A 57671-nucleotide genomic window follows, 5' to 3' on the forward strand; every position below is an offset into this window, starting at 1 on the left:
TTATCCGGCATAGCTCAGTTGGTAGTAGCGCATGACTGTTAATCATGATGTCGTAGGTTCGAGTCCTACTGCCGGAGTTATATCTATAAGTAAGACAAGAAATTCTTGTCTTTTTATATTTATTGTGTTTTTGCAATTTAACTTTTAAGTTCTTATTTAATAAAAAGCTTGAAGATTATTCTTCAAGCTTTTTATGTTTATTAAAGAATGCTTCATAGAGGGCTTTAATAGCTGCTTTTTCTTGTTCAGAGTTTACTACGAGCATGATAGAAACTTCGCTAGATCCTTGAGAGATCATTTGAATATTAATTTTGCTGTCTGATAGAGCCTTTGTAGCAGTAGCAGTCAGACCGATATGGCTTTTCATTTGCTCACCTACAATCATGATGATTGACAAGCCGTGTTCGATTTCTGCATGATCTACTTCAATTTTTTGTGTAAGTTGACGGAGAATTTCTTCTTCTTTTATTGGGGTTAATTCCCTTTCTCTTAGAATGATTGATAAATCATCGATTCCTGTCGGCATGTGTTCCCAACGAATATTCAATTCTTCCAAGATTTGGAGAACTTTGCGACCGAAACCAACTTCACGGTTCATCAAATATTTTGACATGTTTATACTAACGAAGTTGGAATCTCCTGCAATACCAACAACAGGGATAGCTTTATCAGTATGATTTAGAATAATTTTTGTCCCGGGATGATTAGGGTTATTTGTATTTTTAATAACTAAAGGAATTTTACCACGGTAAGCTGGAATAAGTGCTTCATCATGAAGGACACTAAAACCTGCATATGCAAGTTCACGCATTTCACGATAGGTTAATTCTGGAATAGAGTCTGGTTCATGAATAATACCAGGATGGGCTGCAAAAATGCCATCTACATCAGTGAAGTTTTCATATAGATCAGCTTTAACTCCGGCAGCAATGATTGATCCTGTTATGTCTGAGCCACCTCTAGAGAAAGTACAGATTTGATTGTCTTTAGTTACACCAAAGAAACCAGGTATTACAAGTACTTCTTCAAAGTTGGTTAATTCTTCAATTTTATCATAGCTAGAAGGCAAAATTCTTGCGTTCCCAGGCTCGCTACTGACAAATATTCCTGCATCTCTAGGGTGAATATAACGGGCATTAAGGCCGTTTTTATTAAAGAATGCAGCAACTAGCTTGGCATTATTGTTCTCTCCAGCTGCTAAAAAACTATCATAAAGAAATAGATTATCTTCGATTGGTAGTGTGGCTAGATTTAAAATGCTCTTTGTTATTTTTTCAAGGACAACAGGTTTGAGCTCTAATTCTTCAATCATCTGAGCATATCGATTAATGATCCATTCTTGGTGTGGAGTGACATCGCCTTCTTCAACGTATGCTCGGTAATATTTGATTAGTGCGTCTGTAACCTTTGTATCAGATTCCTCTCGTTTTCCGGGTGCTGAAACAACTACAAACTTTCGATCGGAATCAGATTTTACAATATTTAAAACTTTTTCTAATTGAGTTGCAGAGGCAAGTGAACTACCACCAAATTTGACAACTTTCATATTTTCTCCTAAAGGGTTTTGTTATTATTCAGACAATTTGTAATATTGCTTCTTTACATTATAGCAAATATCAAGCATAGTGTCAGTTTTTTTAGGAATAAAAAGTAGAAAAGCCGAACTATTGCTTTATTCTTTCAGATTTTGTTTTGAGAAAATAAAATTTTGTGCTAGAATATTTTAAAAGCAACAATTTGATATTCAAAATATTTGCATATCAAATCAAATTGCAAAGATAGAATTTGGAGAAGTGATATGACATTTACAAATATTTTCTACGAAGTTCTGGACGAAGTAGCTATTCTTACCTTTAACCGACCAGAGGTTTCTAACGGATTTAATATTCCCATGTGCCAAGAAATTTTAGAAGCAATTTCATTGGCTGGGTCAGACGATAGTGTAAAAATTTTGCTTATCAAGGCAAATGGTAAGGTTTTTTCAGTTGGAGGAGATTTAGCAGAAATGCAACGTGCTGTTGATGCTGATGATATCCAATCCTTAGTGAAGATTGCTGAGTTAGTAAATGTTATTTCCTTTGAGATGAAGAAATTACCTAAGCCTGTCATCATGAGTGTCGATGGGCCTGTTGCAGGTGCTGCTGCTAATATGGTCGTTGCTGCTGATTTTTGTATTGCAAGTGAAAAAGCTCGATTTATTCAGGCTTTCGTTGGAGTTGGATTGGCTCCTGATGCGGGAGGATTGTATCTACTAACTCGTGCTATTGGTGTGACTCGTGCAACCCACCTTGTCATGACTGGTGAGGCTTTGACAGCTGAAAAAGCTTTGGAATACGGGATCCTTTATCGACTTTGTGAATCTGAAAAGTTGGAGAAAACGACAGAGCAATTAATCAAAAAACTAAAACGTGGTTCAGGAAATTCGTATAAGGCAATGAAAGAAATGATTTGGAAAAGTCAATTTTCTGATTGGGAAGAATATGCTGAATTGGAATTGCACTTACAAAAGACGTTAGCTTTCACCGAAGATTTTAAAGAAGGGGTCTGTGCTTATTCAGAAAAGCGTCGTCCTAAATTTCAAGGAAAATAATATTCGTTTAATTGAAATTATATAAATTGAAAAAAAGTAAATCATTTTCAAAAAGAACTTGCAAAAATATTTGGACTTTGATATAATTTGATAGTCAAATGTTTTGATGCTTGAATATTTATAAAGGGGGATGGATGATTGAATTACCAATTAGTAAATGATTATTTGACGTCGATTTTTAATAATGTATTGGTGATTGAAGAGTCCAGTTTGCGGGGCAGTCGCTTCAATGACGTCTCTATCAAAGAAATGCATACGATTGATGTTATTGGCGAAACTCCCAATGCAACTCCTAGTGACATTTCTAGAGAGCTTATGGTGACTCTAGGAACTGTGACAACGAGCTTAAATAATCTAGAGCGAAAAGGGTATGTAGAACGAACTCGTTCTGATATTGATCGTCGTGTGGTTCATTTGAGTTTGACGAAAAGTGGTCGTCTTTTGTATCGTTTGCATCGACGTTTTCATCATTCAATGCTAGACAAGATTATTGCTGGTATGAGTAGGGATGAAATTCAAGTGATGCAAAAAGGCTTGAAAAACCTATATCAGTTTCTTGAGGATTTAAAATAATGAAATTTGCAAAAATCAGTCAAGTTGCTCATTATGCACCTGAGCAAGTCGTTACGAATGACGATTTAGCCCAAATCATGGATACAAGTGATGAATGGATTTCAAGTCGGACTGGAATCAGAAAGCGTCATATTTCTCATAATGAATCGACAAGCGATTTAGCGACAAGAGTTGCCTTAGATTTACTGAAAAAGTCAGGAATTTCTGCTCAAGATCTTGATTTTATCATCGTTGCTACTATTACGCCAGATTCATTGATGCCATCAACAGCGGCTCGCGTTCAGGCTAATATTGGGGCAAAGAAAGCTTTTGCATATGATTTAATAGCTGCTTGTAGTGGCTTTGTATTTGCTCTTTCGACAGCTGAAAAACTTATATCTTCAGGTGTTTATCAGAAGGGGTTGGTTATTGGAAGTGAAACCTTATCAAAGGTTGTAGATTGGTCTGATCGAGGCACTGCGGTCTTGTTTGGTGATGGTGCGGGAGGAGTCTTGCTGGAAAGCACTTCTGATCAACATTTTCTTGCAGAAATCCAGAAAACGGATGGTTCTCGTGGAGAAAGTCTCACTTCTTGCCTAATGGGTCTGCAATCGCCTTTTGCGCAGACTGAGGATGATGAAAAATATTTGACAATGGATGGTAGGGCAATTTTTGATTTTGCTATTCGAGATGTTGCTCAGTCCATTAAAGATACGATTGAAGCTAGTCCGCTGGAAGTGGATGAAATAGATTATTTCTTGCTCCATCAGGCCAATGATCGTATTTTGAATAAAATAGCGAAAAAACTTGGTGTTTCAAGAGATAAAATTCCAGCTAATATGATGGAATATGGAAATACCAGTGCAGCTAGTATCCCTATTTTACTATCTGAGTGTGTCGAGCAAGGCCTTGTTAAGCTAGATGGAAGTCAGAAAATTTTATTATCTGGTTTCGGTGGAGGTTTGACATGGGGAACACTTATTGTTACAATTTAGTTAATCATGTGGTTTTCACATATTAAAAAATATTTTATTTTAAAGGAGTCTATCATGGCAGTATTTGAAAAAGTACAAGAAATTATTGTAGAAGAACTTGGTAAAGAACCATCAGAAGTTACTCTTGAGTCAACTTTCGATGATCTTGAAGCAGATTCACTTGACTTGTTCCAAGTTATCTCAGAAATCGAAGATGCATTTGACATCCAAATCGAAACTGAGGAAGGTTTGAATACTGTAGGTGACTTAGTTGCTTACGTTGAATCAAAAACTAAATAAGAAAAAGTAAATGGGGCTGAGAATACGTTCTCGCCCTCTTTTAAAGAAGACGAATTTGAGGTGGCAGTCTTGACTGTCTTTTATCTCTTCTAATGTTTAAAAGAAAACAACAGGTAGAGTAAAGATTCGATGAAGTCAAGATGGCCGGGGTGGAACGAAAAAGTCTGTTTAAATGATTTTTTATCCACTCCCTCTTGTTTAGGTAATAGTTTGACTGTCAAAGTATAGAAAACATTCGTTTTTAAGAGAATCAAGCTATTACTTAAGCAATGATAAAAGGAAGGTATTATGCAAACACGAATTACAGAATTACTAAATATTAAATATCCTATTTTCCAAGGTGGAATGGCTTGGGTAGCAGATGGAGACTTAGCTGGTGCTGTTTCTAAAGCAGGTGGTTTAGGAATTATCGGTGGAGGCAACGCTCCCAAAGAAGTTGTTAAAGCAAATATTGATAAGATTAAGTCTTTGACAGATAAGCCTTTTGGGGTGAATATCATGCTTTTATCACCTTTCGTTGATGATATTGTTGATTTAGTCATTGAAGAAGGCGTAAAAGTAGTGACAACTGGTGCAGGGAATCCAAGTCGGTATATGGCTCGTTTTCACGAAGCGGGTATTACGGTCATTCCAGTAGTGCCAAGTGTTGCTCTCGCTAAGAGGATGGAAAAAATTGGTGCAGATGCTGTTATTGCTGAGGGAATGGAAGCCGGAGGTCATATTGGGAAATTGACAACGATGGCCCTTACTCGGCAAGTTGTAGAAGCGGTCAATATCCCTGTTATTGCAGCTGGAGGTATTGCAGATGGTTCAGGTGCAGCTGCTGGCTTTATGTTAGGAGCAGAAGCAGTTCAATTAGGAACTCGCTTTGTGGTTGCTAAGGAATCAAATGCTCATCAAAATTATAAAGATATGATTTTGAAGGCGCGCGATATTGATACAACAATTTCAGCTCAGCATTTTGGTCATGCAGTCCGCGCTTTGAAAAATAAGCTGACAAGAGATTTTGAAAAAGCTGAAAAAGAAGCTTTCAAACAAGAAAATCCAGATTTAACAGTATTCGAAAATCTTGGTGCGGGTGCCTTAGCAAATGCAGTTGTCCGTGGAGATGTTGAGAATGGTTCAGTCATGTCAGGACAAATTGCTGGTTTGGTCAGCAAGGAAGAGACCGTTGAAGAAATTTTGAAAGATGTTTACTATGGTGCTGCTGAAAGAATTCAGCAAGAAGCTAAACGTTGGGCAGGAGTAACTAGAAATGACTAAAAAAGCCTTTCTATTTGCTGGTCAGGGGGCACAGTACCTTGGTATGGGACGTGAGCTCTATGATCAATATGACGTGGTGAAATCAACTTTTGAGGAAGCTAGTCAAATTTTAGGCTATGATGTGCGTGATTTGATTGATAATGATGAAGAAAAACTGAATCAGACCCGCTATACCCAGCCAGCAATTTTGACTACGTCTCTGGCCATTTACCGTTTGTTAATTCAAGAAGGAATTCATCCTGATATGGTTGCTGGTCTTTCTTTAGGAGAATACTCTGCTTTAGTGGCTTCTGGAGCCTTAGATTTTCAAAGCACTCTAGCTTTGGTTGCTAAACGCGGAGCCTTCATGGAAGAAGCAGCTCCAGCGGGTTCTGGTAAAATGGTGGCAGTTCTTAATGCTGATTTAGATCTGATAGAGAATGCATGTAAAAAGGCCAGTGCGCTTGGCGTAGTGTCTCCAGCTAACTATAATACACCTAGCCAGATTGTAATTGGTGGAGAGGCTGAAGCAGTGGATAAAGCTGTAGAGCTTTTGCAAGAAGCTGGGGTAAAGAGATTGATTCCACTCAACGTATCAGGACCTTTCCACACTGCTCTATTGAAACCTGCTAGTGATTTATTAGCTGAAGCTTTAGAAAATATCAATTTTTCTGACTTTAAAGTTCCTCTGGTAGGGAATACGGAAGCCAGTGTTATGGAAAAGGAACGAATCAAGGAGCTATTAACACGTCAAGTGATGGAGCCAGTTCGCTTTTATGATAGTATTGCCAGAATGCAAGAAGCTGGTGTAACTGAGTTTATCGAGATTGGTCCAGGAAAAGTTCTGTCTGGATTTGTAAAAAAGATTGACAAGTCAGCTACTATTTATCAAGTTGAAGATCAAGCTAGTTTGACACAACTTCTGGAAAAATGAGGAAACAATATGGAATTAAAAAATAAGAACGTATTGATTACAGGTTCCACTCGGGGAATTGGTCTTGCTATTGCCCATAAATTTGCTAGTCTTGGAGCTAATATTATTTTAAATGGACGTGGAGAAGTCTCAGAAAACGTCTTAGCAGAGTTTAAAGACTATCCTGTGAAGGTTTTTGCGGTTACTGGGGATGTTTCAGATAGTGCTGATGCAAAGCGCATGGTAGAAGAAGCAACTCTAGCTTTGGGTTCAGTAGATGTTTTGGTTAATAATGCAGGAATTACTAAAGATAAACTCATGCTTAAATTAACTGAGGAAGATTTTGAACAAGTGCTAAAGGTTAATTTGACTGGTGCATTTAACATGACACAAGCTGTTTTAAAACCAATGACTAAGGCACGTCAGGGAGCTATTATCAATATGTCCAGCGTAGTCGGTTTAACAGGAAATATTGGACAGGCAAACTATGCAGCCTCTAAAGCAGGCTTGATTGGTTTTTCTAAGTCAGTAGCTCGTGAGGTTGCGGCTCGTAATATTCGCGTCAATGTGATTGCTCCAGGATTTATTGAATCTGATATGACTGATGGTTTGCCAGAAAAAATTAAAGAAGCTTCTTTGGCTCAAATACCAATGAAACGTTTTGGTAATACTGAGGAAGTTGCAGATGTCGCAGTCTTTCTTGCCAGTCAGGAATATGTAACAGGTCAGGTGATCACTATCGATGGTGGCTTGACAATGCAATAATTTAGTAAAAGTATAGAATAAGTCTACTTAGAATGCGTCTTATTTGCAATTTTCTAAGTTTAAATCTTACCGTAAAAAGGAGTGTTGAGATGAAACTAAATCGTGTTGTAGTAACTGGCTACGGACTAACTTCCCCAATTGGGAATACACCAGAAGAATTTTGGACTAGCCTTAAGGAAGGAAAAATTGGTATTGGGCCAATCACTAAGTTTGACCACAGTGAATTTGCTGTTCATAATGCTGCTGAGGTTCAAGATTTTCCTTTTGATAAATACTTCATTAAAAAAGATACTAACCGTTTTGATAATTATTCACTATATGCTCTTTATGCTGCAGAGGAAGCTGTAAATCATGCTGGTCTTGACGTGGAAGCTATTGATAAAGACCGTTTTGGTGTTATCGTTGCTTCAGGGATCGGTGGTATTAAGGAAATTGAAGATCAAGTTATCCGCTTGCACGAAAAAGGTCCAAAACGGGTGAAACCAATGACACTTCCAAAAGCCTTGCCAAATATGGCTTCTGGGAATGTTGCCATGCGCTTTGGTGCCAATGGTGTTTGTAAATCCATTAATACAGCGTGTGCCTCATCTAACGATGCAATTGGAGATGCCTTCCGTTCTATTAAATTTGGTTTCCAAGATGTGATGTTAGTTGGTGGTTCTGAAGCTTCCATCACTCCTTTTGCGATTGCTGGTTTCCAAGCATTGACGGCTTTGTCCACAACTGAAGACCCAACTCGTGCATCTATTCCATTTGATAAAGACAGAAATGGTTTTGTTATGGGTGAAGGATCTGGAATGTTGGTGTTGGAAAGTCTAGAACATGCTGAAAAACGTGGTGCAACAATCCTTGCTGAAGTTGTTGGTTATGGAAATACTTGTGATGCTCACCACATGACCTCACCACATCCGGAAGGGCTTGGTGCGATTAAAGCTATTAAACTAGCATTAGAAGAAGCCGAAATTAAGCCTGAAGATGTGGCATATGTTAATGCTCACGGAACTTCTACTCCTGCCAATGAAAAAGGAGAGAGTGGTGCGATTGTGGCTGTTTTAGGCAAAGATGTCCCTGTTTCTTCAACTAAATCTTTTACAGGGCATTTACTTGGAGCAGCTGGAGCAGTGGAAGCTATTGCGACTATTGAAGCAATGCGTCATAGCTTTGCACCAAAGACTGCAGGAACTCAAGAATTGTCTGATTACATTGAAGCCAATGTCATTTTTGGACAAGGAAAAGAACAGGAAATTCCTTATGCTATTTCCAATACATTTGGTTTTGGTGGACATAATGCTGTTCTTGCCTTTAAACGTTGGGAGGCATAATAACTTATGAATATCAATGAAATTAAAGACTTGATGGCACAGTTTGACCAATCAAGTTTGCGGGAATTTTCATATAAAAATCAACAAGATGAACTAACATTCAGTAAAAACGAAGGAAGAATTGTACCTCAAGAGGTTAATGCAAGTCCTCTTCCTACAGCTACACCAGTAGCTCCAATTGCTCCAGCTCCTCAGGCTGAAGTAGTTGTTGAACAGCAAGAAGTGCCTGCTGAAGCAGCACCGGAACCAATCGTGGCTGAAGGTGATGTCGTGGAAAGTCCTTTGGTTGGAGTAGCCTATTTAGCAGCCGGACCAGATAAACCTGCTTTTGTGAACGTAGGTGACCAAGTGAAAAAAGGGCAAACCTTGATGATTATCGAGGCTATGAAAGTAATGAACGAAGTACCTGCTCCTAAAGATGGTATTATCACGGAAGTTTTAGTTCAAAATGAAGAAATGGTTGAATTTGGGAAAGGTCTGGTACGCATTAAATGATCGATATCAATGCAATAAAAGAGGCGCTTCCGCATCGTTATCCAATGTTGTTGGTGGATCGTGTATTAGAAGTTAGCGAAGATGAGATTGTTGCTTTAAAAAATGTGACAATTAATGAACCATTCTTTAACGGACATTTTCCACAGTATCCAGTCATGCCGGGTGTTTTGATTATGGAAGCTTTGGCTCAGACTGCGGGGGTATTGGAATTATCTAAAGAAGAAAACAAAGGCAAATTAGTCTTTTATGCGGGAATGGATAAGGTCAAATTCAAGAAACAAGTTGTTCCAGGTGATCAGCTTATCATGACTGCTAAATTTGTGAAACGTCGTGGTACCATTGCGGTTGTTGAAGCTAAAGCAGAAGTAGATGGCAAACTTGCAGCTAGTGGTACCTTGACATTTGCTATTGGCCAATAGAAAAGGGAGATTTCACCATGTTTCGTAAAATATTGATTGCTAACCGTGGGGAAATTGCGGTCAGAATTATTCGTGCAGCTCGAGAATTGGGGATTGCTACAGTGGCAGTTTATTCAACAGCTGATAAAGAAGCACTTCATACCTTGTTGGCAGACGAAGCTATTTGTATTGGGCCTGCTAAGTCTACTGATTCCTATCTCAATATGAATGCTGTGCTTTCAGCAGCTGTTCTGACAGAAGCTGAAGCTATTCACCCTGGTTTTGGATTTTTGAGTGAAAATTCTAAGTTCGCAACCATGTGTGAGGAAGTTGGTGTGAAATTCATCGGTCCTTCTGGGGCAATCATGGATATGATGGGCGATAAGATTAATGCTCGTGCTCAAATGATTAAGGCTAATGTTCCAGTTATTCCTGGATCTGACGGAGAAGTTTTTACTGCTGAAGAGGCTTTAGAAGTTGCTGAAAAAATTGGCTACCCTGTTATGCTTAAGGCTTCTGCTGGAGGTGGCGGAAAGGGAATCCGTAAGGTTGAAAAGGCTGAAGATTTGGTAGCGGCTTTTGAGTCTGCTTCTAGCGAGGCTAAGGCTGCCTTTGGGAATGGCGCTATGTATATGGAGCGTGTTATTTATCCCGCTCGTCATATTGAAGTGCAGATTTTGGCCGACCAGCATGGACATGTCGTCCATCTGGGAGAGCGTGACTGCTCGCTTCAGCGTAATAACCAAAAGGTCTTAGAAGAAGCTCCATCAGTGGCTATCGGGAAGACTCTCCGTCAAAAGATTGGAGATGCGGCTGTACGAGCAGCTCAATCAGTGGGATATGAAAATGCTGGAACAATTGAGTTTCTCTATGATGAAAATAAAGGTGAATTCTACTTTATGGAAATGAACACTCGTGTTCAAGTAGAACACCCTGTAACAGAATTTGTGACTGGCGTAGATATTGTTAAGGAACAGATTCGCATTGCTGATGGCCAAGAACTTTCTTTCACGCAGGATGATATTGAAATTCGCGGTCATGCCATCGAATGCCGGATCAATGCTGAAAATCCAGCCTTTAATTTTGCCCCAAGTCCGGGTAAGATTTCAAACCTCTATTTGCCTAGTGGTGGGGTCGGTCTTCGTGTGGACTCAGCAGTTTATCCAGGCTATACCATTCCTCCTTACTATGATAGTATGATTGCTAAAATCATTGTTCATGGGGAAAATCGGTTTGACGCTTTGATGAAGATGCAACGTGCTCTTTATGAATTGGAAATCGATGGTGTATTAACCAACAGTGAGTTTCAGTTAGACTTGATTTCAGACTCTCAGGTTATTGCAGGGGATTATGATACAGCCTTTTTAATGGAGAAATTTCTCCCTGCTTACCAAGAAAGATTAAAAGAAGATAAATAAAACCTTTCATAAAGCGAAGGAAGCTAAGCTTTTGTAAAGGGAAACTGTAGTAATAAAGGAGTAAATGATGGCTTTATTCTCCAAAAAGGATAAATATATCCGGATTAATCCTAATCGTTCATATAGGGAACTGCCTCAACAAAAACCAGAGGTACCGGATGAGCTCTTTTCGAAATGTCCTGGTTGTAAGCATACCATTTACCAAAAAGATTTAGGTAGCGATCGTGTTTGTCCTAATTGTGGTTATACCTTCCGTATTACAGCACTTGAGCGACTTGCTTTAACTGTAGATGAAGATACCTTTGAAGAATTATTTACAGGCATTGAAACAAAAGATCCATTGAATTTTCCTAATTATAAGGACAAATTGGCCCAAATGCGTGAAAAAACTGGCTTGGATGAAGCTGTGTTAACAGGAACTGCTTCCATTAAGGGACAGAAAACTGCTTTGGGAATAATGGACTCAAACTTTATCATGGCTTCCATGGGAAGTGTAGTTGGAGAGAAAATCACACGCTTGTTTGAATATGCAACGGAACTTCGCTTACCAGTAGTTTTGTTTACAGCTTCTGGAGGGGCACGTATGCAGGAAGGGATTATCAGTCTCATGCAGATGGCCAAAATTTCAGCGGCGGTACAAAGACATTCTAAAGCAGGTTTGTTTTATCTGACGATTTTGACAGACCCTACTACTGGTGGGGTAACAGCGTCATTTGCAATGGAAGGTGACATTATTTTAGCGGAACCTCAAAGTCTTGTTGGATTCGCTGGTCGTCGAGTTATTGAATCCACTGTTCGTGAAAATTTGCCAGATGGTTTTCAAAAGGCAGAATTTCTCTTGGAACATGGTTTTGTAGATGCTATTGTTAAACGAGCGAAATTAAGAGATAAGATTGCTAAATTGTTGGAATTTCATGGAGGGCAGCAATGACAAAGATTACTCGGATTGTAAGAGAAGCGAGAGATCAGACTCGGCTGACGGCTCTTGATTTTGCCAAGGCAATTTTTGATGATTTTATTCAATTGCATGGAGATCGCTCTTTTCGAGATGATGGAGCTGTGATTGGAGGTATCGGTAGCCTAGACGGTCGTCCAGTGACTGTTGTTGGAATTCAAAAAGGGAAGAATCTTCAAGATAATCTAAAACGGAATTTCGGTCAACCTCATCCTGAAGGCTATCGTAAAGCTTTGCGCCTAATGAAGCAAGCAGAAAAATTTGGTCGCCCAATCGTTACTTTTATCAATACTGCTGGAGCTTATCCAGGTGTTGGAGCAGAAGAGCGTGGGCAAGGTGAAGCTATTGCTCGAAACCTGATGGAGATGAGTGATCTTAAAGTACCTATTATTGCCATTATTATTGGTGAAGGTGGTTCTGGAGGGGCATTAGCTCTGGGAGTGGCGAATCGAGTTTGGATGTTAGAGAATTCAATTTATGCAGTCTTGAGTCCGGAAGGCTTTGCTTCTATCTTGTGGAAGGATGGCAGTAGAGCCATGGAAGCTGCTGAGTTAATGAAAATAACATCCCACGAACTCTTGCAAATGGAGATTGTTGATAAGGTAATTGAGGAAACAGGTTTAAGCAATCAGGATTTGATTACTTCTATCAAACAAGAACTTTTAGTTGAATTAGAACAACTTTCTTCATGGAGCGTGGAAGAATTGGTCGACCAACGTTATCAGCGTTTTAGAAAATATTAAGAAGATTTTTTTGAAGGCCAGGATATTCTTGTCTTGGTCTCTTTTTACAAATTATTAGTCTACAATCTATCTTTTTCACCTTAAATCGGATAGCTTGTGCTTAGAGAAGGAGAAGTCAAATGGAAAAAAATCGTTTGTACATTATCATTGCGTCAGTAGCAGTAATAATTGGAAGTGTTTTGCCTTGGGGGACTGTAAATCTAGGTGGATTTGGTGGTTTAAGTGTTTCAGGAATTGAAGGGGATGGGAAGATTATTATAATTTTAGCCATCGGAGCTATTGTCTTAGCTATTCTTAAAGATCGCACTCAGCCTTTGATTAAAAACTTTGCTCTGGGAGTTGTGGCTTTGGGAGTTATTGAGACAGCTATTTCTATTTATGCCCTGTTTCGCTTAGGCGATATGAGTGCTAATTTTGGTTATGGTGGTTATGGTATTTCAGTCGGTATAGGTTTGTACTTGACTGCAATTGCTTCAATTGCAACATTTGTTTTAGGATTAATGGCTTTCTCAGGAGGAAAGATTTCAAAAGAAACCTTGACAGATGCAGCCAATGTAAGTAAGGAATTTGCTCAAACTGTTGGCCGGGTAACTTCTGCAACAGTGAAAACTGCTGTAAATGAAATCAAAAAAGAAACCGATCAGCCAAAAGATACAGAAGCACCTGCTGTAGCTGAAGAAGCTAAACAAGTAGAAGCTGACGAAAATAAAGAAGAGCCTACAAAGCTAGTAACAGAAGAAGCAGTTGAAAAACAGGTTCAGTCTGAACCAACAATAGAAGAGGAAAGCTTAGATGCCGTTGTTTCTGACGAAGCAGTTGAGAGCGATAAAGAATAATCTTCTATAAGAAATTGCTAATGAAAAAGTCTTTTAGTAACCATAAAGGTGAAAAAATAAAAAAAGAAGCCAGAAGGCTTCTTTTTTGGGTTTAAAATTGTGTTTGATCAAGGTAAATCTAGGTAAAAAATTTTAGTTTGAATTACTGCATTATATTCTTTTTATAGGACTTATATAAAATATATATTATACAAGCTATAGAACCTATGTTAAGATAGTTGCTAATTAAAAGAAAAGAGGTCATTTATGTCAGAATTTACTATCCATACAATTGAATCCGCTCCTGCTGAAGTGAAGGAAGTTTTAGAAACTGTTCAAAAAGATAACGGGGGCTACATTCCCAATCTTATCGGTCTTTTGGCCAATGCACCAACGGCTTTGGAAACTTATCGGACGGTTGGAGCCATCAATCGCCGTAACAGCCTGACACCGACTGAGCGTGAAGTAGTGCAGATTACGGCTGCAGTTACCAACGGTTGTGCTTTCTGTGTAGCGGGTCATACAGCTTTTTCAATCAAGCAGATTCAAATGAATGATGATCTTTTGGAGGCTCTGCGCAATCGTACTCCGATTGATACAGATCCGAAGTTAGATACGCTTGCTAAATTTACCATTGCTGTCATTAATACTAAGGGACGGGTCGGAGATGAGGCTTTGGCAGATTTCCTAGAAGCGGGCTATACACATGAGAATGCTCTGGATGTAGTTCTGGGTGTTAGCCTTGCGACCCTTTGCAATTATGCCAATAATCTGGCAAACACGCCAATTAATCCGGAATTGCAGCCGTATGCCTAGTCTTTGAGGAGGTGGCAAATGACATTTTTTTCAGAAGAGTTTATCAACTGGTTGGATGACCACGCTGATCAAATTGACAAAGAATCCTGTGCGGCGGGTAACCAACTGATTGAGCGTATCGCTGCTGAAGGAGCCTTTCGGGTTGGCGTTCCAGAAGAGCTGGGAGGCCGAGGAGGCAATGATACGGATGTGATTGAAGTGCTCAAGGAGCTGGCTCATCATTCCTTGACTGCATCCTTTATCTCTTGGGGACAAAGGACCTTTATTGATAACGTCTTAAAGTCTGCTAATCCCTACTTTAGAGACCACTATTTGGAGGGGCTCCTGTCAGGGGAATATGCAGGTGCGACAGCCCTGTCCAATGCTGTTAAATTCCTATCGGATCTGGAGGAGTTAAATGTTTCTATAGTGGAAGAAGACGGGCAGCTTTATCTAAAGGGGCGTCTGCCTTGGGTAACCAATGCTCGCGCGGATCGCTTCCTCAGCATATTTGTTGCCGGTTTCGAAGACGGGAGCCGCCGGCCACTTGTTCTGGCTGTGCCATCTGACGCAGAGAATTTCACCCGTTCAGCGGATTTAGAGTTTGTATCTTTGCAAGGGGGAAATACAGCTGCTCTGACCTTTAACCATGTGCCTTTGCAAGAAGAATGGATTCTCGCTCAAGATGCCAAGGCCTTTTTGGCAGAAAATCGCCCAGCTTTTCTCGGTTATCAATTTGGTCTGGCTCTTGGTCTAGCGGAGAAGTCTCTGGCAGAGGTTGAAGCCAATCTGTCAGTTCGCTCTATTTTGAGAGAGGAGTGGGAGGAGCAAGTGGCTGCTCTGACTGAAATCCAGGATCAGCTCTATAGAGGTCTTCTCCAGCCTGGCTATTTTGTTGAGCGTCCTAAGGAACTCTTTCAGCTGCGAATTGATATAGTTGATGTGGTAGCCCAAAGTCTGCTCTTGGAGTTGCAGTCTAGTGGAGGCAGAGGATACTTGAGTAATTCGACTTCAGGCTTTATACGCCGTTGGAACGAAGGAGCTTTTCTTCCCATTGTCTCACCGAGTGCAGTCCAGCTACGGCATATTTTAGAAGCTTCATAGAAATGAAGGCAAACCAGTGACTGATTTATCAGTAGAATGGACATTAAGACGATGATGCAAAAGAGTCACTTTGTAAGCAATTAACGGTGCTCTAGTTTCTTGAATAGTCTTGATGGTTTGCTTATTTCTGACACTAACGTAGCCTTGTCATCTCAAAACAATTGCAAGGATCGACATAAGCTAACATTTTTAGTGACTCTTGCTCCATATTTCAAGTCTAGTGGGCTACCTTTTATTTATTTCCTATGTGAGCTAGATATATTTTGTGAAAGTAGTTAAGTTGCTATATATCCTTTCTGACTTTTGAGATGTCGTCTATGTCTGTTTTTACGATACAGACTCATTGCTGGCCAGAAAGATAAGAAAAAATCCAAGATGATATTCTTTGAAAATCTGTTTTTGATTTTCTCTGAGTTATTCTCGGATTTTTTTATTTTAGTAAATTAAGTCTATACTTAGACCTAGTGATATAGGCAAAGTATCAGGAGAATCTGCTTTTTATTTTGGCGCTATAACTTCTAATCCACCCATGTACGGACGTAGAACTTCTGGGATAGTTACAGAGCCATCTTCGTTTTGGTAATTTTCTAAGATAGCTGCTACTGTGCGTCCGACAGCCAGTCCAGAACCGTTGAGAGTATGAAGGAGTTTGACCTTACCATCTGCTTCGTCACGGTAGCGGATTTGAGCTCGACGAGCTTGGAAATCTTCTGTGTTAGAGCAGCTAGAGATTTCACGGTAGGTGTTCTGAGCAGGAATCCAAACTTCCAAGTCGTAGGTCTTAGCGGCCGAGAAGCCCATATCTCCAGTACAAAGTGCTACAACGCGGTAAGGCAGATTCAGCTTTTGCAGGATGTTTTCTGCGTTGGCAGTCATCTTTTCCAGCTCTTCATAAGATTCTTCAGGCTTGGCAAATTTCACCATTTCAACCTTGTGGAATTGATGCAAACGAATGAGACCGCGCGTGTCACGACCAGCAGAGCCAGCTTCAGAGCGGAATGATGGGCTCATAGCTGTGAAGTAGATTGGCAATTCTTTTCCGTCGAGAATTTCGTCTCGATAATAGTTGGTCAGTGGAACTTCAGCAGTCGGAATCAGAACGAAGTTAGTATCAGCTAGTTCGAAAGTATCTTCTTTGAACTTAGGATATTGCCCAGTCCCAAACATAGAATCATGATTGACCATGTAAGGAGTGATGACTTCGGTATAGCCTTCTTTGCCATGCTCATCCAGCATGAAGTTATAGATAGCACGCTCAAGTCTTGCTCCCAAGCCCTTATAGAAGAGGAAGCGAGCACCAGTAACTTTTGCCCCGCGCTCCCAGTCTAAGATATCCAGATCTTCACCCAAATCCCAGTGAGCCTTAGCTTCAAAGTCAAATTGGCGTGGTGTACCCCAGCGACGTACTTCGACGTTTTCGTCCTCATCTGCTCCGACAGGAACACTTTCGTGTGGAATGTTAGGCAGAGTGGTAGTGAACTCAGTCAACTTAGCATCCAGCTCAGCCAAGGTTGCATCTAAATTCTTGACTTCTGCAGAGAGTTTTTGCATAGCAGCAATCTTATCATCCGCATTTTCTTTGTTGCGTTTGGCTTGGGCAATCTCAGCAGAAACAGTATTGCGCTCTGCTTTGAGTTCTTCGACCTTTACCAATAAATCCCGGCGTTCTTTGTCAAGGGTTTTCATTTGGTTAAGGGTAGCAGCGTCAACACCTCGCGTAGCTAATTTTTCAGCGACAGAATCAAAGTCTGTACGGATGCGTTTTAAATCTAACATAGGTACCTCCAAAAATAAAAAGCACTTTATGAAACTGTTGGAGCGACAGAGCCGCGGTTCCATCCAACTTCACAAAAGTGCACTTGCTTAATTATTCATTTTTAAACTAACGGTAGAATTTCCTATTTTCTCCTTATCTGCTCACAGCCACCGCAGACTTTCTGAAAAGTGCCCAATAGTACTTATCCGTTTCGACTATTATACAGGATTTTCCGGAAAATGTAAATCCCAGGATGGGAAAAATCTTGACAGAAAAAGATAACTATGTTATCTTTAGATAGGGGTAACACAGTTATCCAAAGGAGTTCTTATGGTAAAACAAACAACGCGCGACCGTATGATTGAAAAGGCAAGCCAGCTTATCAGAGAGTATGGCTATCAGAATATCCCCCTAAGGAAACTGGCATCTCTGCTGGGGGTTACGACTGGTGCTTTCTACAAGGCTTTTGAGAATAAGGAGGAACTTTACTATCAGGTCTGTCTTTTGGAAAACCAGAAGCAGCTTAAGCGTTTAGAGGAGCAGTATCTAGATGGAGTCTCTGATCCTCTGGATTGCATTTGGCAGATAGGACTCTTTCTTTTATCGGAATACAAGACCAACAGTCAGATAATGGATTTTCTCTTTTTCAGCCCTGTAGCGACAGAGGCTTACCGGAAAGGTGAGCTTCTGGAAATCGGGAATAAGACAGTGGTTTATCTGGATCAGCTGCCTATTGAGAGTCAGAAAGAGAAAAAGATTCTTTTGCTCAAGCTGGACACCTTCATCACAGGCTATGGTCATTTTATTGCCAAAGGCTTGGAGCCTTTTGATGAGGAAGTCTATCGCTCAATGTTCAATGATTTACTAGGAGGTTACAAACATGATTAAAAATCTCATTGTTTATGCACATCCCTATGATAAAAGCTTTAACCATGCTATTTTAGAGCAGGTTCAGGACTTGTTGGAGAAGAAAGGTCAGACTTATGAACTGATTGATCTCTATGAGGATGGTTTTAATCCAGTCTATACCAAGGAAGAGCTAGCGCTTTTTAATAAGGGACAGGCACTAGACCCGCTGGTTTTAAAATATCAGGAAGCTCTTGCGTCCTGTAACCGCCTTATCATGATTTTTCCTATCTGGTGGGCGGATATGCCAGCTATTGGCAAAGGCTTTGAAGATAAGGTCTTTTTGAAAAATAAGATTTACGAAGAGACGAAAACTCGCCAGTTAGTTGGTCGTCTGACCAATATTAAAGAGGTGTTGGCAATTACTACCTCTGCAGCACCAACCTTCTATCTTAAGTATTTCTGTGGTGATGTCGTCAAGAAAGCCATGTTGGGACATACCTTTAAGTCTATCGGTGCTAGACAGCGCCGTTGGTTGAATTTCGGGAATATTTCTCAGTCTACAGCTGAAAAACGGCAGGCTTTTTTAGAAAAATTAGCAGAAAAGATTTGAAGAGGTAGCTATCATGATTCGTTTTAAAAGAGCAGATGAAAGGGATCTTGCTGCTGCGGTCTCAGTTCTAACTGCTGCTTTTGCTGAGCATGAGGTCTATAGAGAAAAATTCCGCCCTCTCTTTGGCAGCAGCCAGTCTTATATTGATTTTCTAAATAGATTGCATGCAGTTATGGTTAAGGCAGCGATGCGTCATCATATTTGCCTGCTTGTTGAAGTGGACGGGCGTCTTATGGGGGTCGCTACTATTCATAAGCTCGGTAATCATCCTGTCGGTATGCTTTCCTTTTTGCGGGCAGGAGCATGGAGGATGTGGCAATATATTCCTCAGCTTTTAGCTTTTCAAAAAGTCTTTGGGGAGGGCAGTAAAGAAGCTAAGAAAAGGGGTAGTTCAACTCTTTATCTTGAATTGCTGGGGGTGCTACCTGATTATCAAGGACAGGGAGTTGGCGGTCTTTTTATCTCAAAGGGACTTGAGTTGCTTGCAAAAGAAGAGAAATGCCAGCGGCTTACTTTAATTACTCATACAGAAAGCAACCGTCGTTTTTACAAAAAGAACGGATTTAAACAACTAGATGTCCGTGATGTTGAAGGTGTCAAGACATGGACTTTTGAGAAAAAAATAGCTGATGTTTATACTTTTTGAAGATCTAATGATGCGGTCTTGCATTGATAATGTCAGCTTACTCCACCCCATCATTTCAAGGGACTGAAATAGTGCATTCTCAAACCTGTTTCACTTTTCAATTTTTTGTGCTAGCTCCATTTTGCTGATATAAGCAACTTTTGTCTTAGTCGAAAATATAAAAAATAAGGTTGAAACTTTTTCAACCCTATTTTTTCTTCTTAAAGATTCCAGCAATTTTTTGTAACAGAGTCGGCAATCTAACCACCTTGTCGTTGCCGATACGCTCCCGAGCAATTTTGAGTATCTTGCCAGAGTCTTTGGAGGCAAAGAGAAATTTTCCTTTGTCAGTCCAGATTTCAAAGTGACGACTGACTTTCTTGCCAGAAACATTAGCACCGATAGCTGTAATATTGGCCCAAGGAAGCTGAATATAGTCCTCTACGTTAGCATCAGCATAGAACTCTAGCGCCTGATCACCGATAAGAAATTTCCCTACTTTACCACCAAATGCACCGAGGTAGGATACCCCTGTTGTTTGATAATCAACTGTTTTGTTTTGTGATTGCGCCATAATTGCTCCTTAAAAGTAAATCTCTTTCTATTATACCACAAGAAAAAGAAGGCCGAAACCTTCTTTTTTAATTACATAATCTTGAAGTAGTGAGCAACAATACCGACTGCAAAGAGTGCAAGGATGATGACGATTGGAGACACTTTCTTCTTCAATAAGTACATACAAAGGAGTGTAAGTAACAATCCAGAAAGTCCAGGAATCAGCATATCCAAGTTTTGTTGGAAACTTGTAACCTTTTCAGGTGTTTGAGATAAGCCTTGGCCAACTTGAGCAAAGGCTTCTTGAATACCTTTGTAGCCGTCAGACAATTTATCCCAGTGGATATAAGCTTTTTCATCCAGTTGAACTTTAGAAACATCAAAAGCAAATTTAATGTTTACCCAACGTTGCACTAAGACAGCAAGGATGAACATACCAAGAATTGAAGCTCCTTTGGTAATGTCTTGAAGGATACCACCTGACATGTCTTTTGTAATCTCAGAACCTGCCTTGTAACCCAATTCTTGAGTGTACCACAAGAAGGCCATACGAATTGCATTCCAAAGAACGAAGAAAAGAAGTGGGCCAAGGATATTCCCTGTCAAGGCAAGAGAAGCACCAAGAGCTCCAAGGATAGGACGAACAGTGAACCAGAAGACTGGATCTCCTATACCAGCGAGAGGTCCCATCATACCGATTTTAACCCCTTGGATAGCTGCGTCATCAATTTCAACACCGTTAGCGCGTTCTTCTTCAAGAGCAAGAGTAACCCCCATGATTGGAGCAGCTACATATGGGTGAGTGTTGAAGAATTCCAAGTGGCGTTCAAGGGCTGCAGCCTGGTCTTCTTTTTTAGTGTACAATCTTTTAATTGCTGGGATTAGTGAATATGCCCAACCCAAGTTTTGCATCCGTTCATAGTTCCAAGAACCTTGTAAGAAAGTAGAACGCCACCAAACTTTTTGACGATCTGATTTAGTTAATTGCAGTTTTTCAGTCATGATTCGTTTCTCCTTTCTTAGTAGTCCTCTAAAATATCGCCGATTGGATCGTTAGATGAAGCGACTGCTCCACCACCGTTTCCACCTTTTTTAGATAGGTTCAAGTAGATAAGAGCTAAAGCAACACCGATTGCACCAAAACCAATCAAAGTGATATCTGAAACAGCTGCTAAGACAAAACCAATCGCAAAGAATGGCCATACTTCGCGGGTTGCCATCATGTTGATAACCATTGCGTAACCAACGGCAACAACCATACCACCACCGATAGACATACCGTCTTTCAACCAGTCAGGCATAGCGTTAAGAGCTGCTTGAACAGATTGGGTAGGAACCATCAAAAGAAGAGCGGCTGGGATGGCGATACGAAGACCTTGCATAAGAAGGGCGATAAAGTGAGCGCGTTCAACTCCTTTGATGTCACCTTTTTTAGCGGCAGCATCAGCAGCATGGACCAAACCAACTGAAAGTGTACGAACGATCATAGTGAGGAAAAGACCAGCAACAGCAAGAGGAATAGCAACAGTTTGTGCTACACCGATTCCTGTTTTTGAAAAATCTCCACCAAGAACCATGATGATAGCAGCAGCTACTGATGCAAGAGCAGCATCTGGAGCTACGGCAGCACCGATATTCGCCCAACCAAGAGCGATTAGCTGAAGTGAACCCCCCAGAATAACACCGGCAGTTAAGTTACCTGTTACCAAACCAATCAAAGTACATGCAACAATTGGTTGGTGGAATTGGAATTGGTCCAAGATACCTTCAAGTCCAGCAAGGAAGGCAACAAAGACCACTAAAACCATAGAAATAATAGACATGATTTATAATTATCCTTTCATGAGATATGAGGACGTAAAATAGTCAGGCAAGACCTAGAAAGAACTGAGAGGTGTAGTTTTGCTAAACTATCCGTCCAAATTTTATTCAATTAATGTATTATTGAACGTTTGCTTTTTCAATTAAGTCAAACAAGTCTTTCTTAGAGTCATTTGGTACTTTACGCACGTCAAATTCAACGCCAAGGTCACGAAGTTTTTCGTAAGTCGCTACATCGTCCTTGTCCATTGATAGTACGTTGTTAACCATTGTTTTACCTGTCGAGTGAGCCATAGAACCTACATTGAGAGTCTTGATTGGCACACCGCCTTCAATAGCACGAAGAGCATCTTGAGGAGTTTCAAACAGGATCAAAGCATGAGTATTACCAAAGCGTGGGTCTTTTGAAACAGCAATCAGTTTGTCGATAGGCACAACGTTTGCTTTTACATTACCCGGTGCGGCTTGTTTGATTAACTCTTTGCGGAGTTCATCCTTAGCTACTGAGTCAGAAGCTACGATAATACGGTCTGCTTTTGAATCTGGTGTCCAAGCAGTTGCGACTTGTCCATGAAGCAAACGTGTATCGATACGCGCAAGATTGATTTTGAGCTTGCCATCACCGATAACAGTACCTTCTGGAATAGCAGCTTGAGCAGTTGCTGCAACAGGAGCGCTTGCAACTTCTTCTGCTGGATTCAATTCTTCAGGCAGAGCTTTCACACCTTCTTTAGCTTCTTTGATGATATTAGCTACGACGGCATCAACACCAGCGTTAGCATCCATCATTCTTTCTGTATATGCTTGAATCAACATTGGCAGATTCAAACCTGTAATAATAGCGAACTTGCGATCTGGATTTTCACCCATTACACGGCTAGCTTGGTTGAATGGAGAACCACTCCAAAGGTCAGCCAAGACTAAGACTTCATCGTCCGCATCAAACTGTGCCACAGCGTTATTGAATTTAGCATACAAATCATCAGGGCCTTCATTTGGCATAAAAGTAACAACTTGTACTTTTTCTTGTTCGCCAAAAATCATAGAACCTGATTGATGAATGCCAGCAGCAAATTCACCATGGCTTGCAATAATGATTCCAATACTCATTATTGACATTCCCCCTTATTAAAATGTTTGACCAAACTTTAAGAAAAGTTTAAGACAACCTTATTATAAAACGTTTTCAGGAAAAAAACAAGGGGGAGGCGCCAAAATGAATCAAATTCATTCAAGGAATAAAAGTACTCTAAAATATTGCTACAAGTACATTTTTTAATATTTAAATAGTAGAAAAATATAAAAATAAAAAACCAGTTTGAAAAAGATCGGTTAATATATGAATGAAGGTGGTAGAAAATGATAGATACGAAGGAGATGTACTGGGGTGGAAAGCTTATGAGATACTTATGGTATAATAGAGTGAATTACAATGAAAGTGTGGCATATTATGAAAACTCCTTTTATCAGTCGTGAAAAGCTAGCCGAGATTACGGCTCAGTTTCCAACCCCTTTCCATCTTTATGATGAGAAGGGAATTCGGGAAAGAGCGCGTGCCCTGCATGAGGCCTTTTCTTGGAATCCAGGCTTTAAAGAGTATTTTGCCGTTAAGGCCACTCCCAATCCTGCTATTTTAAAAATCCTCAAAGAAGAAGGTTGTGGGGTGGACTGTGCCAGCTATGTCGAACTGCTCATGAGTCAAAAGCTGGGCTTTGCTGGACAGGATATCATGTTTTCGTCCAATAACACACCAGCTGAGGAATTTCAGTTTGCGCGTGACCTTGGAGCGACTATCAATCTGGATGCCTATGAAGATGTGGCTTTTTTAAAGGAGGCTGCTGGTATTCCCAAGGTCATTTCTTGCCGTTACAACCCTGGCGGTGTCTTTGAGCTGGAAACCAGCATCATGGATAATCCAGAAGAAGCCAAGTTTGGTATGACTAAGGACCAGTTGATTCAGGCTTTCAAAGAGCTCAAGGAGCTGGGAGCTGAGAAGTTTGGGATCCATGCCCTCTTGGCCTCAAATACTGTCAGCAATGACTACTATCCTGAACTGGCCCGTCAGCTTTTTGAGCTGGCTGTGGAAGTAGTGGCTGAGACAGGAGTTGAGTTGGATTTTATCAATCTATCTGGTGGTGTCGGTATCAATTACCAACCTGAAGGTGAGAAAAATGACATTGCAGTCATCGGTCAAGGAGTTCGTCAGGCCTATGAAGCTATTCTGATACCTGCTGGCCTAGGAAAGGTCAAGATTTATACAGAGCTGGGTCGCTTTATGTTGGCACCTTTTGGCCTACTTGTTACCAAGGTTACCCATAAGAAGCAGACCTACCGAACCTATCTGGGGGTGGATGCCTCAGCGGTTAATCTGCTGCGTCCAGCTATGTATGGTTCTTATCACCACATTACCAATATGGATCGACCTGAGGGTGAGACGGAGATTGTGGATGTTGTCGGTAGTCTCTGTGAGAATAATGATAAATTTGCCATTAATCGTCCGCTGCCTATCAGCCAAATCGGTGATACACTCGTAATTCACGATACAGGTGCCCATGGCTTTTCAATGGGGTATCAGTACAATGCCAAACTTCGTTCCAGCGAAATTCTCTTGGAAGAAGATGGAAATGTTCGTATGATTCGTCGAGCTGAAAGACCAGAAGATTATTTTGCGACTCTCTATGGATTTGACTTTGAAAAATAAAGAAGATTTGGTATAATGAAAGCAACGCAAAAAAGGAAATAGGAGATTTATTTTATGAGTTTATTTTTAGCAATTTTGCTGATTATTCTTGCTTTTGCAGGTGGTGTATTTGCAGGAATGTATATCCTTCGTAAGCAAGTCGAAAAAGAATTTGCTGAAAATCCGCGTTTGAATGTGGAAGCAGTTCGTACTTTGCTTGGAGCAAGTGGACAGCGTCCAAGTGAGGCAAAAGTCCAACAAGTTTATCGCCAAATTATCAACCAACAGAAATCAGCTTTAGCTAACAGCAAAAAGAAAAAATAATCATTTGATTATTAAATATCAAAAGGGGATTTGGGCTGTAGGCCCAATCCCTTATTTAGAAAGAAGATTTTATGGATAATCGACCGATTGGTTTTCTAGATTCCGGAGTGGGCGGTTTGACGGTTGTACGTGAATTGATGCGACAGCTTCCCCACGAAGAAGTCATTTATATCGGGGATTCTGCTCGTGCTCCTTATGGACCAAGACCAGCTGAGCAAATCAGAGACTATACCTGGCAACTGGTCAATTTTCTTTTGACTAAAGATGTGAAAATGATAGTTATTGCTTGTAATACAGCGACAGCTGTTGTCTGGGAAGAGATTAAAGAAAAACTAGATATTCCAGTTTTAGGAGTAATTCTACCTGGGGCTTCTGCAGCAATAAAGTCAACTCATTCAGGAAAGATTGGAGTGATTGGGACACCAATGACAGTCACTTCAGATATCTATCGCAAGAAAATTGAAGCTTTGTCACCTGAGATGGAGGTTAGTAGCTTGGCTTGTCCTAAGTTTGTTCCTCTAGTTGAGTCAAATGAGCTAACGTCCAGTGTTACAAAAAAAGTTGTCTATGAGACCTTGCTTCCGTTAGCAGGGAAGGTGGACACGCTTGTTCTGGGTTGTACACATTATCCTCTCCTGAGATCTATTATTCAAAATGTGATGGGACCGGATGTTAAACTGATTGACAGTGGGGCAGAGTGTGTAAGGGATATCTCTGTTCTTTTAAACTACTTTGAAATTAATCGTAGCCGAGAAGAACAGACTTTGCAGCATCGTTTTTATACAACAGCCAGTGCTAAGAGTTTTGCTGAGATTGCTGAACATTGGCTTGGACAGAAGGTAAGCGTGGAGCATATAGATTTATGAGTGAAAAAATATACGAATATAAGGATGACCAAGACTGGTATATCACTAAGTGGAGCGAAACGGAATCTTTTAGTAATTTTTCGCAGGTATCAGCTGAGGCTTGCAAAATTTTAGAAGATTTGCAAGTAGCTCTGAATAAGGATGGACATAATTTCCCAATTGAAGTGACGATTTTACGTTACCATTCTGCATATCGCTTATTGGTCTTTTTAGTAGACCTTATCAATGAAGAGGCTAAAAGAAAGTTAGAACTGATCCAGCGTCAAGGGGCTTTACTTGTAGTGGAGTCAGGCCAACTTTTGTATGTCTATATACCTCAAGGCGGAGTTTCATTGACTGATTTTTTGGGAGCTAAAGAAGTCAAGGATACTCTTTTAATCGCTACTCGAAATGAAGGCAAAACGAAAGAGTTTCGAAAGTTATTTGGAAAATTGGGCTACAAGGTTGAGAATCTCAATGACTACCCCGACTTGCCAGAAGTGGCTGAAACAGGAATGACCTTTGAAGAAAATGCCCGGCTCAAGGCAGAAACCATTAGCCAGCTAACTGGGAAAATGGTTTTGGCTGATGATTCGGGTTTACAAGTTGATATTCTTGGAGGACTTCCTGGAGTCTGGTCCGCTCGTTTTGCTGGAGTAGGTGCAACCGATACGGAGAATAATATCAAGCTTTTGCATGAGTTAGCAATGGTCTTTGAATTAAAGGATCGTGCAGCTCATTTTCATACAACACTGGTCGTGGCTAGTCCCGAAAAAGAAAGTTTAGTAGTCGAGGCTGATTGGCCTGGTTATATCAATTTTGAACCAAAGGGAGAAAATGGCTTTGGTTATGATCCTCTCTTTTTGGTTGGTGAAACAGGCAAGACATCAGCTGAGCTAACAGTAGAAGAGAAGAATGAGCAATCTCATCGTGCTCAGGCGGTGAAAAAGTTAATGGAGGTATTTCCAGCATGGCAAAGCAAACAATCATTGTAATGAGTGACTCTCACGGTGATCGAGCAATTGTTGAGGAGATAAAAAATTATTACTTAGGTAAGGTAGACGGCATTTTCCACAATGGTGACTCTGAATTGCCAAGTGATGATCCTGTGTGGGAGGGGATTCATGTTGTTGCTGGCAATATGGACTTTTATGATGGCTATCCGGATCGACTAGTGACAGATTTGAATGGGACTCGTATAGCACAAGCTCACGGTCATTTATTCCAAATCAACTTTTCTTTTCAAAAGCTAGATTTGTGGGCCCAAGAAGAAAATGCGGACATTTGTCTTTATGGCCACCTACATATTCCGGATGCTTGGATGGAAGGGAAGACTCTATTTTTAAATCCAGGGTCTATCAGTCAGCCACGCGGTTTGATTACGGAGCGTCTTTATGCTAAGGTTGAAATTGAAGAAGATCGTTTCAAAGTGGATTATTTCACTCGTCAGCATCAACTATACCCAAGTTTGTCAAAGGAGTTTGCTAGATGATAGCCCAGGCATTTGAAGAATATCTTGTGAAACAAGAAGGTGCTTTTCTGACACCTGCTGAAAATTTAGCAGTGTTGGTAGACAGTCACAATGTTGATCACGCTATTTTGTTGTTGAGTCAGATGACCTATTCGCGAATTCCAGTTGTGACGGATGAAAAGAAATTTGTCGGGACTATTTCTCTGACAGATATCATGGCTTATCGGATGCAGCATGATCTTCCAGAAGAAGAATTTATGGCGATGGACATCGTTCACATGACTAAAACAAATGGCTTAACTGTAGGAGTTGATTACACGATTTCAGAAGTCTTGCATAAATTGATAGATGAGTCCTTCTTGCCTGTGGTAGGAGAAGATCAGCATTTTCATGGAATTATCACGAGAAAGTCGATTCTCAAAGCAGTTAATGCCCTTTTGCATGATTTTTCAAGCAGATATGAGATGAAAGCTAAATGAAAGAAGCAATCGACCAGTTTATACAGCAAAAACAGTTATCTAAAAATTCCAGGCTTGCTTATACCTACGATTTAGAACAATTCCTTGAACAAGTTGGAACAATAAATGATACTAGTCTGCGCCTCTATCAGTCTTCTTTGCAGCCTTTAAAGCTTTCTGTGCAAAAACGGAAATTATCAGCAGTTAACCAATTTTTGTATTTTCTCTATAATAAGAAATATATAGAACATTACTACAAACTAAGTATTCCCAAGGATCAGAAAGAAAGCTCTTCACAAGGTTCGCTCCTTGATTTATCAGTTTTTTGGCAGGAGAGTCAAGTTCCTCAGGGGCGTTTAATTGCCCTTCTGATTTTAGAAAATGGTCTTTTGCCGAGTGAAATTTTGCCTATAAAAGTCACGGATATCCAGTTTGATTTTCAGATTTTAAGTGTTGAGAAAGCGGGTCAAAAGAGGATTGTCCAACTTTCTTCCAAATTGACAGAAGAATTAAGTAGGATGGCTTCAGGGACCTATTTATTTGAAAAAAAAGGAAAACCTTATTCGAGACAGTGGGCCTTTCGTCAACTAGAGGCATTTTTATCAGAAAAAGGGCAGGCAGGTTTGTCTGCTCAGAGTTTGAGAGAACAATATATTTTGCGACAGTTGAAAGATAATCGAAGCCTGCATGATATCGCTCGTGATCTAGGGTTGAAAAGTATTACTACATTAGAAAAATATAGATAATGGATATAAAAATTAAAGATTTTGAGGGACCCCTGGATTTGCTACTCCATTTAGTTTCCAAGTACCAGATGGATATTTATGATGTTCCAATTACAGAGGTTATTGAACAATATTTAGCCTATGTTGCGACCTTGCAGGCCATGCGCCTGGAGGTGGCTGGGGAATATATGGTCATGGCTAGTCAGCTTATGCTTATTAAAAGTCGCAAACTTCTACCTAAAGTAGTGGATGATGCTGACTTAGAGGAAGATTTAGAACATGACCTGTTGAGTCAAATTGAGGAGTATCGTAAATTTAAACTTCTCGGTGAGAAAATGGCGGAGCAGCACGAAGAGCGGGCTCAATATTATTCTAAGCCTAAGATTGAATTAGTTTATGAAGATGCTGAGTTGGTGCATGACCGCTCAGCCATTGATTTGTTTTTGGCCTTTTCTGGCTTATTAGCTAAAAAAAGAGAAGAATTTCGTCATAGTCATACTACCATTGTCAAAGATGAATATAAGATTGAAGACATGATGGATGTGGTCTTGGAACGCTGTAAGAGTCAAAAAAAATTGGCCTTACAGGAGTTATTTACTGAGACCAAGGACATGAACGAGGTCATCACTCTCTTTTTAGCAACCTTGGAATTAGTGAAAGTACAGGAGATTCAATTGCTCCAAGAAGAAAATTTTGGAAGTATCTATCTAATTAGGAAGTAAACATGAGTAAGTTATCAGAAATAGAAGCGCTTCTTTTTGTGGCAGGGGAAGACGGCTTGAAAGTTCGGCAGATTGCTGAAATCCTGTCCATTCCTCCTACGGGAGTTAGCCAAAGTTTAGAAAAATTGGCAGCTAAGTACGAAGCCGATGCTGACTGTAGTCTGGCTTTACTTGAAACGTCTAACACTTATAAATTAGTTACCAAACAAGCTTTTGCAGAACTCCTGCGTGCTTATTCTAAATCGCCGATCAATCAGAGTCTGTCACGCGCTGCTTTAGAAACTCTGTCAATTATTGCTTATAAACAGCCAATCACTCGAGTAGAGATTGATGATATCCGTGGGGTTAATTCTAGCGGGGCGCTTGCTAAGTTATTGGCATTTGAGCTGGTTCGAGAAGATGGTAAAAAGGAGGTCCTTGGTCGTCCTAACCTTTATGTGACAACAGATTATTTCTTAGATTACATGGGAATCAACCATTTGGACGAATTACCAGTCGTGACAGATACAGAATTGGTAGCAGAAGAAAGCCAATTATTTGGTCAAGCGACCGAATCAGAGTTAGAATAAAATGGCTGAACTGTGTATCTTGTGAAAGGATGAAAGATGAGAATTAATAAATATATTGCCCATGCAGGAGTGGCTAGTCGCCGGAAAGCAGAAGAGCTGATTAAGCAAGGCCTTGTGACAATCAATGGCCAGGTGGTTCGAGAACTGGCAACCTTGGTTAAAACAGGTGACAAAGTCGAAGTAGAAGGGCAGCCTATCTATAATGAGGAAAAGGTCTACTACCTGTTAAATAAGCCTCGTGGAGTCATTTCTAGTGTGACAGATGACAAGGGACGTAAAACGGTGGTAGACTTGTTGCCTCAAGTCAAAGAACGGATTTATCCGGTTGGTCGTCTAGACTGGGATACTTCTGGACTTCTTATCCTGACTAATGATGGCGATTTTACAGATGAGATGATTCATCCACGTAATGAGATTGACAAGGTTTATGTCGCTCGTGTAAAAGGAATCGCCAACAAAGAAAATCTTCTCCCATTGACTCGTGGTGTAGAAATTGATGGTAAAAAGACCAAACCGGCAGTTTATGAAATCATAAAAGTCGATCCTGTCAAAAATCGGTCTGTTGTTCAGCTGACCATCCATGAGGGTCGGAATCATCAAGTGAAAAAGATGTTCCAAGCGGTCGGCTTAGAGGTAGATAAGCTGTCTCGGACGCGCTTCGGACATTTGGATCTGACAGGACTTCGACCAGGTGAATCTAGACGCCTCAATAAAAAAGAAATAAGCCAGCTTCATAATTTGGCTATTACAAAGGCTGGAAAATGATTAAAAAGCTTTTAATCGCTCCAGTTCGCTTTTACCAACGTTTTATTTCACCTGCATTTCCACCTTCCTGTCGTTTTCGGCCCACCTGCTCTAATTATATGATTGAGGCTATTCAGAAGCATGGAGCCAAAGGTGTCCTGATGGGTTTGGCGCGGATTTTTCGTTGCCATCCTTGGTCTCAGCCGGGAGAAGATCCCGTACCAGACCATTTTAGCCTGAAAAGAAACGATACAAGAAAACAGTCTCACTAGATACGTATAGTTCTTTATCTCTAATCGAAAGGCTCTCTATTCTGACCTTCCTTTAAATAATGGAGAAAAAGGAATAAGAAATAGGTTTGTTTTCATAGAACTTCAAAACATCAATATAGATTATATATTTTTTTATTGTTATCAATTTTTATCTCCTAAATCGTATCTTATTGGAGGAAATAAGATGAAAAATAAAATAGATTGTCCTATACTTTTGCTTGCTTTGCTGGTATCAGCTGTACTTTTGACCAGTTGCAAGATTATGATGCCTAGCGATTATCGAAGAGCCAAAGAAATAGTTACTAGAGAATGTGAGAAGGTTGGCCTTCATGGGAAAGTCACTATCAATCATTTGGATTGGACCCCTTTAGAAATTCCTACTTATAATGTGAATTATACCTACTCTGAAAAAACCTATGATGGTCAGACGGTGACTTTGGAACAAAATACAAGTTATCATGATGGAGGGTCAAATAGTCCCTCCCTTCCATATTATGAGTATGTGTTTGTAGAACAGAAATCTGTTAAAAAAATAGAGGAAAAAATTGAAAACAAATTAATGAAGCAGTCTATCGGCCTTCCTATTAAATTTTTTAGCATTCAATCCAATGTGTATGGTGATAGTAAAGAGGAAATGCTAAATGCCCTTGTCTCCCAGAACATCAAGGAAGGGAAAAAAGATTTTGCAGGCCACTATCAAATCCCTTTTCAAACCTTGATTGATCAAGAGTTGGTCGAAATGACCATATTTTTAGATGATGTAGCATCCATCAAGGAGCAAGATTTAAAAGACGCAGCTAAAAAGATTGATGCCAAAGACCTTCCTGATGGAAACTATAGATTAACATATTACAGTTATAAGAGTGAATCGGATACGTCTCTAAACTATTCCTTTAAAGTCAAAGATGGGAAAGTAATATTTTATGAGGATCAAAGAGAAGAGATTGAAGGAGATGAATAAGAGGGAAGAGTAAATCCAAGGCACTTCATAATGCAAAAAAACAAGTCACACAGAGAGGCTGGGCATAGGGCGCCAGCCTCTCTGTTTTTTATAGACTAAGTTGGGAAACCTTTCTTGAGTAAGAGCTTCGTCTAGATCCTATAGGTAACTTTTTGATGATGGAGAATTTGTTTATTTTTATTATAGTTTTACCAGGCCTATTCTTTGTAATTAAAAAGCTCTCTCATGCCTATAGTTGTTGATCCACTATAGAAATGAGAGAGCTAACATTATTTAGTAAGACTTTTTTGATAGACCGGTATTCCCTGAATGAGTCCTATCTTCTAGACCAAGTTTTGGGTAGGAAGAGCAGGAGCATTGGATAGATTTCCAGGCGTCCAGTAATCATAGCCAAGGACAAGAGAAATTTAGAAAGGGGACTGAAAATAGAAAAGCTCTCAGTTGTTCCGATCATCGGCCCGATGTTATTAAAACAGCTTAGTACTCCACTGACAACGGTCATAAAGTTATTATTATCAAAGCTCACAATAAAAATAAGTGCCGCAATAATCATCATATAGACAACCATGTACTTTAAGACCTTGTGCTGGGTATCTTTATCTAGTACATTTCCGTTGACATGTAAGGTCAATACCCGGTTTGGAGAAAGGGTTGATAGAATCTGATTTTTTGCAATCCTCGCCAAAATCATACAACGAATGACTTTAAATCCTCCGGCGGTAGAACCTGCAGACCCTCCGATACACATTAAAAGCAAGAGGATAAACTGTGAAAAGAGAGGCCAATCAACAGTGTTTCCAAAACCAAAACCTGTTGTAGTGATGGTATTGGAGACTTGGAAGAATGACATTTCCAAGCTGTCAGCAATATTCCCGTGGAAAATATGGAGAATATTGAAGGTAATGAGGAGAGTGGAAACCCCAACGATTGTCAAATACCCTTTTAGCTCTTCATCCGCAAAGAAAGCTTTGAATTTTCTGATCAGGAAGAAATAGTAAAGGTTAAAGTTGACCCCAAAAGTCAAGACTCCAAAGCTAACCAGATAGGTAATCAGTGGACTATTGTAGTGGGCAATTCCGTCATTATAAACGGTAAAACCACCTGTACCAGCTGTTCCCATACCAATAATGAAGCTGTCAAATAATGGCATTCCTGCTAGGAAATAAAGAAGAGTAAAGATGGCAAAAAGGGCCAAGTAGATGATGTAGAGAATTTGGGCAGTGTCTTTAAGTTTGGAGACGACCTTGCCAAAGACAGGACCTGGCACTTCAGCCTTCATGACTTCCAAGTGACCGTTCTTGGCATTATCCATAATAGCTAAGGCAAATACTAACACTCCCATACCACCAATTAAGTGGGTAAAACTGCGCCAGAAAAGCAGAGAGTGGGAGAGGACACCAACATCGTTGAGAATAGTGGCACCAGTTGTAGTAAATCCTGAGCTGACTTCAAAGAAAGCGTCTATAATATTTGGAATTTGTCCAGAAAAGACAAAAGGTAGAGCCCCGAAGAAGGACCAAAGAATCCAACAGAGTGCAACAATCAAGACGCCTTCCTTAGCGTAGATGTGAGCGTCTTTGGGTTTAAAGAAAATACCAACTCCACCTAAAATTAGTAAAATACCAATTGTAAGACCCAAGGATAGAAAGACTTTAGCTGGCTCCTGATAGATGACAGCTATGACAACTGGCACTAAAAGAAGGCAGGCCTCAATCAGTAACAACTTAGAGAGAAGATAACGAATCATGGATTTATTCATCTGATTACTCCTCTAACAAGTCATAAATTTTGGTGATGTTTTGCAATAAGGTTGTGACAAGAATTTTGTCTCCAGCCTTAATTTGATCGTCACCAGTTGGGAAAATGGCTTTTCCTTGACGGATGATAGCTGCCAAAAGAACTCCTTTTTTCAGTTTCAGCTGAGACAAAGGTCGATTTGTCATCTTATTCTCTTCTTTAATCTGGAATTGCAGAGTTTCAATGCGACCGTTTGCAACATGGTGCAAAGCTTCTAAGCTAGAGAATTGTGCATTATAGCGACCGCGGATAAAGTGCATAATGGTATCTACAGCAATTCCTTTTGGTGTAACGATACTAGCAAAATCTTGACTATCAATAATTTCTAGCAGGCTAGTTCGATTGATTTTTGTAATATTTTTTTGAACACCGATACTGTTTAGGAACATAGATGCAATGATGTTTTCTTCATCCACTCCTGTAAGAGTGGCAACTGCATCATAATTTGGTGCACTTTCTTCTAAAAGGATATCTTTGGCAGTACCATCACCATGAACAACGTAAATATCAGGAAATTCCTGGCTGAACCATTCAGCTCTTTGACGATTAATTTCTAAGACTTTAAGATCAATTTTACTATCTTTCAGAATGTTTAAAAGATAGTAAGCAATCTTACCCGCCCCGATAATCAGCAAGCTTTTGATAACTCGTGGGCGGATGTAATGGTGGAAAGCCATAATTTCTGAGCGGTTTCCGGTCATATATATCTTATCGTTTGCCTGGATGCTGACATCTCCATCAGGAATAGTCAGTTCATTATTCCGTTCAATAGCGCAGATAATGACATTTCCATATTGTTTCCGGAAGTCAGAAATAGTCGTCTGACACAAGGGGCTATTTTCCTTTACCTTGAATTCCATCAGAGCAACCCGTCCATTGGCAAAATGCTCTACCGATAAAGCGTTCGGGAAATCAATGATATTAGCAATCGAACGTGCAGCCAATTGTTCAGGGTTGACAACCAAAGAGAAGCCAAGAATGTTTTTTTCCTTAAAGAAAGGATTAGAATACTCAGGATTGCGGACGCGGACAACAGTTTCTTTAGCTCCCATTTTCTTTGCTAAAACTGCGGAAACCATATTGACTTCGTCGTGTTCAGTCATAGAGATAAAAATATCGCAAGATTCAATATTTGCTTGCTCTAAAACTTTAAAGTTGGCTCCATTTCCTAGAATACCAATAATATCGTAACGTTTGGTCAAGTGGTTGAGAACAGCCTCATCCTGCTCGATAAGAACCACATCATGATTCTCAGCAACAAGCGAGCGACAAAGGGCGCTTCCGACTTTACCACCACCAACAAGAATAATCTTCATCTTATACCTCCGAGATATGTATCTATCATACTCTATTTTGTAACAAATTTCATCTCTTTGCTTCAATGTAGTGGTTTTACCAAGAAATTAGAGAGGATTTTTTCCAGTTGCTCCTCCATTTGTTCGAGAAATTAAAGCTCTCTTTTTATATAATTTGGAAAAAATAAAAAAATCGTTCATTTTCAAGCTCTTTAAGTTGACATGTCAAAGGAAAATGATATACTAGAAAAGTGCTATCATTGATTTACCTCAAACCTGTTGTGATGTAAGTTAATGAAGCTTTAACCACGCTGTTTGCTGAGCTTGACTCCGGGCAGTGTGGCTATTTTTTTATACAAATGACGACTAGGAAAAGAGAAAGATGCTAGAAAATCACATTGTACTATTTGAACCTCAAATCCCACAAAATACTGGGAATATAGCTCGGACTTGTGCAGCAACAAATGCTCCCTTGCATATTATTAAGCCTATGGGCTTCCCTATTGATGATCGTAAGATGAAGCGAGCTGGTCTGGATTATTGGGATAAGCTGGATATTAGTTATTATGAGAGTTTGGAAGACTTTATGGAAAAAATGGATGGCCAGCTTTACTTGATTTCAAAGTTTGCTGAAAAGGTCTATTCTGAAGAGGATTTTTCCAAGGAAGGCAAACATTATTTTATGTTTGGCCGTGAGGACAAAGGACTGCCGGAAGAATTCATGCGCCAGCACCCTGAAAAAGCTCTGCGTATTCCCATGAATGATCAGCATGTCAGAAGCCTTAATGTTTCAAATACAGTTTGTATGATTGTTTACGAGGCCCTGCGCCAGCAGAATTTTGTTGGCCTTGAACTGGTACATGAGTATGAAGCGGATAAGCTGAAATAATTTGTATTACATCAAACAAGGAACTTGCTATTGCAGGTTCTTTTTGGTATCATAAAAGAGTCTTCAGGGCAGGGTGTAATTCCCGACCGGCGGTAATTTTTGGATTGGAAATGTTTTTTTCTCAATGCCAAATCAAGTCCGCGAGCGCAAGCTGATGTGGTGAGATTCCACAACCGACAGTATAGTCTGGATGGGAGAAGACGAAGGGCATTGAATTTATTTTGCCATTTAATCTTTATTTAAGGGCTGAGCCTTATACTAAATAATCATTAGCTGACAAGCTTTTTTCGGTAGCCTTTCCAGCTTCTCTAATTTTTATAAATTGGAGGAACCTGTGATGACAAATACTCGTAAATTGGCGATTGTAGCAGTTTTATCTGCACTTTCATTTCTACTCATGCTTTATGAGATTCCTTTGATAACCGAGTTCTTAAAGTTGGATTTTTCAATTATTCCGATTTTACTGGCTTTGGTGGTCTTGGATTTCAAAAGCTCAATGGCTGTACTCTTAATTCGCTCGGCCTTAAAGCTAGCTTTGAATAATCATGGTATAGGCACTCTTATCGGTCTCCCCATGAATATATTGGCGGTAACTGTATTTGTTTCTGCTTTTGCACTCTTATGGAAAAAGAGGAAGAGCTTGTCTGACTATGTGAAGGCCTCTCTGGTGGCAACGCTTGGTCTAACCGTCACTATGATCGTTTTAAATATCATTTATGCAGTTCCACTCTTTGCGAGATTTGCTAATTTTGATATTAATAAAACATATGGTATGTCCAAGTATCTGCTGACTATGATTGTCCCTTTTAATCTATTAGAAGGAGTGATCTGGGCTGTTGTCTTTTGGCTAATTTACACACTTTTACAGCCTGTTCTAAAACGCTATGAAAAATAAACAATCTTATCTAACAAAGGGCACTTTTGCCCTTTTACTTTTCGTTATACTCGGTTATATGGTCAAATTTTATCCTGACCAGCTGACTAATTTTGATACCCCGATTCAGGCCTGGTTGCGTGGAGATTTACCTGTAGCTTTGACAACTTTTTTTAAGCTTGTAACCAGTGTGATTGATCCATTGGGGATTATCATTTGGGTTTCTGCCCTTGTCCTATTTTTCCTGTATAAAAAATGGAAATTAGAAGCTGCTTTACTAGCAGGAAATCTGGTCTTACATGGAATTTTAATCAAGTTGATCAAATTTGTTTACCAAAGAAGCAGGCCTTCTATCACACATTTAGTTGAAGAGGGAGGTTATTCTTTCCCGAGCGGACATTCTATGGCGACAGCCATTGTGCTTGGGACCTTGATTATTATTGTCCAACAACGGGTTCAGAACCAGCATATTAAGCGCTTGGTACAAGCTTTGCTCTTACTCTATATTTTCACTGTTATGGCTTCCAGAGTCTATCTGGGCGTGCACTATCCGACAGATGTAATCGGAGGAGCCTTGATGGGCTTTGCCATTCTCAATATCGAATTTCCCTTTTATGACAAGCTACGCTTTCAGTGGCGTTTCAAGGGAAAGCAGAAATAAATAGAGATGAGGAAGGTTGGCTTTGCCAGCCTTTTTGTCTTGACAAAGAAAGTCACTTTCTTTAAGATAGGAGCAAACTAGATTAGGAGGTTAGCATGTCCAATTTGAATCAAGAACTCATAAATGCTGTTTTAGCTCTTGTTGATACCATTCCATTTGGGCACGTAGCGACCTATGGCCAGATTGCCCGTTTGATTGGGCGGCCTAAAAATGCCCGCTTGGTGGGAAAGATTCTCAGTCAGTCGGAACTTTATGGTAGCAAGCATCCTTGCCACCGGGTAGTCAATGCAGCAGGGCGCCTCGCACCTGGCTGGGAAGATCAGAGACACTTGCTCTGGGCGGAAGGAGTGGACTTGAAGGCCAATGGCTGTGTGGATCTCAAGCGTTATCAGTGGGAGCGGTGATTTCCTTCTTTCCTTGTGAAGGAGGGAATTTTTGTTTCTAAACTCTTTTTTGTGGTAGAATGAGAGGTATGAAATCTTACAATTCTTTGAATGATTATTATCGCAAACTTTTTGGAGAGAAGACCTTTAAAGTGCCCATTGATGCGGGCTTTGACTGTCCCAATCGGGATGGTACGGTAGCGCATGGAGGTTGTACCTTCTGTACCGTTTCGGGCTCTGGCGATGCTATTGTGGCACCAGATGCACCCATTCGCGAGCAGTTTTATAAGGAAATTGACTTCATGCACCGCAAGTGGCCTGATGTTCGCAAGTATCTGGTCTATTTCCAAAACTTCACCAATACTCATGAGAAGCTTGAAGTAATCCGCGAGCGCTATGAACAGGCCATTAACGAGCCAGGTGTCGTTGGACTCAATATCGGGACTCGGCCCGACTGTTTGCCTGATGAGACCATTGCCTACTTGGCTGACCTGTCTGAGCGTATGCATGTGACTGTGGAACTAGGGCTTCAGACTACCTATGAGGAGACCTCAGACCTCATCAATCGTGCACATTCTTATGAGCTCTATGTGGAGACGGTCCAGCGAGTCCGCAAGCTAGCTCCCAAGGCGGAGATTGTCTCTCACTTGATTAACGGCCTTCCGGGTGAGACCCATGAGATGATGCTGGAAAATGTCCGCCGCTGTGTGACGGATAATGATATTCAGGGAATCAAGCTCCACTTGCTTCACTTGATGACCAATACCCGCATGCAGCGGGATTATCATGAGGGACGATTGCAGTTGCTCAGTCAAGAGGAGTATATCTCTATCATCTGCGACCAGCTGGAGATTATCCCCGAGCATATCGTCATCCACCGTATCACAGGCGATGCTCCGCGAGATATGCTGATTGGCCCTATGTGGAGCCTTAATAAATGGGAAGTGCTCAATGCCATCGAGGCAGAAATGCGTCGCCGTGGCAGCAGGCAAGGTTGTAAAGCAAAGGAGCAGAAATTCGTATGTTAAGACCCTTACAGATGGCCCATACCTTTTTGGCAGAAGTCGTGACCAAGGAAGATACCGTGGTGGATGCTACTATGGGGAATGGACATGACACCCTCTTTCTGGCTAAGTTGGCCAAGCAAGTCTACGCTTTTGACATTCAGGAGCAGGCCTTGGAAAAGACACGCCAGCGCCTAGCAGAAGCTGGCTTAGACAATGTTCAGCTAATCTTAGCTGGCCATGAGACTTTGGACCAATACACGGACCATTTCAAGGCCGCTATTTTTAATCTTGGCTACCTGCCTTCGGCGGACAAGTCAGTCATTACCCGACCCGCTACGACGCTAGAAGCTTTGGAAAAGGTCTGCCGAGGCTTGGAAAAAGGTGGCCGAGTAGCCATCATGATTTACTATGGGCATGAAGGTGGCGAAGTTGAGAAAAATGCGGTGCTAGACTTCGTCAGTCAGCTGTCTCAGCAGGACTTCACTGTTGCCCTCTACAAGACCATCAATCAGATTAACAACCCGCCTTTCTTAGTCATGATTGAGAAATTGAGAGAAGTGCTTGGCTAAACGCCTCAAGAAGCGTTTGGTCAAGTGCCTTTTTAATTTGCTGACGATTTCATTTGGAAAATGAGCAAGAAAAAACAGTAAATCTTCGTGATTTACTGTTTTAAAAATCCAACTTTCTTTCACTTAATATTCCTATAAAATTATAAGAAATTCTTATCAAGTGTTCAAGTTTTATAGGTCTTTTTCAAGCTGGTCTATTGATTTCTCTTTTCCTTTGTTCTTCCACCAATCGCTCAGGTCGACTAAGGATTGAGCGGCGGAAGGGATGAGAAGGAGGACATAGATATAGACATACTGGCTCTTGGTTTCCCAGAAGAAGTGGAAGAGACCACCCCCCAAGAGAAAGATGAAGGGATAGAGGTCAAAAGGAGTCAGTTTTTTCTCGGCGACGAAAAAATTACGCAAGACAAAGAAACAAGACAGCAGATAGATACTGGCTAGCAGGGTCAAGAGCAGGAAATTAACAATCTGATAGCCACTTCTTTCCTCATAAATGCTACGCAGGACAGTTGGTTTCATATATTGCTGGCGCTCAATCTGAGGCCCAGTCCAAATAGACTGAAACGTTGGTTCAGTCCAGGTAGACTTGACCTTCTCGTAGAAAAATTTCAGCGCATAAGCAGGATGCTTGCTGAAGTGAATCAAAATATTTTTCAAATCCCGAGTGGCCATTTCTGTAGCCAAATTTTCATTGTACTTGTTGCGCTTAAGAATCTTGGTATTGTATGCATCATACCAGCCTCCCAAGGTCTGACGATTAGGATCATCTCGTAGGCCCATAGTAATATAGGCGATTTTTGGTGTGCCGACACCAATCTTGCCCCCAATAAGCTGTTCATAGTAAGCTGTCAGACCCTTGTTTGAAAGGACGATGCCAGCTACAATCAGGACGATAGTTAACGGTTTCTTCCAAGACCATTTATAAAAGATGGAAAAGAAGCAGACTCCAATCAGCATAATTGCAAAAATGATGTAGTTGTTGCGCAGGAGGCAGGCCAGGCTGATGCTAGCAGCTCCCAGCAAGGCATAGAGCAGGTTTCCTTTCTGATCCAGCTTGATAAAAGCATAGAGACTGAGCAGACAGAAGAAGAGCCCAGGAATGGTACCGTAGACAAAGAGAACGAAAAAGAGCTGTGGTAGAAAGAGAAATGTCAGCAGAATCGTGTATTTCTGGATTATTTCTCTGGCATTGAGAAGGGAAGTAATCTTGTAAATCAAGAAATGACTAAGTAGAGTCCAGACGACATTCATGCTAAAGGCAAACTGAGTCGTTGGAGAAATAAAAGCATAAAGTCGCTCCAGAGTCATCAGCCCTAGCTGATGGGGATTGCGGTACATGTAGCTTCCAACGGTTGTCAGTGAGCTGTAATCTCCTCGATTAAAGGCTAGCGCTGCATTGAAAACGTGCTTGGCATCAGCTCTGATCCGACCATCGTAGGCCGTTATCAGAAAAATCGCTGTTGCTATAAAGATGGAAGACAGAATCCAAAAAAGATGCTTGGTCTGAACCTTTTCCAGCAGGGGGCGAATAAAAAATAGACTGAAGAGAAAGAGCAGGAGGATAGGGTAAAAATACCAAGGATTACTGACGAATTGGACTCCTTCAGCAATCCTTAAAGGGATGTATGTGTGGGACAGCAGAATTTGCCCAGACAGGAAAAGCAAGGCAATCGCAGTCATGGTTAGAATCAGGAAATAGCCCAGATTGAAAATGATATTTAAAAACTGCCTCATAAGAAGTTGCCTTCTGCTTTGATGAAATAACGACCTTCTCCCAATTCAATCAGCTCGACTGGCTGAGGATAAAAGCGGTCCATGACCTCTTTTTGGAGGATATCTTCTTTTGGACCTTGGGCTATAATTTCGCCTTCTTTCAGGAGTAGGACATGGTCTAAAGCGGATATAATTTCCTCTACATGGTGGGTGACATAAAGGATAGTTGGTGCTTGGTCCATTTGTGTAATCTTTTTGATTTGATTTAGCAGGCGCTCGCGGGCAAAGAGATCTAGTCCACTGGTTGCTTCATCCAAGATAAGTAGTTCTGGCTCTTCCATAAGACTGCGGGCAATCAGCAAGAGCTGCTTCTCGCCTTGAGACAGACTGGCGTAGCTCCGGCCAATTAAGTCCTGCCCGCCAATGGAAGCCAGCATTTCCCTAGCCTGATCCAGCTCGGTTTGTCCATAAGCAGCATAGAGAATACTGCTTTTATACTTACCTGTTAAGACGATTTCTTCAGCAATGAGATGACTGGGCAGGCGCTCTGCAATGAAGGAGCCGACTACTCCAATCTTAGTTCGTAACTGAGGGATATCACCGGCACCAAATTCCGTACCAAGGACTGTCACCTTTCCTTGGGTCTTCCAATGCTCGGCCATGAGTAGGCGTAAGAGGGTTGACTTTCCTGATCCGTTAAGACCGAGGATGGCCCAATGTTCACCCTTATTCACCTGCCAGTTGAGATTTTTTAAGATGGTTTGGCCTTGTTTTGCCAAGCTTACATTTTCCAGCTCGATAATCTTTTCCATTTTTATTCTTTCTTTCATTAAATCCCCTCTATTATAACAAAATTTATGGTAAAATAACTGATAGGAGGAAAAGAATGTTTCATAAGAGTAAGTTATTTTTTTGGACAGTGGAAGTTTTACTAGCAACACTTGTCTTTTTCCTGTGGAGAATGATGGGGGATTTGATTACTCCAGTGATCAGTGTTGTAAATACCATTTTAATACCTTTTTTAATAGCAGGTTTTTTATATTATATTGCCAACCCTTTAGTGATCTTTTTGGAAAAATACCTGAAATTAAACCGTGTCTTAGGTGTCCTGCTGACATTGACAATTTTATTTGGGTCGATTGTTTTAGCAGTTATCTACCTCCTACCTATCTTAGTCACTCAGCTGACTAGTTTGATTAATTCGAGCCAAAATCTCTATAGCTATGTCTATAGCTGGGTCAATGACTTAGCTCAAAATCCTGTATTCAAAAATCTCAATATACAATCTACCCTGCAACAGCTGAATCTATCTTATATTGATATTCTGCGAAATATTCTAAACGGGGTAACTAACAGTCTGGGCAGTGTGGTATCAGCCGTAATCAATACTATCTTTATTATCATTATGACTCCAATTTTCCTTGTTTATTTCTTACTGGATGGTCATAAGCTTCTGCCAATGCTGGAACGCAGTATTCTAAAGCGAGATAAGCTCAATATTTCTTCCTTGCTGAAGAATCTAAATGCAACAGTTTCACGATATATCAGCGGAATTTCTATTGATGCAGTAATTATTGGTTGCCTGGCTTATATCGGTTATAGTACTATCGGAATTAAATATGCTTTAGTATTTGCCATTTTCTCTAGCTTGGCTAATTTGATTCCTTATGTTGGACCAAGTATCGGTTTGATCCCAATGATCATCAGTCATGCCTTTACAGATCCAAAGCGGATGTTGATAGCTGTCATTTATATGCTGATTGTTCAGCAGATTGATGGGAATATCCTCTACCCTCGGATTGTAGGAGGGGTTATGAAAGTCCATCCGATTACTATCATGGTTCTCTTGCTCTTATCCAGTAACATCTACGGTATTATCGGAATGATTGTGGCTATTCCGACCTATTCCATCATCAAAGAAATTGTAAAATTCCTAGCTAACCTTTATGACAATCATAAAGAAGCTCAGGAGATCAAGAAGAATGAAGAATTTGGAATTATAAAAAAATAGGAGAAAGGAATCTTTCTCCTATTTTTTATTTGAATTTTTATAACATAAAAAAGTATATTTATGCTAAAATAGTAATAATAAGATAAAGGAGGTATGGTCATGGTAACACGTCGTAAATTTTCCCCACAAGAAATAAGGAAAAATTCTTCTTACTTTTCTCCTCTGAAGACTATCGTGGAAACAGCCTTTTATGAGAATCAGGTTCAGTCTATCAAAACGGTAGAAGAGGCCTACCAGTTAGCTTCAGCAGCGGCTGGAACAGTGGTCTTAGATATGCCTGTGATTCATACAAAGGAGTTAGGGCTCCCTTCTTATGCGCGGGTTTTACTGACGAATTCAGGAGCAGTCGTTGGTCGAACGGCAAAGGCTAGAAGGATTTATGGTAGAGATAGCCAAGAAGATGAAACCTTACTTTTTCTAGTTCGTAGTGCTATTTACCAAGCTCATCATAGAGATTTTTACAAAGCAGATGCAGTTGTTGGGCTGGATGAAGACTTTATGGTCTGTGCCCACCTCATGGTTCCTAAAGAAGAAATAAACAATCTCTATTCATGGCTACTAAATTTCCAAATTTTAGATGAAGAATTTAAGAACCGTCTGAGAGTTTCAAAAAAATATGAGGAAAATGATATCTTTGTCTTTTTTGATCCCAAGTGGAAGCATCCAGAATATCCAGATGGTCTTGTCTACTTTGATACTAATCACAACTGTGCAGTTATTTTAGGTTTAAATTATTTTGGAGAATTGAAAAAAGCCACTCTGACTTTGGCCTGGGCAACTGCTGCTAGAAATGGCTACGTAGCTTGTCACGGTGGTCTGAAAATTTTTAAGCAAAATAATGATAAAAAAGATTTTGTTGCTTCATTTTTTGGTCTATCTGGTTCTGGAAAATCCACTCTTACGCACGCCAAACATGGTCAAAAATATGACATCAAGGTTCTCCATGATGATGCTTTTATTATCTCTATCAAGGACGGATCTTCTATTGCTTTAGAGCCATCCTATTTTGATAAGACGAGTGACTATCCGACTGGACATAGGGAACAAGATTTCTTTATCACTGTGCAAAACTGCGGAGTGACCCTAGACGAAAATGGGAGAAAGGTGTTAGTTACTGAAGATATCCGAAATGGAAATGGTCGAACGGTCAAGTCTCGCTTTTCGACTCCCAATCGAGTGGATCGAATTGACGAAGCTATCAATGCTATTTTTTGGATTATGAAAGATGACTCTCTACCACCTCTAGTCAGAATTCACGATCCTCTGATGGCCTCCACGATGGGTTGTACTTTGATGACCAAACGCTCCAATGCCGAAAATGTTTTGGGGTTACATGATGAGTTGGTGATTGAACCTTATGCAAATCCTTTTCGTGTCTATCCTTTGGTAGAAGACTACCGAAAATTCTGTCGTTTATTTGAGTCGGGAGTATCCTGTTATATTATAAATACTGGGTCTTACATGGGGAAGGCTGTCTCAAAGGAAGTATCTTTAGATGTCATTGAGCAGGTAGTGGATGGGACAGCAGATTTCAAACCCTTTGGTCCTATAGTAGGCTTTGATTATCTTGAATACGAGGGCTATCCTCTTCCTAATTTTGATAATGCTTACAAGAAATTGATTCGAGAAAGAATGCAGATTCGGCTAAACTTTTTGTTGGCCTTTAACCAAAAGTATCCTCAGACTGCCCTACCAGTTGGGGCTATTTCAAGACTGGAAAAGGTTTTACAAGATCTAGAATCCTAATCAGAACATAAGTTTCTATAAAATCTGTGTGCACGAAACTCAAAAATATGTTATAATCAGGGTTGATTATACTTTTTAGGAGAGGAAACTCATGGAAGACCCCAGCAGTCAGACCCTTTTGTTACAGTTTTTATTATTAGTCGTTTTAACCTTTTTAAATGCTTTCTTTTCCGCGGCAGAGATGGCCATGGTGTCACTCAATCGGGCGCGTGTTGAGCAAAAAGCAGAGGAAGGTGATATAAAGTACATTCGCCTCTTACAGGTTTTAGAAAATCCCAATAACTTTTTATCTACTATTCAGGTAGGTATTACCCTCATCAATATCTTATCAGGGGCCAGCTTTGCTGATACTCTCGGTCGTGTATTTTCAAGTTTGATGGGCAATTCTAAAACAGCGCATGCCATAGCGTCTTTTCTAGCTTTGGCCCTTTTGACCTATGTTTCTATTGTATTTGGTGAGCTTTATCCTAAGCGGATCGCACTCAATCTAAAGGATGATTTGGCTGTTAGAGCAGCTCCTTTTATCATCTTTTTGGGCAAGCTCGTCAGTCCCTTTGTCTGGCTTTTGTCGGCCTCAACTAATCTGTTAAGTCGCATTACGCCGATGAAGTTTGATGATGCAGATGAAAAGATGACCCGAGATGAGATTGAGTATATGCTGACCAAGAGTGAGGAGACCTTGGATGCGGATGAGATTGAGATGCTACAGGGGATTTTCTCGCTGGATGAGCTAATGGCGCGTGAACTAATGGTGCCACGTACTGATGCCTTTATGGTAGACATTCAGGATGATACCAAGGAAATCATCGAAAGCATTCTCAAACAGAGTTTCTCGCGGATCCCTGTCTATGATGGGGATAAGGACAATGTCATCGGCCTGATTCATACCAAGCGACTGCTTAATGAAGGATTCATCAATGGTTTTGACAATATCGTTCTGCGCAAGATCCTGCAGGAGCCACTCTTTGTACCGGAGACTATGTTTGTCGATGATTTGCTCAAGGAGTTGCGTAACACGCAAAATCAAATGGCAATTCTCTTAGATGAATATGGCGGTATGGCTGGTTTGGTTACACTTGAGGATCTCTTAGAGGAGATTGTCGGTGAGATTGATGATGAGACCGACAAGGCCGAAATTGAAGTCCATGAAATCGGTGAGAATACATACATTGTCTTAGGAACTATGACCCTCAATGACTTTAATGAATACTTTGAAGTTGAAATCGAAAGTGATGACGTGGATACGATTGCGGGATACTACTTGACTGGTGTAGGAACTATTCCAGATCCAAAAGAACGTATCAGCTTTGAGGTGGAGAGTCAGAATAAGAAACTGGTTTTAACCAATGACAAGGTAAAAAATGGCCGTGTCACCAAGGTTAAAGTAGAAGTTTCTGAACAAGTAGAAGCAGATGAAGAAGTTACTAAATAGTTGCTTATGTGTAAATGAAACAGACTTTCGATAAAGAAGGTCTGTTTTTGATTGTCAAAATAGAATAACAAACAAGTACACTTTCGCAAACATCCTCAAGTTTCTATTTAGTTAACTTTTATGATACACTGCATATAGAAAGACAAGGTATTTTATATGATGAAACGAGTAAAAAACTATTTTATTATCTCTGCTTTGCCTTTTTGTACTTGCAATAGGAACGAAGCTTTTCATGGACAGAATGAAAGTGGATAATCTCTACTGACACGGTTTTCAACTTTATGAAGAACAAAACGCAACCTACCTAAAAGAGCATTACAGCGGTATCAGTAAAATCGAATTTTCACCGATTTTTATTAGTGGAGGAAAAGGAGAAAGTTTTTTACAAGGCCGTGTAGTTCCAGTAGTTTATGATACTTATGGAAATAAAATCTATCTCAGAAATGATGGTTTTGTTGATAAGGTTCTTGTGGATTATAGTATGGTATTTGGAACTGATTTGGAATTCAATATTAATGATGGATCGGAAATTATTAATTTGAGAGATGATAAAAGAAGACACAATAGTGTCATTAGTGGACAACCTCTACCTGAAAAATTGAAATGGGTAGACCACGAGACAACAGATGAAGCAATGTATGCTTTTTCTCGTGAAGGGTATCTAAAAGGTGTTGAAAAAAGTAGTCAAGGTAGCCCTAAGGCTGAGATTGTTTATAATCTAGAAATTCAACGAATTGATGAAAGAGAGTTGGATAAATGGAAGTAACACATAGGGATATTCAAACATTTAAGCTTTTTTCAAGAAATCTATAAGTCTTCCTTAAGCTTTGCTGGTTATACTATATTCATCTTAAAAGAAAAGAGGACAGTCCAATGACAATAAATAATCATAGCACCCCAAACTTTTCACTTTTCCCCACTCAAGAAACATAAGTAGTAAAAAGCAAAAGCAAAAGTAGCAAATAAAACATTTTAAAAAAATTTTTTCATCTAAATCTCCTAAATTAAATAAATAAATCTGAAAGAGCTGGAAGTTTACAACTTCCAGCTCTTTTTCTTAGTTGTGTCTTTTGGCAAAATCAACAAAGCGAAATTTATCAAGTTTGTGTCTGCTGTCTGTGAACTGAAATTGCTGCCCGTTCGCTAAATAAACCTGAGATTTGACGGAAACGACATGGTTTTCTCTCTCAATATCGAGCAAAATTTTATCTCGACTGGTCGCATGATCAATGGTGATTTCCTTTTTAGCATAGTCGATGCTAAGTCCAAGATCATTTTCAATGAAATGATAGATGGAATGCTCTGCAATTTCTCTCGTCATCGTAGGAACAAGCTCTTTATCTAAATAATCAATATCAAGGACAGAAGCAACCTGGTCAACAACTCTTTGTCGAATGATTCGCCAAACCAAGCGATATTCTGGGAAACCAGTTAGCTTGGCAAGTTTTTTATCTACGGTTATCTTTTCTAGGCTGATGACATTGGTTTTAGAGTCTAGTTTATTTTGTAGGACGAGTTCCTGGTAGCTAGTCAGATTGGAGATTGGGAAATTGATGTGTTCCTGTTTGACGATTTTGGATCCTTGTCCCTTAAATTTTTGAATTAATCCTTCTTTTTGAAGTTGCTCTAGAGCCTTTCGGACAGTATCACGGCTGACTTTATAAATCTGAGTTAATTCATTCTCACTAGGTAAAAATTCGCCAACGGAGTATTTCTCGCTCAAAATATCTTGCTCAATTAGTTTGAATAATTGTTGGTATTTTTTCATGATTGACCTACTTGTTTTGTTTTTATCATACAACTACTGAAATTTTAACAAAAAACAAGGAATGTTTCAACAGACATCTTGCATACAACTTTGGTATCGTTTACAATATTTGTTAGAAAGCAGTTAGGAAACTAACAAATAAATATAAGGAGAGTGCTGGTTTTCCAGCCAATAATCAAATGGGCAAATTTGAAAAAGAGGCGAAAGTCTTATTGGACGCCATTGGAGGTAAGGAAAATGTGTCTGCAGTAACCCACTGTGCCACTCGGATGCGTTTTGTACTTATTGATGAGAAAAAAGCTGATATAAAAGCGATTGAAGAAATTGGAGCTGTCAAAGGGACCTTTACTAATGCAGGACAATTCCAGGTTATTATTGGAAATGATGTGCCAATATTCTATAATGATTTTACAGCTGTTTCAGGAATTGAAGGTGTTTCAAAAGAAGCAGCTAAGGCTGCTGCTAAGATCAATCAAAATGCGGTTCAGCGCGTCATGACCATGCTAGCTGAGATTTTTACGCCAATTATTCCAGCGATTATCGTTGGTGGTTTGATTCTTGGCTTCCGTAATATCCTAGAAGGTGTGCAAATTCAAGCTTTTGGTCAAAAAGTCGTTGATGGTGTACTTCAGTTTACTAAAGATGGAGAGCCGATTTATAAAACGATTGTGGATGTATCAAAGTTTTGGGCTGGAGTAAACCATTTCCTTTGGTTGCCAGGTGAGGCGATTTTCCAATTCCTACCAGTCGGAATTGTTTGGTCCGTGAGTCGTAAGATGGGGACTAGCCAGATTCTTGGGATTGTTTTGGGGATCTGTTTGGTGTCTCCTCAGCTCTTGAATGCTTATTTAGTAGCAGGAACACCACAATCAGAAATTGCTAAAAATTGGGTTTGGGATTTTGGATTCTTTACAGTGCAACGGATAGGCTACCAAGCTCAGGTTATTCCAGCTTTACTAGCAGGGCTTTCCTTGTCTTATTTGGAAATCTTTTGGAGAAAACGGATTCCAGAAGTTGTTTCCATGATTTTCGTACCTTTCCTGTCTCTCTTGCCGGCGATTATCTTGGCTCACACAGTTTTGGGGCCAATTGGTTGGACTTTAGGCCAATGGTTATCTACGATTGTTCTTGCAGGTCTAACTGGTCCTGTTAAATGGCTCTTTGGAGCTGTCTTTGGAGCTCTCTATGCGCCTTTTGTTATTACAGGTTTGCATCACATGACCAATGCGATTGATTCGCAGTTAGTGGCAGATGCAGGTGGTACTGGACTTTGGCCAATGATTGCTCTGTCAAATATTGCACAAGGATCTGCTGTTTTTGCTTATTATTGGATGAATCGTCATAATGAAAAAGAAGCGCAGATTGCTCTTCCAGCTACGATTTCTGCTTATCTTGGCGTAACTGAGCCAGCTCTATTTGGGGTCAACGTAAAATATATCTATCCTTTTGTAGCAGGAATGATGGGTTCCTCCATTGCAGGTCTTTTGTCTGTAAGCTTTAATGTGAAGGCAAATGCTATCGGAGTCGGTGGACTTCCAGGTATCTTGTCAATCCAACCAAAATATATGTTAGCCTTTGCTGCGATTATGCTAGTTGCAATTGCTGTTCCATTTGTACTGACCATGCTCTTCCGTCGCTTGGGTCTCTTTACCAAAGTAGAAGATGAAGCAGTCAAAACACCACAAGCTGAAGCCCTGTCAGAAGCAAAAAAATCTGCACCTTTAGCTGACTTGGTTGAAATTGCAAGTCCCTTATCTGGCCAAGTGAAAGAACTTAGTCAAGCAACAGATCCTGTCTTTGCTCAAGGAGTTATGGGGCAAGGTGTCCTGATTGAACCAAGCCAAGGAGACTTGCTTGCCCCAGTAGACGGCATTGTGTCGGTTCTATTTCCAACCAAGCACGCTGTAGGTATCGTATCTGATCAAGGTGTAGAAATGCTTATGCACATCGGTATGGATACGGTGAATCTTGAAGGTAAAGGTTTCACAGCTCATGTTAGCCAAGGAGACCGAGTGAAAGCTGGCGATAAATTAATCAGTTTTGACATTGATCTCATTAAAGATGCAGGTTATGTGACAGAAACTCCGGTCATCATTACCAATCAAGATCAATATCAAGCAGATGCATTGGGCGGTTTGCCACGCCAGATAGCAGTTGGAGACGCCCTGATGACAGCAACAAAAATTTAAGAATTACATGCTGGAAGTTGGGCTTCTCTTATGAGATAGGACTTCCAGACTCTTGAGGGTGGGATGAGAAATTCTATTCCTTTCAAGGAATGAAATATTCGTCCCACCTCTTTTATATTCAAAAGAAGGAAAAACATGGCATTAGATAAAACAAAGGTTGTCTACCAAATTTATCCAAAATCTTTTAAAGACACGACAGGGAACGGAGTGGGAGATTTTCGTGGGATTATTAAAAAAATCCCTTACCTGAAAGAGTTGGGAGTGGACATGATCTGGCTCAATCCTTTCTATCCGAGTCCGCAACGGGACAATGGGTATGATATTTCTGACTATACTGCGGTAGACCCTATCTTTGGAGATATGGCAGATTTTGAAGAGATGGTCAAGGTTGGCCAACAGTATGGTATTGACTTCATGCTGGACATGGTTCTTAACCACTGTTCAATTGAGCATGAGTGGTTCCAAAAGGCTCTGGCGGGGGATTCCTACTATCAGGACTTCTTTATCCTGCGGGATGAGCCGACGGACTGGCTGTCCAAGTTTGGTGGCAGTGCCTGGGCGCCATTTGGCGATACGGGCAAATACTATCTGCACCTTTTTGATATCACCCAAGCGGATCTCAATTGGCGCAATCCCAATGTTCGTCAAGAGCTTTTCAAGGTGGTGAATTTCTGGCGGGACAAGGGCGTTAAAGGCTTCCGCTTTGATGTGATCAACTTGATTGGTAAGGACGAGGTATTGGAGGACTGCCCAGAAAATGACGGCAAGCCAGCATACACGGACAAGCCAATCGTCCATGACTATCTTCACATGATGAATGCAGCAACCTTTGGGAAAGACAATTCCTTTATGACGGTTGGTGAGATGAGCGCAACGACGATTGAAAATTGTATTCTTTACACTGCACCAGACCGTCAGGAACTGTCTATGGCCTTTAACTTTCACCATCTAAAGGTGGACTATGAAGCTGGACAGAAGTGGACTCTTAAGGCTTTTGACTTTGAAGAGTTAAAACGTCTCTTCCATACTTGGGGCAAGGAAATGAGCGATCATGATGGCTGGTCAGCCCTTTTCTGGAACAACCATGATCAGCCGCGAGCTCTCAACCGCTTTGTCGATGTAGAGAATTTCCGCAATGAGGGGGCAACCATGTTGGCAGCCAGTATTCATCTGTCGCGCGGGACGCCTTATATCTACATGGGTGAGGAGATTGGCATGGTGGATCCTGACTACGACTCCATGGAAGATTATGTGGATGTCGAGTCTCTCAATGCTTACCAGACTCTGCTTGCTGAAGGTCAATCGCCAGAAGCAGCCTTCAGGATTATCAAGGCTAAATCTCGTGATAATTCTCGGACGCCTATGCAGTGGGATGATTCAGTCAATGCAGGTTTTACAACAGGAACCCCATGGCTAAAGGCTGGCAAATCCTATCCTCTTATCAATGTGGAAAACGAAATCAAGGGACCGATCTTTAGCTTTTATCAGAAATTGATTGCCTTGCGTAAGGAACTGCCCATCATAGCAGAAGGTAGCTATCAGCCAGCCTATGAGGACAGTCCTCAGGTCTATGCCTTTGAGCGGGAGTGGCAAGGACAAAAGCTTTTGGTTTTGAATAATTTTTATATGGATCCAATTACAGTGGATATCTTACCAGATTATCAAACTGGTCAGGTCCTTTTATCCAATTACGGCAGGACTCAGATTGATCATATTCTGACTCTACAACCGTATGAAACGCTAGCTATTCTTGTTAATTAAAAATACTATTTTGCAGTGAGGAAAGTTGATTTTTAGATATCGGTTTTCTTCACTGTTTTTATATATTGACTGATTTATCAAAACTTATAACAGAAATGGAAGTATGCATGAGTTTAAGAAAACGTTTGCGAAAATATTATTTTTTCTATATAATATAAACAGTATAGTAATTAAGTTTCATTAGGAAAAGGAGAACTTTATGAAGAAACAAGCTTATCAAAAGCGTCTTTTTTATTCAGCAGCAGTATTAAGTGCTTTTCTACCTTTGCTTTCCTTGGCTGTTCCGGTCGGAGCTGAAGAGACGGAAAATTCTTCTAGTTCAGCTCCAGTAACTGTTGCAGAAAGTTCAGCAGTCAGTGAGTCAACAGCTAGTAGTTCTGCAGAAAATACAAATTCGTCAGGAGATTCAAGAGCTACGTCTGCTGAAGAAGCAGATAAAAAAGAAGGGACAGTTGCTGCACAAGCCGTATCAAGCACTGCAGAGTCTGTTGCCAATCTAGGAACGATTCAAGGTGAATCGCAAGTATCTCCTTATCAGGATAAAGATGTCCGAGTTTCAAATGTTGTTGTTACAAAGACAGATCGCTATGGATTTTACGTTCAAGATGTGACACCTGACGGGAATAGTAAGACTTCAGATGCGATTTATGTCGTCTCTAAAGAGCAAGTTGACGTTGGGGATAAATTAACTCTTGAAGGTCGAGTAAAAGAAGGCTACATGGAAGAGCTCAGCATTCGTCAAGGACAAACTTTTAACAAGCCAAGTGGCAGTTTGACCGTCACGATGCTGGAGGCTTCAACAGTTACTAAGGATGGTAAGGCTGACCTACCGACTCCTGTTAATATTGTAGATAAGATGCCTCAGGATACAGTAGATAATGATGTGAATAACTATCAGCCAGAAAATGAAGCTTTGGACTATTGGGAAAGTTTAGAAGGCATGTTGACAACAATCAAAAAGCCACATGTCTTAGGGCCACAGTATCGGGGAGATATTTATGTCTTACCTGAAGGTTACCAGGCTCTTCCCTTAAATAATATTGGTGGTGTTAATCTTCGTCCGAACGCCCAAAATACAGCGACCATCCCTGTCTACGTTGGAAATAAATTTATTGCCAAGGCCAAGGACTATTTCAATGGTGACGTAGTTGGAGTGGTTAGCTATCGTGGTAAAATTTATAAACTAGATCCGACACAATTGCCTGATTTAGTCGATGGAGGCCTGCAAAGACAGATTTCTCCCCTCTACCCTAGCGAAGATAAGCTAACGATTGCCTCTTACAATATCGAGAATTTTTCTGCCAATACGCAAAAAGGTGAAACACCTGACGAAAAGGTGACCAAAATCGCTAATTCCTTTATCAATGAAATTCACAGTCCAGACATCATCACGCTCATCGAGGTTCAAGATGATAACGGTAGCGTCAATGATGGAACGACCAGCGGTGTTAAAAGTGGTGAAAAACTAGCGGCTCGAATCAAGGAATTGGGAGGTAAAAACTACAAATATACTGAAGTTGCACCTCTTGATGGTCAAGATGGTGGTAAACCTGGGTCTAATATCCGTGTAGCCTTTCTTTATAACCCAGATCGTGTAAAATTAGTTGAAAAAGAAGCTGGTACGAGTGATGAAGCAGCTAGCTTCTCAGGTGGCCATCTAGTTAAAAATCCAGCCCGGATCGATCCAACTAATCCTGCTTTTACTAAGGTTCGTAAATCTTTAGCAGCTGAATTTGAATTTAAGGGACAACATGTTGTTGTTATTGCCAACCACTTGAAATCCAAGCTAGGTGATGATGCTGTATATGGCTCAAACCAGCCGGCTGTCCAACATACCCAAGCTGCCCGGATCGAAGAGGCTAAAATCTTAAATAATTTTGTTCAAGAAGGCTTAAGACAAAATCCAAATCTTAAGTTTGTTCTGACTGGGGATTTCAATGACTTTGAGTTCTCTGAAACCGCTAAAGCTATTGCAGGAAATGAACTCATTAACCTCATGCAGGAACATGATGCGGCTGACCGCTATTCTTACTTCTACCGCGGAAGCAACCAAAGCTTAGATAATATTTTCATCTCTAAGAACCTAGCTGGTAAAGCGATTTTTGCTCCTGTCCATATTAATGCTTCTTTCATGGAAGAACATGGCAGAGCTTCGGACCATGATCCAGTAGTGGTACAGTTAGACTTCTCAAATCAGACTAATCAGCCAGATACATCTTCATCATCTAGCTCATCCAATCAGGAATCAAATCATACTGTCCCAAGCACTAGTAACAACCAAACAGATTCATCTAGTCAAGATAAGGGAGAAAGTTCAAGTCAAGCTTCTTCATCTGAGACAAGTCAATCCAAGCAGGTTGGTCAAGAAGCAACAAATCAAAAAGATAAAACAACAACAGATAAGCGTTCAAGCGGAAATAAAAAGAATTTGCCTGCTACAGGTGAACAAAGAGGCCATTGGGTAGCCTTTGGTTTCTTAGTCTTAATCTTTGCTTATCCATTATCTAGAAAATCAAAAAAGTCATCTAACCTAGAGTAAGCTCTAAGCATCTTCGACACTCATTCTTAGCTGAATAAGTATTTTAGACTGAATATAAAGTGACAGTAGTAGTTCATCATATTAACTATATCTGCCTCTTGAGCCTAAGTATCAGCTATTTAGGATAGACTCGCTATATCTTCTTATGGTAATCAGTGGATCAATAAAATAATCCAGTTTGCCATAAGCTTGATATAGCTTTTTATTTTGATTTTTTTGAAGATAGGTGCCTAGCAAAAGAGCTCTTTGTGAAAGCAATTTAGAAAATGCTTGAAAATCCAAGGAAATTATTTTATAATGAAGTGATAGTTTTGTTATAAAACGATCCTGTTGTTGTATTTTTTTTTGGAAAAGGAGATGATAAAATGAATAAAAAAATCTTGATGATGATTTTTCTTCCCCTAACTCTACTATTCAGTTTATTTGTTACTCAAGGAAATAAGGTCTTTGCTACAGAACATGGAGATGTCATTACTCGGATGTATCTGACAGATAGCAAAGGAAACGAGCTCACTTCTTCTGATGTTGATCAGTGGCAAGAATTTCGTATTAATGTGGAGTTTAAATTACACAATAATGAAATAAAGGCAGGAGACACAACGGATGTTCAACTGCCGGATGTTGTTACTTTAGCAAGTACTGGTAGCTTTGACATAAAAGACCAAGATGGAAATGTTGTTGCCAAGGCAGTTGTAAATCAGCAAACAAAAGTAGTAACGATTACATATGAACCTTATGTTGAAACACATTCGGATGTAAAAGGAACCTTTTATTTTTATGTCCGTGCGGATCATAATGTGATTAAGAAAGCAAAAGAAGTACCAATTGATATCACAGTTGGAGGGAAACTTTTCCCAGCAGGTAAGATTAACTTCACTGGAATTGGTCAAGCTAAAAAAGAAGACTTAAACAAAGTTGGTTGGCAGGATGAAGCTGAGCCAACAATTGGACGCTATTCGATTTCAGTCAACAGAAGCGGAAAAGCTATGTCTGGTGTAAAAATAGCAGACGTTTTAAAAATCCCAGGTGCTACTTATAAACAAGATACTTTCCGAGTTTATAAGGGAGTTTGGGCCTTCCGCGATGGCGATTGGGTTTTAGATAACGCTGTAGACATTACTGGCCAAACTACTGTAAACTTTACTGATGATAATTTTTCTGTTCAATTACCAGATCTTTCGGCTAATGAAGGAATTCGGATTAATTACTCGGTTCAACTGCCATATGCACCTTCAGATGGCGAAAACTTTTTAAATGCAGCTACTTTGACAACAACAAACGGAGTTGAAGACAGCCGCAATTCAACTTATACTTATTACCTAGGTCATGGCGAGGCAGAAGGCTACACTTATAAAATTCAAATTAAAAAAGTATCAGATGATGGTTCAGCTTTGCCAGGTGCTAAATTTGATATTATTCGTGATCGTTCTGGTCAAGTAGTTGCTCAAGTAGTGACAAACGACCAAGGTATTGCGGAAGTCACCAATCTCTTGAAAGATGATTACACAATTAGAGAGACAGAAGCCCCTGCTGGATATGAGTTGGCGGACGATGTTAAAGTAAGTCCGGATGACTTTGATAGCACTCTTAAAATAGCTTCAAAAACAATTGTTGATAGAAAACAATCTTCTGCATCTGCTCAGCTGATGGTTCAAAAAGTCATGATTGGTCGTGATCTAAATGGCGGCGAGTTCTTCTTCACCTTGTACGATAAGAATGGAGCTGAGATTGAGACTGTTAATAATGCGGCTGATGGCTCCATTAAATTCTCACCTTTAACTTTTACAAAAGCTGGAACTTATACTTACACAATCAGAGAAAAATCTGGCAATATCAGTGGGGTCGTATATGACTCATCTGTAATAACTGCTAAAATTAAAGTAAAAGCGGATAATCAAGGCAAGTTGGTGGCAAAAGTTAGCTATGACGATAACAAAAAACAGTTTACCAATACTTATGTCCCAGGTTCAACAACAGCTCAATTAAAAGTTAAGAAATTCTTAACAGGTCGTGACTTGAAAGACGGCGAGTTCTCATTTGAACTAAGAGATGCCAAAGGTAAGGTAGTTGAAACAGTTAAAAACAAGGCAGATGGAAGTGTAGATTTCAAGACTCTTGCCTTTACTAAAACTGGAACATACACGTATACAATTCGCGAAGTGAAGGGTGATGCAGAAGGCATTACTTATGACAATAGTGAAATTAAAGTAACGATTACTGTAACGAATGAGAATGGGAATCTTCTTTCAACAGTTTCTTATGAGGGAGGAAAAGATAGCTTTACCAACAGTTACCAACCACCGAAAAATCCTAAATCAAAAACTCCATCAAGCAAGAACAGCAAGAAAGAACTTCCAAATACAGGTTCGTCAGACAGCAAATTTATCTTTGTAGTAGGGCTTGCAACGCTTATGCTTCTTGGTTTGGTTTGGAAGAAAAAACATAGTTAAGAAGAAAATATAAAGAGGGGCAACCCTCTTTTTTCTTGGAATAAAAAGGGAGAGAAGGCAGTTTGATTTTTATAATAGAAAATTTTAGCCTAGAACTTGAAAAGATTAGTTTCTTGTGTCAGAGATGAGAATAGAAGTTGAAGCTTATCTGTTGTAAGACAATGAAAATGAAACTGAAAAACAGTTTGTTTTCTAAAAAATAGGCAAATGAAGTCATTTTTATCATTAATCGTGTTATAATAAAAATAGTTATAAAACGTTTTCAGAGTGAAGAGGTTGTGTTATGGTTGAAGAGAAAAATGAAGAAACTATTGATTATGGAAAGGTAACGGGCATGGTCCACTCTACCGAGAGTTTCGGTGCTGTAGATGGGCCGGGTATCCGTTTCATTGTCTTTTTACAAGGTTGTCATATGCGCTGTCAATATTGCCATAATCCGGATACATGGGAAATGGAGACCAACAAATCTCAGCTGCGGACAGTAGATGATGTCTTGCAAGAAGCTCTCCGTTATAAGGGCTTCTGGGGTAACAAAGGTGGCATCACTGTCAGTGGTGGAGAGGCTTTGTTGCAGATAGATTTTTTGATTGCCTTCTTTACCAAGGCTAAGGAGCTGGGCATCCACTGTACATTGGATACCTGTGCCCTTCCTTTCAGAAATACACCACGCTATTTGAAAAAATTTGACAAGCTTATGGCAGTAACCGACTTAGTCCTGCTAGATATCAAGGAAATTAACGAAGAACAGCACAGAATCGTGACCAGTCAAACCAACAAGAATATCTTGGCTTGTGCAAAATATTTGTCTGACATTGGAAAACCAGTCTGGATACGCCATGTCTTGGTGCCGGGATTGACCGACCGTGATGATGACCTGATTGAGCTGGGTAAGTTTGTTAAGACACTGAAGAATGTTGATAAGTTTGAAATTCTACCTTACCATACTATGGGTGAATTCAAATGGCGGGAGCTGGGCATTCCTTACAAGCTGGAAGGGGTTAAGCCACCAACAGCTGATCGGGTCAAGAATGCCAAGGAACTCATGCAGACAGAGTCCTATACAGAGTATATGAATCGGGTGCATAATAGCTGATCTGTTTTGAGTATCAATAAAAGGACTGGTGAGTTGACCAGTCCTTTTTTTAAAAAATCTTCTTCTGTTTTTGTGAAATGCTTGTAATTGTGGTAAAATAAATGCAATAAAGTTTATATAAAAAAG

The 57671-nt window shown here is 40.2% G+C and carries 57 protein-coding genes, 1 tRNA gene and 1 riboswitch; of the genes, 47 read left to right on the forward strand and 11 right to left on the reverse strand.

Translation table 11 applies throughout. From position 1 onward, the window contains the following. The first annotated feature begins 3 nt into the window (after nt 1-3). Nucleotides 4-77, forward strand: a tRNA-Asn gene (locus O3640_RS08535). A gap of 98 nt (nt 78-175) precedes the next feature. Here the strand turns inward: O3640_RS08535 and O3640_RS08540 are convergent. Continuing rightward, nucleotides 176-1546, reverse strand: a complete 1371-nt coding sequence (locus O3640_RS08540; protein ID WP_061410387.1) for an aspartate kinase — start codon at nt 1544-1546, stop codon at nt 176-178. 252 nt (nt 1547-1798) lie between these two features. Here O3640_RS08540 and O3640_RS08545 point away from each other — a divergent pair, with 252 nt between their 5' ends. The 16 genes from O3640_RS08545 to O3640_RS08620 all read left to right on the forward strand — a co-directional run bounded on the left by O3640_RS08545 (nt 1799) and on the right by O3640_RS08620 (nt 15381). Beyond that, nucleotides 1799-2590, forward strand: a complete 792-nt coding sequence (locus O3640_RS08545; protein WP_268723253.1) for an enoyl-CoA hydratase — start codon at nt 1799-1801, stop codon at nt 2588-2590. 138 nt (nt 2591-2728) lie between these two features. Then, entirely contained in the window at nt 2729-3163 is a 435-nt protein-coding gene (locus O3640_RS08550; protein ID WP_008809618.1) for a MarR family winged helix-turn-helix transcriptional regulator, read from the forward strand. Beyond that, nucleotides 3163-4137, forward strand: coding sequence for a beta-ketoacyl-ACP synthase III (locus O3640_RS08555; RefSeq protein WP_268723252.1), 975 nt, complete (start codon nt 3163-3165; stop codon nt 4135-4137). The genes O3640_RS08550 and O3640_RS08555 overlap by 1 nt, the downstream gene beginning before the upstream one ends. Before the next feature lie 54 nt (nt 4138-4191). After that, nucleotides 4192-4416 (forward strand): acyl carrier protein, encoded by a 225-nt coding sequence (locus tag O3640_RS08560; RefSeq protein ID WP_012130750.1) that lies wholly within the window; start codon nt 4192-4194, stop codon nt 4414-4416. A 288-nt stretch (nt 4417-4704) separates the two neighbouring features. Beyond that, nucleotides 4705-5679: an enoyl-[acyl-carrier-protein] reductase FabK gene (fabK, locus tag O3640_RS08565; RefSeq protein ID WP_008809616.1), complete on the forward strand. Its 975-nt coding sequence runs from the start codon at nt 4705-4707 to the stop codon at nt 5677-5679. Continuing rightward, complete coding sequence (gene fabD, locus O3640_RS08570; RefSeq protein WP_268723250.1) at nt 5672-6592, forward strand: ACP S-malonyltransferase; 921 nt, start codon at nt 5672-5674, stop codon at nt 6590-6592. The genes fabK and fabD overlap by 8 nt, the downstream gene beginning before the upstream one ends. 9 nt (nt 6593-6601) lie before the next feature. Next, nucleotides 6602-7336 (forward strand): 3-oxoacyl-[acyl-carrier-protein] reductase, encoded by a 735-nt coding sequence (gene fabG / locus O3640_RS08575; protein ID WP_268723249.1) that lies wholly within the window; start codon nt 6602-6604, stop codon nt 7334-7336. Between the two features lie 89 nt (nt 7337-7425). Beyond that, a complete protein-coding gene (fabF, locus tag O3640_RS08580) occupies nt 7426-8658 on the forward strand; it encodes a beta-ketoacyl-ACP synthase II (RefSeq protein ID WP_048777624.1) in 1233 nt (410 codons plus the stop codon). Nucleotides 8659-8664: 6 nt separating this feature from the next. Further along, nucleotides 8665-9153, forward strand: coding sequence for an acetyl-CoA carboxylase biotin carboxyl carrier protein (accB, locus tag O3640_RS08585; protein ID WP_008809612.1), 489 nt, complete (start codon nt 8665-8667; stop codon nt 9151-9153). Further along, complete coding sequence (gene fabZ / locus O3640_RS08590; RefSeq protein WP_008809611.1) at nt 9150-9572, forward strand: 3-hydroxyacyl-ACP dehydratase FabZ; 423 nt, start codon at nt 9150-9152, stop codon at nt 9570-9572. The genes accB and fabZ overlap by 4 nt, the downstream gene beginning before the upstream one ends. A gap of 17 nt (nt 9573-9589) precedes the next feature. After that, the gene (locus O3640_RS08595) at nt 9590-10969 is read left to right on the forward strand and encodes an acetyl-CoA carboxylase biotin carboxylase subunit (protein ID WP_008809610.1); all 1380 of its coding nucleotides are present in this window, start codon (nt 9590-9592) and stop codon (nt 10967-10969) included. 67 nt (nt 10970-11036) lie between these two features. Further along, the gene (gene accD, locus O3640_RS08600) at nt 11037-11900 is read left to right on the forward strand and encodes an acetyl-CoA carboxylase, carboxyltransferase subunit beta (protein WP_037622195.1); all 864 of its coding nucleotides are present in this window, start codon (nt 11037-11039) and stop codon (nt 11898-11900) included. Then, on the forward strand, nt 11897-12667 hold the full coding sequence (locus O3640_RS08605) for an acetyl-CoA carboxylase carboxyl transferase subunit alpha (RefSeq protein WP_268709770.1): 771 nt from the start codon (nt 11897-11899) through the stop codon (nt 12665-12667). Before accD ends, O3640_RS08605 begins: the two co-directional genes overlap by 4 nt. A 119-nt stretch (nt 12668-12786) precedes the next feature. Beyond that, nucleotides 12787-13503, forward strand: a complete 717-nt coding sequence (locus O3640_RS08610) for a hypothetical protein (protein WP_227955703.1) — start codon at nt 12787-12789, stop codon at nt 13501-13503. 246 nt (nt 13504-13749) lie between these two features. Further along, nucleotides 13750-14298 carry a carboxymuconolactone decarboxylase family protein gene (locus O3640_RS08615; RefSeq protein ID WP_009659051.1) on the forward strand — a complete coding sequence of 183 codons (549 nt, stop codon included), beginning with the start codon at nt 13750-13752 and terminating at the stop codon, nt 14296-14298. Nucleotides 14299-14316: 18 nt separating this feature from the next. After that, nucleotides 14317-15381, forward strand: a complete 1065-nt coding sequence (locus tag O3640_RS08620) for an acyl-CoA dehydrogenase family protein (RefSeq protein WP_045773068.1) — start codon at nt 14317-14319, stop codon at nt 15379-15381. 498 nt (nt 15382-15879) lie between these two features. Here the strand turns inward: O3640_RS08620 and serS are convergent, their stop codons facing one another. Beyond that, the gene (serS, locus tag O3640_RS08625; protein ID WP_045773069.1) at nt 15880-17157 is read right to left on the reverse strand and encodes a serine--tRNA ligase; all 1278 of its coding nucleotides are present in this window, start codon (nt 17155-17157) and stop codon (nt 15880-15882) included. Nucleotides 17158-17467: 310 nt separating this feature from the next. Here serS and O3640_RS08630 point away from each other — a divergent pair, with 310 nt between their 5' ends. The 3 genes from O3640_RS08630 to O3640_RS08640 are packed head-to-tail and all read left to right on the forward strand — an operon-like array spanning nt 17468 to nt 19242. After that, nucleotides 17468-18025, forward strand: coding sequence for a TetR/AcrR family transcriptional regulator (locus O3640_RS08630; RefSeq protein WP_004193252.1), 558 nt, complete (start codon nt 17468-17470; stop codon nt 18023-18025). Then, the gene (locus tag O3640_RS08635; protein ID WP_227955701.1) at nt 18018-18596 is read left to right on the forward strand and encodes an NAD(P)H-dependent oxidoreductase; all 579 of its coding nucleotides are present in this window, start codon (nt 18018-18020) and stop codon (nt 18594-18596) included. Before O3640_RS08630 ends, O3640_RS08635 begins: the two co-directional genes overlap by 8 nt. A gap of 13 nt (nt 18597-18609) precedes the next feature. Then, nucleotides 18610-19242 carry a GNAT family N-acetyltransferase gene (locus tag O3640_RS08640; RefSeq protein ID WP_045773071.1) on the forward strand — a complete coding sequence of 211 codons (633 nt, stop codon included), beginning with the start codon at nt 18610-18612 and terminating at the stop codon, nt 19240-19242. 187 nt (nt 19243-19429) lie between these two features. Here the strand turns inward: O3640_RS08640 and O3640_RS08645 are convergent, their stop codons facing one another. The 4 genes from O3640_RS08645 to O3640_RS08660 all read right to left on the reverse strand — a co-directional run bounded on the left by O3640_RS08645 (nt 19430) and on the right by O3640_RS08660 (nt 22707). Then, complete coding sequence (locus tag O3640_RS08645; protein WP_045773072.1) at nt 19430-19795, reverse strand: DUF956 family protein; 366 nt, start codon at nt 19793-19795, stop codon at nt 19430-19432. Between the two features lie 71 nt (nt 19796-19866). Continuing rightward, complete coding sequence (locus O3640_RS08650) at nt 19867-20778, reverse strand: PTS system mannose/fructose/sorbose family transporter subunit IID (protein WP_012130737.1); 912 nt, start codon at nt 20776-20778, stop codon at nt 19867-19869. 17 nt (nt 20779-20795) lie between these two features. After that, nucleotides 20796-21599, reverse strand: a complete 804-nt coding sequence (locus O3640_RS08655) for a PTS mannose/fructose/sorbose transporter subunit IIC (protein ID WP_045504115.1) — start codon at nt 21597-21599, stop codon at nt 20796-20798. A 118-nt stretch (nt 21600-21717) separates the two neighbouring features. After that, nucleotides 21718-22707, reverse strand: a complete 990-nt coding sequence (locus O3640_RS08660) for a PTS sugar transporter subunit IIB (RefSeq protein WP_046165216.1) — start codon at nt 22705-22707, stop codon at nt 21718-21720. 340 nt (nt 22708-23047) lie between these two features. Between O3640_RS08660 and O3640_RS08665 the strand changes: the two genes are divergently transcribed. The 12 genes from O3640_RS08665 to O3640_RS08720 all read left to right on the forward strand — a co-directional run bounded on the left by O3640_RS08665 (nt 23048) and on the right by O3640_RS08720 (nt 31368). Continuing rightward, on the forward strand, nt 23048-24298 hold the full coding sequence (locus tag O3640_RS08665) for a diaminopimelate decarboxylase (protein ID WP_008809599.1): 1251 nt from the start codon (nt 23048-23050) through the stop codon (nt 24296-24298). Between the two features lie 54 nt (nt 24299-24352). Beyond that, nucleotides 24353-24601, forward strand: coding sequence for a YneF family protein (locus O3640_RS08670; RefSeq protein WP_008809598.1), 249 nt, complete (start codon nt 24353-24355; stop codon nt 24599-24601). 71 nt (nt 24602-24672) lie between these two features. Further along, a complete protein-coding gene (gene racE, locus O3640_RS08675; RefSeq protein ID WP_008809597.1) occupies nt 24673-25467 on the forward strand; it encodes a glutamate racemase in 795 nt (264 codons plus the stop codon). Beyond that, a complete protein-coding gene (locus tag O3640_RS08680) occupies nt 25464-26441 on the forward strand; it encodes a nucleoside-triphosphate diphosphatase (protein WP_223349808.1) in 978 nt (325 codons plus the stop codon). The genes racE and O3640_RS08680 overlap by 4 nt, the downstream gene beginning before the upstream one ends. Continuing rightward, nucleotides 26417-26938: a metallophosphoesterase gene (locus tag O3640_RS08685; protein ID WP_045504106.1), complete on the forward strand. Its 522-nt coding sequence runs from the start codon at nt 26417-26419 to the stop codon at nt 26936-26938. Before O3640_RS08680 ends, O3640_RS08685 begins: the two co-directional genes overlap by 25 nt. Then, a complete protein-coding gene (cbpB, locus tag O3640_RS08690; RefSeq protein WP_008809594.1) occupies nt 26935-27396 on the forward strand; it encodes a cyclic-di-AMP-binding protein CbpB in 462 nt (153 codons plus the stop codon). Before O3640_RS08685 ends, cbpB begins: the two co-directional genes overlap by 4 nt. Next, nucleotides 27393-28121 carry a site-specific tyrosine recombinase XerD gene (gene xerD / locus O3640_RS08695; RefSeq protein WP_008809593.1) on the forward strand — a complete coding sequence of 243 codons (729 nt, stop codon included), beginning with the start codon at nt 27393-27395 and terminating at the stop codon, nt 28119-28121. Before cbpB ends, xerD begins: the two co-directional genes overlap by 4 nt. Continuing rightward, nucleotides 28121-28822 carry a segregation/condensation protein A gene (locus O3640_RS08700; RefSeq protein ID WP_008809592.1) on the forward strand — a complete coding sequence of 234 codons (702 nt, stop codon included), beginning with the start codon at nt 28121-28123 and terminating at the stop codon, nt 28820-28822. The genes xerD and O3640_RS08700 overlap by 1 nt, the downstream gene beginning before the upstream one ends. 2 nt (nt 28823-28824) lie before the next feature. Further along, the gene (scpB, locus tag O3640_RS08705; RefSeq protein WP_008809591.1) at nt 28825-29391 is read left to right on the forward strand and encodes an SMC-Scp complex subunit ScpB; all 567 of its coding nucleotides are present in this window, start codon (nt 28825-28827) and stop codon (nt 29389-29391) included. A 36-nt stretch (nt 29392-29427) separates the two neighbouring features. After that, complete coding sequence (locus tag O3640_RS08710) at nt 29428-30156, forward strand: pseudouridine synthase (RefSeq protein WP_008809590.1); 729 nt, start codon at nt 29428-29430, stop codon at nt 30154-30156. Further along, nucleotides 30153-30407, forward strand: coding sequence for a membrane protein insertion efficiency factor YidD (yidD, locus tag O3640_RS08715; RefSeq protein ID WP_008809589.1), 255 nt, complete (start codon nt 30153-30155; stop codon nt 30405-30407). Before O3640_RS08710 ends, yidD begins: the two co-directional genes overlap by 4 nt. A gap of 184 nt (nt 30408-30591) precedes the next feature. After that, nucleotides 30592-31368, forward strand: coding sequence for a hypothetical protein (locus O3640_RS08720; RefSeq protein ID WP_172672764.1), 777 nt, complete (start codon nt 30592-30594; stop codon nt 31366-31368). A gap of 316 nt (nt 31369-31684) precedes the next feature. Here O3640_RS08720 and O3640_RS08725 read toward each other — a convergent pair whose 3' ends face one another. Together O3640_RS08725 and trkA are read right to left on the reverse strand one after the other, a co-directional pair. Beyond that, complete coding sequence (locus O3640_RS08725) at nt 31685-33127, reverse strand: TrkH family potassium uptake protein (RefSeq protein WP_268723248.1); 1443 nt, start codon at nt 33125-33127, stop codon at nt 31685-31687. 4 nt (nt 33128-33131) lie between these two features. Continuing rightward, nucleotides 33132-34481 carry a Trk system potassium transporter TrkA gene (gene trkA / locus O3640_RS08730; protein WP_125385314.1) on the reverse strand — a complete coding sequence of 450 codons (1350 nt, stop codon included), beginning with the start codon at nt 34479-34481 and terminating at the stop codon, nt 33132-33134. A gap of 361 nt (nt 34482-34842) precedes the next feature. Between trkA and O3640_RS08735 the strand changes: the two genes are divergently transcribed. The 6 genes from O3640_RS08735 to O3640_RS08760 all read left to right on the forward strand — a co-directional run bounded on the left by O3640_RS08735 (nt 34843) and on the right by O3640_RS08760 (nt 38843). Further along, nucleotides 34843-35349, forward strand: a complete 507-nt coding sequence (locus O3640_RS08735) for a tRNA (cytidine(34)-2'-O)-methyltransferase (protein ID WP_061596357.1) — start codon at nt 34843-34845, stop codon at nt 35347-35349. Nucleotides 35350-35404: 55 nt separating this feature from the next. Continuing rightward, nucleotides 35405-35555, forward strand: a riboswitch (FMN riboswitch). 131 nt (nt 35556-35686) lie between these two features. Beyond that, a complete protein-coding gene (locus O3640_RS08740) occupies nt 35687-36244 on the forward strand; it encodes an ECF transporter S component (RefSeq protein ID WP_045635042.1) in 558 nt (185 codons plus the stop codon). Continuing rightward, a complete protein-coding gene (locus tag O3640_RS08745; protein ID WP_125365886.1) occupies nt 36234-36884 on the forward strand; it encodes a phosphatase PAP2 family protein in 651 nt (216 codons plus the stop codon). The genes O3640_RS08740 and O3640_RS08745 overlap by 11 nt, the downstream gene beginning before the upstream one ends. Nucleotides 36885-36979: 95 nt before the next feature. Then, nucleotides 36980-37288, forward strand: a complete 309-nt coding sequence (locus O3640_RS08750) for an MGMT family protein (RefSeq protein ID WP_061603092.1) — start codon at nt 36980-36982, stop codon at nt 37286-37288. Between the two features lie 59 nt (nt 37289-37347). Beyond that, a complete protein-coding gene (locus tag O3640_RS08755; RefSeq protein ID WP_061603093.1) occupies nt 37348-38295 on the forward strand; it encodes a TIGR01212 family radical SAM protein in 948 nt (315 codons plus the stop codon). Continuing rightward, nucleotides 38289-38843, forward strand: coding sequence for a class I SAM-dependent methyltransferase (locus tag O3640_RS08760; RefSeq protein WP_268723247.1), 555 nt, complete (start codon nt 38289-38291; stop codon nt 38841-38843). Before O3640_RS08755 ends, O3640_RS08760 begins: the two co-directional genes overlap by 7 nt. Nucleotides 38844-39014: 171 nt before the next feature. Here the strand turns inward: O3640_RS08760 and O3640_RS08765 are convergent, their stop codons facing one another. Together O3640_RS08765 and O3640_RS08770 are read right to left on the reverse strand one after the other, a co-directional pair. Continuing rightward, a complete protein-coding gene (locus O3640_RS08765) occupies nt 39015-40577 on the reverse strand; it encodes a beta-carotene 15,15'-monooxygenase (RefSeq protein WP_227221448.1) in 1563 nt (520 codons plus the stop codon). After that, nucleotides 40574-41368 (reverse strand): ABC transporter ATP-binding protein, encoded by a 795-nt coding sequence (locus O3640_RS08770; RefSeq protein WP_227221456.1) that lies wholly within the window; start codon nt 41366-41368, stop codon nt 40574-40576. Before O3640_RS08770 ends, O3640_RS08765 begins: the two co-directional genes overlap by 4 nt. Nucleotides 41369-41442: 74 nt before the next feature. Here O3640_RS08770 and O3640_RS08775 point away from each other — a divergent pair, with 74 nt between their 5' ends. The 4 genes from O3640_RS08775 (at nt 41443) to O3640_RS08790 (ending at nt 46511) form a co-directional block, all read left to right on the forward strand. Continuing rightward, nucleotides 41443-42567 carry an AI-2E family transporter gene (locus tag O3640_RS08775; protein WP_227221447.1) on the forward strand — a complete coding sequence of 375 codons (1125 nt, stop codon included), beginning with the start codon at nt 41443-41445 and terminating at the stop codon, nt 42565-42567. Between the two features lie 99 nt (nt 42568-42666). After that, nucleotides 42667-44313, forward strand: coding sequence for a phosphoenolpyruvate carboxykinase (ATP) (locus tag O3640_RS08780; RefSeq protein ID WP_227221446.1), 1647 nt, complete (start codon nt 42667-42669; stop codon nt 44311-44313). Nucleotides 44314-44404: 91 nt separating this feature from the next. After that, nucleotides 44405-45745 carry a hemolysin family protein gene (locus tag O3640_RS08785; protein ID WP_227221445.1) on the forward strand — a complete coding sequence of 447 codons (1341 nt, stop codon included), beginning with the start codon at nt 44405-44407 and terminating at the stop codon, nt 45743-45745. 469 nt (nt 45746-46214) lie between these two features. Continuing rightward, nucleotides 46215-46511, forward strand: coding sequence for a hypothetical protein (locus O3640_RS08790; protein WP_227221444.1), 297 nt, complete (start codon nt 46215-46217; stop codon nt 46509-46511). A gap of 291 nt (nt 46512-46802) precedes the next feature. Here O3640_RS08790 and treR read toward each other — a convergent pair whose 3' ends face one another. After that, nucleotides 46803-47513, reverse strand: coding sequence for a trehalose operon repressor (treR, locus tag O3640_RS08795; protein ID WP_048777567.1), 711 nt, complete (start codon nt 47511-47513; stop codon nt 46803-46805). 179 nt (nt 47514-47692) lie between these two features. Here treR and treP point away from each other — a divergent pair, with 179 nt between their 5' ends. The 5 genes from treP to pflA all read left to right on the forward strand — a co-directional run bounded on the left by treP (nt 47693) and on the right by pflA (nt 57545). Further along, nucleotides 47693-49702, forward strand: coding sequence for a PTS system trehalose-specific EIIBC component (gene treP / locus O3640_RS08800; protein WP_268723246.1), 2010 nt, complete (start codon nt 47693-47695; stop codon nt 49700-49702). A 135-nt stretch (nt 49703-49837) separates the two neighbouring features. Further along, entirely contained in the window at nt 49838-51463 is a 1626-nt protein-coding gene (gene treC, locus O3640_RS08805; RefSeq protein ID WP_012130710.1) for an alpha,alpha-phosphotrehalase, read from the forward strand. A gap of 199 nt (nt 51464-51662) precedes the next feature. Then, nucleotides 51663-54002, forward strand: coding sequence for an endonuclease/exonuclease/phosphatase family protein (locus O3640_RS08810; protein ID WP_371586843.1), 2340 nt, complete (start codon nt 51663-51665; stop codon nt 54000-54002). 365 nt (nt 54003-54367) lie between these two features. Further along, the gene (locus O3640_RS08815; protein ID WP_227221441.1) at nt 54368-56452 is read left to right on the forward strand and encodes a Spy0128 family protein; all 2085 of its coding nucleotides are present in this window, start codon (nt 54368-54370) and stop codon (nt 56450-56452) included. Between the two features lie 283 nt (nt 56453-56735). Beyond that, entirely contained in the window at nt 56736-57545 is an 810-nt protein-coding gene (gene pflA, locus O3640_RS08820; RefSeq protein WP_045504030.1) for a pyruvate formate-lyase-activating protein, read from the forward strand. The last annotated feature ends 126 nt before the right edge of the window (nt 57546-57671 follow it).

Source organism: Streptococcus sp. 27098_8_75, assembly GCF_041432475.1.
GTDB lineage: Bacteria > Bacillota > Bacilli > Lactobacillales > Streptococcaceae > Streptococcus > Streptococcus gordonii.

Excerpts from the sequence above, each read along its gene's own strand:
- fabG (WP_268723249.1), top strand. The coding sequence starts at position 6,602 with ATGGAATTAAAAAATAAGAACGTATTGATTACAGGTTCCACTCGGGGA.
- O3640_RS08770 (WP_227221456.1), bottom strand. The coding sequence starts at position 41,368 with ATGGAAAAGATTATCGAGCTGGAAAATGTAAGCTTGGCAAAACAAGGC.
- O3640_RS08680 (WP_223349808.1), top strand. The coding sequence starts at position 25,464 with ATGAGTGAAAAAATATACGAATATAAGGATGACCAAGACTGGTATATC.
- xerD (WP_008809593.1), top strand. The coding sequence starts at position 27,393 with ATGAAAGAAGCAATCGACCAGTTTATACAGCAAAAACAGTTATCTAAA.
- O3640_RS08745 (WP_125365886.1), top strand. The coding sequence starts at position 36,234 with ATGAAAAATAAACAATCTTATCTAACAAAGGGCACTTTTGCCCTTTTA.
- O3640_RS08595 (WP_008809610.1), top strand. The coding sequence starts at position 9,590 with ATGTTTCGTAAAATATTGATTGCTAACCGTGGGGAAATTGCGGTCAGA.
- O3640_RS08775 (WP_227221447.1), top strand. The coding sequence starts at position 41,443 with ATGTTTCATAAGAGTAAGTTATTTTTTTGGACAGTGGAAGTTTTACTA.
- treR (WP_048777567.1), bottom strand. The coding sequence starts at position 47,513 with ATGAAAAAATACCAACAATTATTCAAACTAATTGAGCAAGATATTTTG.
- O3640_RS08610 (WP_227955703.1), top strand. The coding sequence starts at position 12,787 with ATGGAAAAAAATCGTTTGTACATTATCATTGCGTCAGTAGCAGTAATA.
- O3640_RS08735 (WP_061596357.1), top strand. The coding sequence starts at position 34,843 with ATGCTAGAAAATCACATTGTACTATTTGAACCTCAAATCCCACAAAAT.
- O3640_RS08725 (WP_268723248.1), bottom strand. The coding sequence starts at position 33,127 with ATGAATAAATCCATGATTCGTTATCTTCTCTCTAAGTTGTTACTGATT.
- O3640_RS08655 (WP_045504115.1), bottom strand. The coding sequence starts at position 21,599 with ATGTCTATTATTTCTATGGTTTTAGTGGTCTTTGTTGCCTTCCTTGCT.
- treP (WP_268723246.1), top strand. The coding sequence starts at position 47,693 with ATGGGCAAATTTGAAAAAGAGGCGAAAGTCTTATTGGACGCCATTGGA.
- treC (WP_012130710.1), top strand. The coding sequence starts at position 49,838 with ATGGCATTAGATAAAACAAAGGTTGTCTACCAAATTTATCCAAAATCT.
- fabZ (WP_008809611.1), top strand. The coding sequence starts at position 9,150 with ATGATCGATATCAATGCAATAAAAGAGGCGCTTCCGCATCGTTATCCA.
- O3640_RS08785 (WP_227221445.1), top strand. The coding sequence starts at position 44,405 with ATGGAAGACCCCAGCAGTCAGACCCTTTTGTTACAGTTTTTATTATTA.
- O3640_RS08740 (WP_045635042.1), top strand. The coding sequence starts at position 35,687 with ATGACAAATACTCGTAAATTGGCGATTGTAGCAGTTTTATCTGCACTT.
- O3640_RS08780 (WP_227221446.1), top strand. The coding sequence starts at position 42,667 with ATGGTAACACGTCGTAAATTTTCCCCACAAGAAATAAGGAAAAATTCT.
- O3640_RS08670 (WP_008809598.1), top strand. The coding sequence starts at position 24,353 with ATGAGTTTATTTTTAGCAATTTTGCTGATTATTCTTGCTTTTGCAGGT.
- racE (WP_008809597.1), top strand. The coding sequence starts at position 24,673 with ATGGATAATCGACCGATTGGTTTTCTAGATTCCGGAGTGGGCGGTTTG.
- yidD (WP_008809589.1), top strand. The coding sequence starts at position 30,153 with ATGATTAAAAAGCTTTTAATCGCTCCAGTTCGCTTTTACCAACGTTTT.
- O3640_RS08665 (WP_008809599.1), top strand. The coding sequence starts at position 23,048 with ATGAAAACTCCTTTTATCAGTCGTGAAAAGCTAGCCGAGATTACGGCT.
- O3640_RS08605 (WP_268709770.1), top strand. The coding sequence starts at position 11,897 with ATGACAAAGATTACTCGGATTGTAAGAGAAGCGAGAGATCAGACTCGG.
- O3640_RS08560 (WP_012130750.1), top strand. The coding sequence starts at position 4,192 with ATGGCAGTATTTGAAAAAGTACAAGAAATTATTGTAGAAGAACTTGGT.
- O3640_RS08615 (WP_009659051.1), top strand. The coding sequence starts at position 13,750 with ATGTCAGAATTTACTATCCATACAATTGAATCCGCTCCTGCTGAAGTG.
- O3640_RS08760 (WP_268723247.1), top strand. The coding sequence starts at position 38,289 with ATGTTAAGACCCTTACAGATGGCCCATACCTTTTTGGCAGAAGTCGTG.
- O3640_RS08710 (WP_008809590.1), top strand. The coding sequence starts at position 29,428 with ATGAGAATTAATAAATATATTGCCCATGCAGGAGTGGCTAGTCGCCGG.
- O3640_RS08650 (WP_012130737.1), bottom strand. The coding sequence starts at position 20,778 with ATGACTGAAAAACTGCAATTAACTAAATCAGATCGTCAAAAAGTTTGG.
- O3640_RS08620 (WP_045773068.1), top strand. The coding sequence starts at position 14,317 with ATGACATTTTTTTCAGAAGAGTTTATCAACTGGTTGGATGACCACGCT.
- fabK (WP_008809616.1), top strand. The coding sequence starts at position 4,705 with ATGCAAACACGAATTACAGAATTACTAAATATTAAATATCCTATTTTC.
- fabF (WP_048777624.1), top strand. The coding sequence starts at position 7,426 with ATGAAACTAAATCGTGTTGTAGTAACTGGCTACGGACTAACTTCCCCA.
- O3640_RS08700 (WP_008809592.1), top strand. The coding sequence starts at position 28,121 with ATGGATATAAAAATTAAAGATTTTGAGGGACCCCTGGATTTGCTACTC.
- O3640_RS08685 (WP_045504106.1), top strand. The coding sequence starts at position 26,417 with ATGGCAAAGCAAACAATCATTGTAATGAGTGACTCTCACGGTGATCGA.
- trkA (WP_125385314.1), bottom strand. The coding sequence starts at position 34,481 with ATGAAGATTATTCTTGTTGGTGGTGGTAAAGTCGGAAGCGCCCTTTGT.
- pflA (WP_045504030.1), top strand. The coding sequence starts at position 56,736 with ATGGTTGAAGAGAAAAATGAAGAAACTATTGATTATGGAAAGGTAACG.
- cbpB (WP_008809594.1), top strand. The coding sequence starts at position 26,935 with ATGATAGCCCAGGCATTTGAAGAATATCTTGTGAAACAAGAAGGTGCT.
- fabD (WP_268723250.1), top strand. The coding sequence starts at position 5,672 with ATGACTAAAAAAGCCTTTCTATTTGCTGGTCAGGGGGCACAGTACCTT.
- O3640_RS08750 (WP_061603092.1), top strand. The coding sequence starts at position 36,980 with ATGTCCAATTTGAATCAAGAACTCATAAATGCTGTTTTAGCTCTTGTT.
- O3640_RS08720 (WP_172672764.1), top strand. The coding sequence starts at position 30,592 with ATGAAAAATAAAATAGATTGTCCTATACTTTTGCTTGCTTTGCTGGTA.
- O3640_RS08630 (WP_004193252.1), top strand. The coding sequence starts at position 17,468 with ATGGTAAAACAAACAACGCGCGACCGTATGATTGAAAAGGCAAGCCAG.
- accB (WP_008809612.1), top strand. The coding sequence starts at position 8,665 with ATGAATATCAATGAAATTAAAGACTTGATGGCACAGTTTGACCAATCA.
- O3640_RS08645 (WP_045773072.1), bottom strand. The coding sequence starts at position 19,795 with ATGGCGCAATCACAAAACAAAACAGTTGATTATCAAACAACAGGGGTA.
- accD (WP_037622195.1), top strand. The coding sequence starts at position 11,037 with ATGGCTTTATTCTCCAAAAAGGATAAATATATCCGGATTAATCCTAAT.
- O3640_RS08810 (WP_371586843.1), top strand. The coding sequence starts at position 51,663 with ATGAAGAAACAAGCTTATCAAAAGCGTCTTTTTTATTCAGCAGCAGTA.
- O3640_RS08635 (WP_227955701.1), top strand. The coding sequence starts at position 18,018 with ATGATTAAAAATCTCATTGTTTATGCACATCCCTATGATAAAAGCTTT.
- O3640_RS08555 (WP_268723252.1), top strand. The coding sequence starts at position 3,163 with ATGAAATTTGCAAAAATCAGTCAAGTTGCTCATTATGCACCTGAGCAA.
- O3640_RS08545 (WP_268723253.1), top strand. The coding sequence starts at position 1,799 with ATGACATTTACAAATATTTTCTACGAAGTTCTGGACGAAGTAGCTATT.
- O3640_RS08540 (WP_061410387.1), bottom strand. The coding sequence starts at position 1,546 with ATGAAAGTTGTCAAATTTGGTGGTAGTTCACTTGCCTCTGCAACTCAA.
- O3640_RS08660 (WP_046165216.1), bottom strand. The coding sequence starts at position 22,707 with ATGAGTATTGGAATCATTATTGCAAGCCATGGTGAATTTGCTGCTGGC.
- O3640_RS08815 (WP_227221441.1), top strand. The coding sequence starts at position 54,368 with ATGAATAAAAAAATCTTGATGATGATTTTTCTTCCCCTAACTCTACTA.
- serS (WP_045773069.1), bottom strand. The coding sequence starts at position 17,157 with ATGTTAGATTTAAAACGCATCCGTACAGACTTTGATTCTGTCGCTGAA.
- O3640_RS08640 (WP_045773071.1), top strand. The coding sequence starts at position 18,610 with ATGATTCGTTTTAAAAGAGCAGATGAAAGGGATCTTGCTGCTGCGGTC.
- O3640_RS08765 (WP_227221448.1), bottom strand. The coding sequence starts at position 40,577 with ATGAGGCAGTTTTTAAATATCATTTTCAATCTGGGCTATTTCCTGATT.
- scpB (WP_008809591.1), top strand. The coding sequence starts at position 28,825 with ATGAGTAAGTTATCAGAAATAGAAGCGCTTCTTTTTGTGGCAGGGGAA.
- O3640_RS08755 (WP_061603093.1), top strand. The coding sequence starts at position 37,348 with ATGAGAGGTATGAAATCTTACAATTCTTTGAATGATTATTATCGCAAA.